Genomic DNA, 55,192 nt, shown 5'->3' on the forward strand with positions numbered 1-55,192 from the left:
CCCTTTGTGTTCTGATTGTGACTGAAGTGTACTATATTGATGACGACGGATCAGTGCCGACGGTTTTACGGAAGTTGGCAGAATCGTTTAATCTGATTGTTTGGTCGTTTTATTGAACGGAGTAAGCTAATGAATAAAAGGGGTGTATCTACATGTTTGAAAGAATAGACACAATCTGTTTGACCGTGAGCAACCTCGAGCAGTCAAGTAAGTGGTACCAAGAATTAGGGTTTAACGTGTCATTTAGTGGAGTGGGCTATCAAATATTTACTGTTGGAAATGGCGGGGTTCCGTTCACGATTGAAGAAGGAAACGTATCTTCGAAAGAGAGCTCGATTTACCCTATTTTCTTCAGTAGTAACATTAAAGATACCTATTTAAAGCTAAAAGAGAAAGGCATAAAGGTAACTGATATAAACGATGATGGAGACAATACATATTTTGATTTTTACGATTTAGATGATAATAGAATGCAAGTTTGTTATTGGGAGTGATACACGTCATGGTCATCCATTTTTATGATGTAGATGCGATAAACGAAACGGAACTATCTTTCACAGTAATATGTGCTAGTTATCAAGGAAAGTGGATGTATGTGAGACATAAGGGGAGAACATCGTGGGAAATTCCTGGTGGCCACAGAGAAGAGGGTGAAGCAATAGAGGAAGCAGCCAGGAGAGAGTTATATGAGGAGACTGGTTGTAGAGAAGCTGATATTATTCCAATTTGCGAATATTCCACTGACGGTTCTCACACATTTGGAAGATTATATTTTGGCAGGATACAAGAAATCGGACCATTGCCAGAGTCAGAGATTAGTGAAGTTGAATTATTTGAAGACCTTCCCACCAGCCTTACCTATTCAGATATCCAACCGAAACTGTTTGAAAAGACCCTTGATTTTATTCGGGAATATGAACTTACCTAATAAAGATATGCACTGGCTTCCTGTTTCCGTTTAAAGACAGGAGTTTGCCAGATCAAAGGAGGAGTCATATGGCAGCGAAAGTAATAACAATAATTCTCATGTTATTTAATGTACTATGCCTTTCATTTTTAGTGCAAAACCTTATCTTTACTCTGACATTTATGATTCTAACGGGTATGTCTATTTATTACTTGTTATATGAAAAGGAAGAGAAAGAGGCAGTGACATCTGAAAAAGTATCATGAAAGATTTTTAGCATCGAGGTGATTTAATCTTGCAAAAATGCGATAAATGTCAGACCCCATTTAGTTGGAAAAAGATTATGAAATCGTTTATTTGGACCTATAAACCTATCCACTGTTCGAACTGTGGAACGGAGCACGACATAACCATTCGTGGAAGACTAGCTTTTGTGCTTTGCACCATACTACCTGCAATATTGTTCTTTAATTTCCTATCTCCATTCGAGAATTTTGTTCTAACGTTTGGAATTGGAATGCTCATACTTTTGGTTGGTACTTTGGTAACACCTTTTCTTGTTACGTATAAAAGTGTAAGATAACTTCTTATTTAGAGGCAAAACCAGCACAATCTAATTGAACTGGTTTTGCCAAGCAATGTTACTCCTCTAAATCCCAATGTGGATTCCACACGACTTCCCATAAATGTCCATCTAAATCCAGGAAGTGACCAGAATATCCTCCCCAAAAGGTTTCTTTGGCTGGATCGGTGATGTTCGCCCCTGCGGTTTCCGCTTCTCGCATCACCTGATCCACTTCTGCCTTACTGCTTACATTATGTCCGATCGTGAATTCAGAGGGACTTCTGGGAGAGAGGGGGACATTGGCTTCCTTCGCTAAGCTTTTTCGTTCCCAGATGGCCAGTTTCACTCCGTTTTGCAAATCGAAGAAAGCTACAGCGCCATTTTCAAATTCCTGCCCAATGATCCCTTCAGTTGGGAGATGTAAACCGTTCTGATAAAATTCAAGTGATTTTTCCAGATCATCGACTCCGAGAGTGAGTACGGTGATTCTTGGTTTCATGGTTTGTTCCTCCTTGGTTATGGCTTCTTCTTTAGGATACCTTTTTTAATAGCCTTATGTCGGTTGGAATGTCAGGTTGAGTTCGAGAGCTGAACAATAGACGGAAAAATTCCGCTTAATTAGAGATTATTTCTAAAAAAGGATGAAATAGCCGGAAGAATTCCGCCTATTGACTCAATAGAAACAATAATAATCGATTTTTCTTTATTTAACCGGAAAACCTCCTCTTATTTCTACCCAAAATAGGTACCATTCTAAATATAACCGGAAAATCTCCGCTTATTTTTCGTTTGTGGGCTCCCAATCATCTAATCTATTAATAAAGAAACCCGCCAAAAATACCACGGCGGGTTCTTCCTTTTCCAAACGGATTAATATCTCATTTTCAAAATTAGGGCTGACTCGGAACTTTAATCGCTTTAACCATTTGTCGTATGGAACCGAGATGGTAAGCGGAGTGGGCGATTGCTCCAAGCATGCCTGAAAAGGTCTGTTCTTCAAAGGAGGTCAGGGAATCGATGGTTGTGAGCAGTGCGGTGTATTCTTGTTGAAGTTCTGAGGTGAATTGTGTCCATGTGTCGGTGTCTACGCTTGTGATTTTCCATGAAGCTTCCCAGTCCTTGTCGGGGACTTCTCCACTCATGTAAGATCTTGCCACCCATATATAATAACGGGTGTGATCGGTTTGTGCGGCGATGGTGGTACCATGGACCGGGATCGAGGCATCTTCTGCCGATAATCCGTCAAGTGTTCCGAACAATCCACTGCCAGGCTTCGATTCCGTGTACCAGCTTCCATTTCCTTCAGGTCCTTCGAATGTTTCCTTCAACAACGTCTTAACAGCTGCCAACATCGCATTTTCCATTTTAAAACCTCCTGAATTTGAATTTAACCACCTAAAACACTTTAGCTGGTTATAAGTTTACGCTGGTTGTTTCTAACTGTCAATATGTATTATGATGGTTAGAGTAAAGGAGTCATGATTATGTCGGAAACAAACCCTTATATGATGGTCGGAGAACGACTGTGTATGGATTTCATCAATACCGTCAGTTGGCGGGAAAGTACGGAGAAAAGGCGGGACTGGTTTAAGGATTACGCCAAATTGGTCGACTGGTCGATTCATGCCGAAGTATTGACTGCCAAACAGGCACAGAATCTTCTTGTGGAAGCCGGGGAAAATCCTTCTCTAGCAGAAGAAGTCCTGAAGCAAGCAATTGAACTGCGGGAAGTGATGTATAGAATATTCAAGAGCATCTCAAAGAAAACCTCGCCGAATGAGCAGGATCTGGCACGCTTCAATGAATATGTGAGCCATTACTATCAATCGTTGCAAATCATCCCAATTGAAGATCAATTCATGTTGAAGTTCAATCAACCAGACAAAAATCTGGATGCGATGCTGCCTCCCATTCTGCAATCCGCTGTAGACTTGCTTGTTTCAAAAAATGAGTTGGAGCGGGTCAAACAATGTGAAGGTGACCCTTGCGGCTGGTTATTCTTCGATACGAGCAGGAACCGGAGCCGGCGGTGGTGTTCCATGGCCGATTGCGGGAATCGAGCGAAGGTGCGGAGGTTTTATCAAAAAGAGAAATAATAGAGGGTTAAACAATGGGGCTAGAGCGACAATTAAGCGCGATTATGTACATCGCGCTTTTTTTGTGTCATAAAATCATTGTAAGGATGAATAGTTTTTGAAATAATTGGTAGTAACGATATGGAATTGAAGGAAAGAATTCTAGAAAGAGAGGGATATTCAGAGTGGAATTAAATCCCATTCCTTTGGCTCTTCAATTTTTATTAACTACCACTATAGCCATTATCATCTTTTTCTTCTTAGTCAGGTGGAGTAAACAATTAGAAACACGTCGTTATTCCATTTTTATTTACTTTTTGATCAGCACGCATATTGGTCCAATCTATTCTAGAGATACAAAAGAAGGTTTCTTCGAGCTGTGGTTCCCTCTAGGGTTTGTGGTGATTTTCCTTTACTTGTTATTTAGTAAAAGAAAACATCCAGCCAAAATGAAAGCCTGTGTCTTAGGACTGTGTGTGGCATTATACCGGTTGGTTATTCATTATGTTGGTTAGATTAATTTATTTTACTAAAGGGAGGATTGTTAGATGATTTTACATACTGAAGTATACGGGGAAGGGGAACCTGTTGTTTTTCTCCACACGGGGTTACAAGCCGGAACGACTGATTTTGTGAAGCAAAGAGAGGCACTTCAACAAAGCAGGAAAGTCATAGTTCCCGATTTAAGAGGACATGGAAAGTCGGTAAGTCATGACTTCAGCAATTACTTTGAAGACGCTGCGGATGATTTGAGAGATACATTGGATCATTTACAAGTTGAAAAAGTGCATGTAGTAGGGTGCTCACTAGGGGGATTAGTGGGTTTACGATTTGCAAAGAAATTTCCTGACCGATTACGAAGCTTAACCTTGTCTGGAATTACTTCTGATAAGCCGGACAATTGGAAGGAAATGCATGCTCAAGATGTTCAATTCCAAAGAGAATTATTGGAAAATACAGAATTCACCAGTCAATTGGATCTGCAACACGAATCGGACTGGAGACAGTTTATTTATATGGCTCGAGACGAAGACTGGTACCCTTTTGATGATACGTCCGACTTAGGTTCCATTACTGTGCCGATTCTATTTATGGTGGGCGAGGGGAATCAGGCAGAAGTATCGACTGCTGCTAAGTATCAAACCATGCATGAAAATGTGCATGTGTGCGTCATTCCGTTTGCGTCGCATTTGGTACATGAGGAAAAACCTGATATATATACGGGAGTATTAGGGGAGTTCCTAAGGGAAGTTCAAAATCGTTTAACTGTATAGTCCTACTGCCAGGTATGATCTTTTGTGGGTTGCACCTGAATTTATTTAGCCAGTGAATACTCATAATTCCCTTACCTGCGACTAAAAGATGAGGTGGATTTCATTCTGATTAAGGACGAAGCTGGAGTGGACGACTGATACATTAAAGGGAGCATTCGAAGCATTTTTATGGAGGGATGAGTCATGTTATTTCATTACCATTTCTGGACGCCCCATGTAGAAGAAACAGAAAAGTTCTATGTGAAGAATGGATTTCGAATTTCACTTCGCACTGGGAAGTTTCGAGGTGATTTTCAGACATTCAATCCCCCTTTGGAGTGGGATGACTTTCGGGATAAAGGAATCTCGTTCAGGATCATCGAAGCGAGGAAAGGGGCTATCAATATTACCTTTGGATACGGTAAGAGAGTGATGTTTGACCATATTGGTTTCTTGGTGAGTCCAGAGGAACTTGATGAGATATGTCAAAGAGCCGAAGCCATGAACTGGAAAGTGAATAGTAATGAAAGGAGAACCTTTATCGGAACACCATACGGTTTCAGAATTGAACTCCAAAGCCGTGAAGATGCGATTGACGGCACACCGGCTATTGCTAGAATGGAAGAATTAGAGTTAATCATGAAAGATGGAAAATTTGAGAATGATATATTCTGCTTATTTAACGAGCCATTGAACCATATACATGTAGGAAAAGGAGAAACTACTACGATCCACCAGGCAGTGATGAGTGGATTAGTGACTTCCCGTCAAAGGGATCCTAATGGAGTGTATGTCGTTGGGAAGTGAGAGTAGTCCCAGCCTCTTCATTATTACTTGTATACGATTCATTCTAATCAAATTATATAAAGTTGTCTTGCTCTTTATAGAAGAACTGGCAAAAGTAAATAAGCGGAATTTTTCCGGTTATATTCAGAAGATGACTTGTTTTGGGGGTAAATAAGCGGAATTTTTCCGCTTATGCACAGTAAAATCACCTACAGATGTATTTATAGAATGAATAGGCGGAATTTTTCCGTCTATTTCAGCTTTTTTCAATAGTAAGGACTAAATAAGCGGAATTTTTCCGTCTATCTATCAGCTCTGGGAATTATTCTGACCTTCCAACCAATCAATACGTATCCATCCTGTGTGATGTCGCTGAAACCATAAAGTAAAAGACGAATGATCCTTTTGATTTGGATGAACCCTCCTTATTGAAAAAAATTTCCTTGAGTAAAACTTTACTATTTGAAATAATTGGAATTATGAGGAGGGATGCATTTGTCAGTTGCCATGTACCACATTCACATTAAAACAGACAAGGTAAATGAAGTAAAAGCTGCTTTGATCGAATGGCTAGAGGATAAACATGACCGTAAGCCAATCATCCTTTCAAATCAAGATTCGTCTTTACCGATGTTCGATCATGCCATTCCGACGCAATTTGCTTTATGCCACCTGCATGAGGAGTGGGTAACAGTCTTACATGATTCATATGAACAGTTAATGGAGTTGACCTCCACCCTTTCTTCTCGATTCAATACGCAGGTTATTCATGCCTTAGGTCAGAGTACCGTTGATACTTACCATTTGAACATATTCCAAGAGGGCCATCTGTTGCGAAAATTTGATGTAGGTGAGGGGTATGACGGCATAGAACAATATGGTGAGCCGCTTTCTTTTGAAAAAGACCCAGTGAATCACACCGTGGTTTTAGCAGAGGAAGATTCCAACTTCTTTGACTATCAGGATATGAAAGAATACTGTCTTTATTTTGGTCTGGATATATTAGTCGACCCTTCAGAGAAAGATGGGTTTTGGGAAGTCATAAAGGTTCAAAAAGACCCTACACACGTCGCGCATAAAACCTCTCTTATTCAGAAGATTTTTCTTCGCGGAAGGAAAAAACGGTAAATAAAGCAGGGTGGGGATGCACCGCTCTGCTCTTCTTCTTTTATCTATTTTTATACCGTCAGGTCCACAAGTCTCATGTATAAAAACCGATGATATTTAAAATGGTGACTCCAATGCCCGTTACCGCTATTCCGGTAAAGGCAGCGACCATCACCGTTCTGACACGTTTCGTATTCAACCAAACCGTGATTCCTCCGATAAATGTAAAGAGAAGTCCAAACACGATAGATGCTAAAGGATTCGTTGGAGTGATCCAGTCATACCAAGACAAAAAATCCATAAAACCCACCTCCGGTAAATGAAATGCATCAATAATTAATAAATCATCTTGAAAAGCTCTTTATACATATAATACCATAAAAGTGGAAATTATTAGAATTTTGTGTAAGGCATATTATTAGAATGAAATAAGTTCTTGGGTGATTTAGGATTAATTGGTCCAGAGTTGAAGACTATTTGTGTAATAGGGGGGATATTATGTTTTGGGTGAAATTTATATCAATTGCTAACATGATATTTGTTCTGATCACAACCGTTAAATACGTATTAAGAAAATTTCTTAAGCTGAAAAAAATAAAAAGAAACCCCTTTTCCTATAATCATATCAATGAGACACATCGTAAAGTTGATAAGTGGGTGAGAGTATTTACTGCCCTGACTGTAATGACTTTAGCCGTTCTTATGATAAATAATAGAGATTTTACGAATGTCTACCTGTTGGGAGTCGTTGTGTTATTCGCAGTGGACTACTCTGTAAGAGCATTCTTCGAATTAAGATATAGTGAATACCCTAAACAAGCTATTTTAACAATAGCTGAAATGGTCTTGATGTTAACTGCGGTTATAACCGTGTTTCAATTTTGGATTCTGTAGGTGAAAAAATGCCAGTTTTAAAAAGGAGGAGATTTCTATCTGGTGGAATTACTATGGAGACGCGGTCATTTCGGTAGCAGTGCTGACAGCTATTCTGATATTGATTAGCATTCATTTCTTTAGAGTGAAAAGTAAAAGAGGGTTCGTGATTCCCTTATCTATTTCAATAGCAGGCTATCTATCCTATGTTATAGGTATTGTCTTTATCAGAGGATGGAACGGGATGGGATTTATCGTTTATGGCATGATTATAATGGGGATTGGTCTTATCTATTACCTTTGATTGGTGATCTATAGGAAAATGAGGTACCGTGGGCCAGGTCAGCTCCCTAATAGATAAAATTTGCATAAGGTAGTGGGTGTATCTATGAATCTAAAAGAAAAAAAGATGTTAATAACAAGCGGAGGGACGCTTGAAAAGTGGGATAATGTCAGAGGACACACTAATTTAGCAAAAGGTGCGATAGGGTGTTATTTAGCTGAAGAAGCTTTGAAACAGGGGGCAGAGGTGATTTATTTACACGGCTATTTCGCAAAGCTCCCCGAACATCATCCTAAAATGCGACTCATTCCGTTCGAGGGTATTGAGGATTTAGGAGAAAAAATCAAAACGATTGTACAATCTGAACCTGTAGACGTTGTGATCATGGCAGCTGCCGGATCAGATTGGGTGGTTGATAAAGTATTGGATCAACAAGGGAATCCGGTACTGGAGACAGGAAAGATGTCCAGTGACGAACCTCCAATTATTCACTTTAAAAAGGCACCGAAAGTATTGTCACAAATTAAGAAATGGAATCCTGACCTGTTACTTGTCGGATTTAAGTTAGAGCATACGGATGATCCGGATTATTTATTCCAGAGGGCGAACCTCCGAATGGAGACTTCCGGAGCGGAATATATGGTTGCGAATAAAACAGGTTCACTTTATGGGGAAGAAGCAGAGCATTATATCGTATCAAAATCTCAACGACCACAGAAGTACGCCAGCAAAAAAGATGCAGCTGAGGGATTGATACATATACTTGCGAAAAATATGAACTAAACATTGACATGATAATTGGAACTGAAATTAAGAGAGGTTTCAATTAAGGGAGAAGGTCTAAGGGAGTGGGTTTATGTTTTTACTAGCATCAGCACAATCAACAGCCACTATCAATACAGGTGATATTATTTTTCAGTTAATTTCTTTCATCATTTTTTTGGCCATTCCAGTGGCCATTATTCTAATTGTAGTTGTTCTATGGAAAAGAAATAACCGGCTGAAACGAGTAGAAGAAAAGGTAGATAAACTTCTGGGAGATCAGGAAAACGATAAGATGTAATAATCTGCTGGCGTATTTTTCAGTTATAAAACAGGGGGATCCATGAAGAGATTAGCTATTATCACAGTAGGTAAAACACATAGCGGAAAAACGACTTTTGCAAAAGCGCTAGAAAGCAGTTTAGAGAATTCATTATTAATGGACCAGGACAATACGGCTGATTTTCTAAATACATATTATAAAAATCTATTACCAAAACAGGGACCTAATACTCTAAAGCATTCGATCTCTAAGGTGATTGTGGAATACGCTAAAGAGCACACGGACTGCCATATTATCGCCTGCAGTGCCAATCGCACGCGAAAAGGGAGAACGTATTTGCTGGAAGACATATATGATAAAGATAAGTTTGTCCGTATCTTGGTTCACTTTGAAATCCCGGATGACATTCTTCAAGAAAGAGTAAGGAACAGCAAGCGGAATAAGAATATTCTCAGGGGATCATATTCCAGCTTTGAAGAAGTACTTATCAGTCAACAGGGCGGCTCTATGAATAAAGATGTTGTGAATCCTGAAGATGGGGAAGCAGATTATTTATTTGTAATTAGGGATCATAAAGAAGTTGATTCGGTCATTAATGAAATTGTGCATTTGGCTTCAGGAAAGCACTGTTGAAGTGATTGAACCCAAATCTAAAGTCATTACTGAATGCTCTTAAAGTCTTCAGCTTTTTCTTATATTGAAAAAAACGTACTTAATGGATATATTGTTAAATTCCTTAGATAACAAGAATAGTATGCTCAAAGGGGGAATTCAATATTGCAGCACTGTGAGAACTGTCACACCCAATTCAAGAGGAAGAAGATCTACCGATATCTATGGGGGCCGATATTTAACCCGCTCTGCTGTCCTTCCTGTGGTCAAGAGCACTGTATGACTTTAAAAGGGCGATTCACGAATAGTATTGTTTTGATTTTGCCCATGATCCTCTTTACTCAGTTACTTACACCATTTTATAACATTGCATTAAATCTTATGATTGGGCTTCTTTTGCTATTGGCAGGTTCTCTGCTGAATCCATTCCTGGTGAGGTTTAAACTTGTTTATAACGATTAGAATGGCATTTTACTTTTTGAAAAAGACCATCAGAATACTACCGCTGTATAAGCTGATGTATAAGAATGGTCTTTTACAAGGAGCGTCCGTTTAACGCTCCTCTTCTTCTTGTTCTTGACGCTCTTTGTTGAGTTGTAACTTCATCTTTTCCAGTTCTACTTTACTTTGTTCCAGCTCTACTTTCTTCTTATTTAAGTCATATCGGATCACAAAATATAAAAAGATAAACGTCATACCTACGATGACAGATATAAAGAAAAACAGGTCCAAACGTATCTCCTCCTTATTAAAGAATTACAGAATTTAGCTTACACCTTCGTTTATTCAGTTTACTAATGAAGATGACCATTCTATTCATTTTTTTTATCATGTTCATCATTTTAAAGAAATTCACTTGCATGGCTTTCTTTCCACTTCTATACATGTAAAATATTACTATAGTTAAAGCATAAATACAGTACGAAGGAAGGAGAATGACATGAAAGAAGTCCTTATCCAATATATGAAACGTTTTTCCGATCTTAGTGAACCGGAGCTGGAAAAACTAACAGTAGATGTTCCGGTTGCTACGTTTAATAAAGGAACGATCCTTTTACATCAGGGAGAAGTTCCCGACAAGTGTTATTTTGTTCTAAAAGGGTGTGTACGACAGTACGCTGTAAATGAAAATGGGGTTGAGAATACGGTCAATTTCTTTACGGAAGAACAAAGTATCACGATCTTTCATCAGCATGGTGCGGATGCAGGTTCAAAATACTTCCTCAGCTGTTTGGAAGACTGTACGCTTGTTGTAGGTGATTTAGCGACTGAGCAGGAATCTTACGACATGAATCCGGTGTTAGAGGTGATGACACGCAAAATGATGCAAGAAGATATGGGTGCTATGAGGGATGATTTCTCCTCCTTCATCTCTTCGACACCAGAAGAGCGATATCATGCTTTGAAAGAAAAAAGTGCGGATTTAATTGACCGGGTTCCCCAGTACCAGCTGGCAAGCTACCTGGGAATCAAGCCGGAATCTTTAAGTCGTATCAAGAAACGGTCGGAAGCCAAGTCACCTTGATTGTTTTGTCAATTTCCTTCCTTTTACCAATAACCATATACCAAAACCCAATTCACCGATAAACATCGGGGCCATGAGAATCAGCTCCAGTAGTCCTGTAAAACGATTAACCTCTGGGATAAAACCGTACAGGAAATGAATGAGCGAATAGCTGAAGCCAGCTAAAATCAATAGAATGCTAAGCACTTTTGGGATCACTTTTGTCTTTGTTGCGATGAAACCTACTGCGATCAGATGGAGCCCAAATATGATTAATCCAAATGACCAGATTGCTTCAAATGCTGTGATGGAACCCATCACCTGCTGTGCCATGCCTAAGACTGGTTCCTGAATCATCCGACTGGCAATTACCAGATGTGAAACCGCCATGGCCAGAATGGCTGTGTAAAGCAAACGAAGCCAACCGGCTAACAATGCGTACCCAGGATGGAAGGGTTTAAGGAACATATAGAAACCCCATGCTACGATGACATCCGTGATGACAATCACTAGCCACCCAAGTATCTCAAGATAAAACAAAGATTGTGATGCATGGATGTTTTCATATGTGGTTGCCGGATCACCATCCATGACCAATGAACTGTGAACATACCCTTGAGCAAAAAATGCAGCAAATGTCATCACAAGCAATGCGATACCTGAGAAGATGGCTGCTTTCTGCTGCATGTTTTGATTCGTTACTTTCATAATAATACCTCCTCCCAATCACTTTCATAAAGATTGTAATGTGAATGGGGAAGACTTTCATTGACTTAAATCAAGATGATGAAAAATCTTTGCAAGGAAACACGATTTAGAAAAGAGGATGATGATTATTAGAAAGATTGTTTCCCTTACTATACTCACACTCATCGCCCTATTATCTGCATGTTCTAATCCCCCCACCTTTGAAGACTTCTTCCACCAAAAGATGGAGGAAATGTCAGAGGGCGGTGATAAGGAAGAGGGTTACTCTTATTCTCTCGTTCACAAAGAGGAAGATGTGATCCAATCGAACGATGCCATTGCCGTATTTACAGAAAACAATTCCCGTGGTGAGCAAATCTTTATCGCCTATTTTAAACAAGAGGATGGAGAGTGGAAATGGAGACAGACAAAAGGAGCTGAGTGGAATACTCCAGTCAAATGGTCCGCCATGCATCAGGAACCATATATCTATTCCGGGGCAATCAGTGATTCTTCGATTAAGGAAGTATTTGCAGGAAGAGAGAAAGCTAACATCATTGAGGTGGAAGGTGATAAACGGTTTTGGTATGCAGTCAGTGATGAAAAGGATGTAGAAGTGAAGATGGTGATGGAAGACGGAACACAAGAGGTTGTTGAGGAATTAGATGATGAGATGTTAGAGGAATCGACGGATCGGTTTAATAAAAGGTAAAAGATTAGTAGAGGAGGGATTCGATGAATCTTAGACTATATCGGATCTTTCATCTTGTCATAACGGGAGTCATCACGATCCCCATTACTCTGTTTATGGCAAGTGGAGGGTTAGGAGAGAATTATACAGATTATACATTTGTTTACCCTGGCTTTCTCCTCATTATAGGAGTATGGATCATCGGTTCTGTTCTTTCTTTTATTAGAAAATCAGCAGTGTTGGGGTTAATCATCAGTGCTTTACCGGCATTGTATTTCATTGGGGATATTCTTTTTATATTTTTAACGTAAGGAATAAAGATTACTCTAAATTAATTAACTGGGGGAAGCATATTGAATGTATTAATGAGAGAAGCAACTGTAAATGATTATGACGCGGTTCATCACATTCAAAAACAAGTTCATGAAATGCATACAAAGGAAAGGCCGGACCATTATCGAATGGCTGAAACCACATTAGATGAGGCGTATTTTAGCCGATTGGTCGAGGAGGATAACACAAAGGTATTCTTACTGGAAGATCATCAAACGATCGCTTATACAATTATTACGATAAAGCACACAGAGGAGAGACCCATCCTTGTTTCAAAGAAAGTTGTATACATGGACGACTTTGGTGTCGATCACGCCTACAGAGGAAAAGGACTAGGAAAGATATTTTTTGAAAAGATTTTAGAGTTTGCAAAGGATATTGAAGCGGACTCATTGGAACTCGGTGTGTGGGAATTTAACGAAGCTGCTATAAAGTTCTATGAGTCAATGAATCTTAAGACCAAAGTCAGGCGGATGGGGATTGATTTGTAGGGAACCAAGGGGACATGTACTTTGGTACAATGATACCCCCCTTAATTTTCCCATATCTACTAAGAAGCCATCAAGATTTCACCCCATACACACCCACCGTATGATACCCACGCGAGACGGGTCCTTCCAGTACACAAAAATCCTTAAACTTCAGTTGTTCCATTAAGGGAAGCAATTCATCCCTGATCATCTTCTTGATTGAACCCCAGTCTTCCCCGTCTTTTCCATCGCAAAGTGTCATCAGGACGGTCCCTCCAGGAGTCAGCACTCTGTTTATTTCGTGAAAAGATTTGAACAGATCCTCCCAAAAATAAATGGAATGGATACTGAATACCGCTGTAAATTGTTCATTTGGGAAAGGCATTTCTTCAACCGTTCCGTGAACTAGCTCCATTTGGTTTTGGGTGATGGCTTTTCTGTTTCGTAATGCAGCTGACTGGAGAAGGGTTTCTGACAAGTCTAACCCGGTCATCGTGTGACCATCATTCAATGAAGCAATCTGTTTCAATGCAAATCCTGCCCCGCATCCAATCTCAAGGATCCGTTCATTCTCCTGAAGCTGTAGTGTTTCAATGGTCCACAGCGTTTCAGGCTTATGCTGGCGGATCATTTTTTCCCCGATCACCCAGCCGAGGATTCCAGCTGGCCGGCTGTACTGATGATCGAGGATCTGTTGGAATGTTTCTTTCACATTCATCGTAAATCCCTCCTTTTGTTCACTCTGTCTTTCCACTATAATTTTCTTATAACTATTAAACAATCCTATTTCATTTATAGTTACTATTAAATATTTTTATAGATAAGGAGGGAGCAGGATGGAAATCAATCAGCTGATTGCATTTGAGCTTGTAGCGAGGCTTGGTTCATACAGTAAGGCTTCTAGATACCTGGACGTATCACAGCCTACTGTCAGCTTGCGGATAAAAGAGTTAGAGAAAGGTGTCGGGGGATATCTATTTGTCAGAGAAGGGAAACAGATGGTGCTGACGGATTTGGGGAAAGGATTCCTTCCTTATGCCAGGCAGGCTCTTGAAGTGCTGCAGAAAGGGAAGGAAAGGGCACTGTCAATAAAGGAGGGAAAAAGAGGGGAAATCACCATTGGAACCCTTCCAACCTTCACATCGGGACATTTCACCTCAATCGTGAGGAAAATGTATGACGCCTTTCCAGACATCCACATAGCCATCCACACCGGCCATAACCAGCAAATCATCGACATGCTCTATGATGGAAGCATCAAAATGGGGATGATCACTTCTCCGTTTTTCAATAAAGATCTGAAAAAGCTTTATACGATAAAAGAACCTCTGATCTTAGTAGCCAGTCATAATCAGGCATTGAAGAGTGAAAGGTATGGGGTCGAAGATGTTTTTCTGAAAAGCAGACCCTACATCCTGACCGATTGGAGCGAGGAGAGTAAGCATTGGCAGAGAACCCATATGTCATTTGGTGGAGATTCCATCGAATTGCCTCCTGCTACTGCATTGGAATTTGTCCTGCATTCCGGTGGAACCGCGCTTCTAACAGAGTCTATGGTTTCATCCCATTTAGAAGAGGGGACCTTGGTTCGGCTCGAACCAGAAGATATGCCGAAATTATACAGGGAAATCGCCTTAGTGAGTCTGGATAGTGAGCAGTCCCTTCCTCCGGCTGCCCTCCGTTTTGTTGAGACAGTGAGGTCCTGCCGTTTAGGGGGACAGGTATAGAGCGGGTGATCCCGCTCTTAAGACTTTAATTCTTCAAAAAGGCCGATTACGTTACCAAACGGATCGCTGAACGAACACCAGGCAGCAGGAACTCCTTCCCGGGTCTGGACTTCTTCCATCCTCATATTCAGTGTTTTCATTAATCTCTCACGTTCGGAATAGATATCTTGAACCCCTAAACGCATAGGACCATTTCCTTTCGCCGGTTCTCCTTTAGCCACCTGGAGCCAGGTATCTTTCACGATTTCCCACTCGGCAAAATCCTCATGCGGGATAAAGTCTGGATCGCGGTTGAATAGTGTTTTGTACCATTTAAAACCTTCTTGATAATCTGTGACTCGAACCTGGAAGGTCACACCTGAATAGTTCAACATTCTATTTCCTCCTCTATCTTTGACTGAATTCAATGAAAGACCTTATTGTGAAAGTCGGACACGTTAAGGTGAGAATTTTTTCCTGTCACCTACTTGAAATCTTCCATACTATAACTACATTCAAGTTAAAAATCCATTCTCCTCCCCCTCTGACTACCTTCTCGGAATTTTCTCCTTTTTCGAAACTTTCTTCTTTCTTTAGACGTATATATGACTACAACACCCGCTTGGGTCGACTCAAATAGCGGTTCTAAATAAAGTAGATGACGATCTGCAATTGTACCAATTTTAAAATAAAACGAAGTTAACAGAATAATTGAAACTATTCCATTTTGGCTTCCGTCTAATAAGTAGTGTATAAGATAAATTACCCAAAAAAATCAAAAAATCGATACAGACAAAACAGAATGGGGGAAAAATATATGTGGGAACAAAAGCTGATCCAAACAAATCGAGGGGTTTTCGAAATCTTTGAAGCGGGGAGTGGGGAACCTTTATGTGTGACTCATCTATATAGTGAGTTTAATGAGCGCGGTTACCATTTCGCTGACAGGTTCGTGGAAGATTTTAAAGTGTATCTTGTGAACCTGAAAGAAACAGGGAATTCCACTGAAGTGAAGCACGAAGATGAGCTGAGCATGAGTGAGACAAGCAAAGATTTAGAAGCGATTCGCGATACTCTCGGGTACGATCACTGGAACTTTGCCGGTCATTCAACCGGTGGGATGCTCGGGTTGCACTATGCCGCTGATCATCCGGATTCCGTGAAGCGGTTGATTGTAGGCGGAGCTTCCGCTACAAACGAATACACGGAGCACCAGGACAGTATTTATTGCGACAAGAACCCTGATAACGACCGTTTGAAAGAGGTCGTTTCGGTCCTTTATTCTGAAGAGGCAACCAAAGAAGAACGCCGGCAGGCAGGGAAGACGTGGACGGAAATGTCCTTGCATGATCCGGAAAGATACGATGAATACTTCGCCAAGCCGAGCAGTGGCAAAGTGGTTCAAAAACGTCTGGATTATTATTCTAAGACCGAACTTCCTACGTATGATATTAGAGGAACCATCTCGGACATCACCACTCCGACGATCATTTTCTGTGGGAGGCATGATGCCCAATGCCCGTTTGTGTTTTCCGAAGAAATCTTTCATCTAGTGCCAAATTCAACATTTTATATTTTCGAGAATAGCAATCATTCCCCTCATATTGAGGAACAAGAGAAATTCAATGATATGGTGAAGGATTTCAGCTGTTTGGTGTAAGACTGCAATCGTTCATCTCAAGCGTCCCACCACATATGAGCATACAGGAGGTTTCAAATGGATAAGCGGGTCCAGTTTGACTTTGAAATCGATTTTACCAACGGCGGTGGTATTCAGGGGCAGGATTTTCGTCTTGATCTTGATGGAGATGACATCTCTGATCAAGAACTGGCCAACTACATCGTAGAAGATATGAGATTACTGATGGTGGGGGAAGTAAGAATATTAAATAAGAAAATCATCCAGGAGAAGCATAAACGAACGGTCGAAGAGAACTGAATAACACATGTATTAAGAGCGAAAAGGTGCATTTCTTCATACTGAAATGCACCTTTATCATTTACACAGGGCTGATATATCAATACCTGTCTAGTGAATAAAGGGATTGTAGGAATGTACTTTTTTTGAAATAATTGGTATAGAGATGAAATGAATAAGGGAGTAGAAGCTATGCTTAAAAGACCAGAGGTAAACGAATATCCACAGTATTATAAAGAATATGTGAATCATGTACCAGAAGGAGATCTGCTCCAGATTCTAGACGCTCAACAAAATGAAACGATGAATTTATTAAAAGATTTAAGCGAAGATGATGCAGAGTTCGGCTATGCTCCCGACAAGTGGACAATCAAGGAAGTCATCGGTCATATAACAGACACCGAACGTATTATGTGCTACCGCCTTCTCAGTATTGGTAGAGGGGAAAAGGAGATGCTGCCGGGCTATCATGATGACGAGTATGTGAAAATGGCTAAGTTCAATCGGTTTACCTTGCAGGAACTATTGCATCATCAATCTCTTGTCCGTCAAAACACCATTCTCCTTTTAGGAAGCATGGATGATGAAGCTTTATTACAGAGAGGACGGGCAAATGGAGGAGAAGTGACGGCCAGAGCGATTGGGTACATCATTGCCGGGCATGAGCTTCATCATCGGAGGTTGATTGTGGAGAGGTATTTGAATTCAGATAACTGAATAGAAAGAACATTGGTTGCTTCATAGTATGGAATGTTAAGTGGAGGTACATATATGAATGAACAAGTTCAAGCAATAAATAAACATATAGATTTAGAAGACGGATTCCAGTTAGTCTATCAACCACCCAAAGAATTCGTTCGATATCATTCCATCTATCACGGACAAAAGTACGCAGACTACTATTTTAGAAGGTCACCTGAGACATTGATCGAACTTGCATCCATCTTTGACTGCGGATATTTCATCATGAAGGATGAAATCACCATTGGCGGTGTATTCCTAAAACCTAATTTCATGTCCGATTTATTCGTTGTTCCTCCCTATAATGATTATGAAGGGTTAGTACAGAAGCTCTTAAACTATTTAAAAAAGGTCTCGAATACCGAAGAGAAGATCACCATTAGAGAGGTTGTAGAAGAACAGGTACCAACCTATGAACAGTATGGATGCCAGATCAATGAAGTGAATGACTGGATGATTCGTCCGACAGAACCATTAAAGGTAATCCTTCCTGAAGGCTATCTGTCAAAACCTGTTTCACATGAAGATATAGAAGATATAGCAAGCTTACTGGTGAAAGCCTATAAAGCCAATCCGGCTTATAAACAAATTGGAACCAAAGAGGATTATATTCCGCATGTAAAGGAATTCTTAGACGATCATAAAAACAATAAAATCATGGATGAGTGCTCAAGAGTGATTGTCGATCAGAGCACCAACCACATTGTTGGGGTCTGTTTGCATATGGAGTTCGAAGAGTATCCCCTTATCATGAGCTTAGTTGTTGACCCTGAACACCAGCATAGGGGCATTGGACGATACCTATTAACCCATTCCATCAACGTATCAGGTAAAGAATACCCGGCTACCCGTCTTTCTGTCTTAAAAGATAATTATGCGATTAAGCTTTATGAAAACCTTGGATTTATTCGGAATAAGTCTTTAACGGATATGTATCTTTGAAAACTCGGCTATGTCTATAGAGGAAGGCCGTAAAGTAAAAAAAATGAAGGTGGATGAACATACATATGTGGACGACATTCATATGTTTAGATTTGTTTGATTGTAGGAGAGGTCGATGATGCAGGTGGGTGTAGAAATTGTCCCATATAACCAACAGTGGTCAGAAGCATTTCAAGCCATCAAACTTGTGATTAGTAAAGCTTTACCTGATTTAATCATTGAGATCGAACATGTTGGAAGCACGTCTATTCACGGCCTAGGCGCTAAGCCGATTTTGGACATCGATATTGTCATAGCCAGTGATGATTCCTTACCTGAAGTAATAAAGGGACTTGAAAAAATCGGATACCTTCACCAAGAAGAATGGAGCTTTGAAGGTAGAGAAGCCTTTGGCAGAAAGGACATCTTTACTCCGTGGAATGAAACCGATACACATTGGATGCAGCATCATCTTTATGTATGTAACCAAGACAGTATAGAACTAGCAAAGCATTTAGCCTTCAGAGATTATTTGCGTAATAATCCGGAGGCGGTAATGGAGTATGAAAGTGTCAAAAGGAACTTGACCAGGACAGTAAGTGATCGGAAATCGTATACATTGGGTAAGACAGAATTTATTAATAGGATATTAGAAAAAGCGATGATTTGAATCCTTTTGCAGATTTAGCTTACATAAGAAGGAATGCAAAGCACTGATAGTAAATTCAACCAGAATTTGATGTGGGGGTGAGATGTAATCAATAAAAACTTAATCTCTGTACTATTCATATTATTACTGTGTGCTTGCAGCCAACCAGAAGTAAAAGAATTTTCTCCGAAAAATAAAGAGCTCACTTTGGAAGATATAACAAATGTCATCACAAACCATGGGCTGGAAATAGAAGAATCATCGGGTTTACCAAAAGAGAACGTCTTTATAAAAAAATTAAATGGTGTATCTCCTGAAGTATTTAATATGGAGGGTGAGACATTATCCGTTTATATTTTTTCGTCAACTCATGATCTTGAAAAGGGAATTCAAAAGTTTGAAGAGCAAACAGCAACCTATGATTTAGTAGAATATAAGGTATATGAGATGCATAATGTATTGGTGTTTTGTGTTGGTAAAGATGAAAGGGTTCAAAACGAATTGTCTGAAGCATTACAATCATTAAATTAAGTAAAAGTGCAGTAATTGAAGGGGGATTTTATTTGAGTAGAATTGCCAAAACTCCTCAACCACCATACTATGCTGTAATATTCGCTTCACAACAAACAAAGAATGATCGAGGCTATGGGGCGATGGCGGGAAAAATGGAGGAGTTAGCGTCTCAGCAGAAAGGGTTTTTAGGAGTAGAGAGTGCCAGGGATGAAGGACTGGGGATCACTGTTTCCTACTGGGAATCTTTAGAGGCTATAAAGAATTGGAAGGAACATTCTGCTCATCAAGTAGCGCAGGATAGAGGGAAAAAAGAATGGTACCAAAACTTTGCATTACGTGTATGTAAAGTCGAAAGAGATCGCTTTTTCGAGATGTAGTATGGCCTCTTGCTGGGGTCTTATAACTGAAAAAGAAAGGAACTTCTAACTATTGAAGTTCCTTTCTTTGTTAACTTATGGATAAAGTATAAACTTCCAATAAGCAAAACAGATAAACGTACAAATCCATGAAACAAATCCAAAGGCGGTGACTATGGTCGTTTCACTCCATCCATATTTTAAACCATAGTGATAATGAATCGGGGTCATCCTGAAAATCCGTTTACCTGTCGACTTAAATGATGCCACTTGTAAAATAACCGACAATTGTTCAGCAAAATAGATAAAGAACAAAACAGGAATGAGGATCTCGACTTTCTCAATAACAGCTAGAAAAGAAAGGGAGCCCCCAATCGCCAATGATCCAGTATCTCCCATAAAAGCTCTGGCCGGAAAGATATTATAAATAAGAAATCCGAGTAAGCATCCAATCATGATTAAACAGAAAAGCTTTACCTCACTACTGTCTGAAATCATAAAAAAGAAAAAGTATGTAGGGATAGCGACAACCCCTAACAGCCCGTCCAATCCGTCTGTAAAATTAATCGCATTGGCAGAAGCCACCACAAATAAGGTGATGACAATGAGATACATAGCCATGGGAAGATTAATAGAGAAATCTTGATAGATACCAATTGTCGTATCTATACCCATTTCATTCATCACATAGTAAAGCAGGGCACCTGTGAAAAGAAATTGGAAGATAAGCTTCGTTCTACTTGATACACCGCCGGGGTCTTGACGGGACGCTTTCCAAAAGTCGTCGAGAAAGCCGATGAAGCTGAATAGGATATAGGTAATGGCCAAGAAAAACATCAGTGGGGTAGGTGAAAAAAATAAGGATACGATAATTCCGATAAAGAGAATGATTCCAAACATTAACGGCGTACCTTTTTTTATTTGATGATTGGAAGGAAGTTCTTTTCGTATTGGTTGAAGGAGCTTTAATTTTCTTAGGAGTGCAATGAACAAAGGGGATAGAGCTGAGACTAATACAAAAGCAATCATAGCCGGAATTAATTGATCTCTCACTTCGTATCTTCTCCTATTCTATTTATTAGTCTATACATAAGTTCTATGAATAGTGTGGATATCCTCTAATCTATTGTGGTATGAACTGAAATTGCGAGGCGTGTTTTGGTTTCAGCTGCTGATATTATTGCTATAATCAGCAGCTGATTATAAGCGAACCTTCAGCAGCTGAATTACTTACTAATCAGGAGGTACACCTTGAAGATTTACAATCAGCCTTTAAATAAGCTACTATCTCTTACCATGTGCAGCTTTTTGGCAAACACCATTTTTATCATGTTTGAGGCAGATTTTGAACTATTAGGATATTTGATCTATTTGCCAATCACTTTTTTGGCTATGCTCCTTGTTGGGCTACCCATATCTCTATTCATGGATTGGCTGCTTCTAAAGAGAACTCATTTTATTTGGAAATCACTTTTGTTACACTCTATGATTTATTTACTATTCATTTTGGTGCCGACAGGGAATCTGAAAGTGATACTGGAGTGGGATAGGTACTCACTATTCTATTTTCTCCTATTCTCGTTTATACCTATCCTTTATTGGATAATAAATTATTTTATCTCACGTTCGGTCATGAGTAAGGTTAGATGAAAGTATCTTTAAGGGATCGATTTGGTTGGATTCAGCAGCTTAAATTATGTAAATTATCAGCAGGTGAAATTTGATAAAATATCTGCTGCTGATAATAAGCAAATATTCAGCAGCTGAATAAACAAACTTCCCCTGACCCCCATTTGGAAAACGATAAATACAAAAAGGTGCTTACCCCTGAGAGGATAAGCACCTTCTTCATTTTCTTCTACTGAGCGACCTTCTCCTCGCTCTCCAACTGCTGAGCACGTTGCCGCTTAGACTTCCTGAAATACAGCAATTCATAAAACACAGGAACAACAACAAGCGTCAGCACCGTAGCACCGGCAAGACCACCGATGACTACAACTGCCAGCGATTTCGATACGAGACTTCCATCTTCCGTGTGACCGAAAAGAAGCGGAAGCATGGCACAGATGGTCGCAATCGCCGTCATGACGACCGGACGAAGGCGGGTACCGCACGCTTCTAAGATAGAGTCACGTATGATCATCGTTTCCTCATTCTGCTTGACGCGGTCAATCAAGACAATGGCGTTCGTCACAACAATCCCAATCAGCATCAACGCTCCAATAAGCGCCGTTGCGTCTGCAGGGACGCGGGCAATGAGCAGTCCGAGAACGGCCCCGATTGAGGCGAGTGGCAAGGTGATCAAGATCGCCAGTGGTGCTTTCAACGTCTTAAATGTCAGGACCATGATCAGGTAGACGATCATGATGGACGCAAGCATCGTCATGCCTAGGTCCTTGAAATCGTCTGCTTGTTGGGCAGCGGCGCCGCCGGTATCAAGAGAGACGCCTTTTGGTAAATCGATCCCCTTGATTTCGGTATCGATATTTTTCGAAATGACCGATAGTTCTTCAGGATCGACTTCTGCTGTGATCCGGACATATAAGTCGCCGTCTTTATGCAGGACGGTACTTGGTTTCTCTTCTTCCGTGATGGAAGCGACTTCCGTAAGAGGCTGGATGCCTGCGTTTGTGGCGATCGTCAAGTCTTCCAAATCGGATGTGGATTTAGGATTGACCCCTGCGTCCAGAAATACAGGTGTCGTTACATCATCCAGGTTGATGGCCCCGATCGGCTGTGGGTTCAATAAAGAACGGATTTGCATAGCCGTTTGTTGAGCATTGGCTTTCTCCGTGTTTACGTTCACGGTGAAGACTGGAGACGTTTTTTCCTGGTTGCTCGAGACTTTCTTCACTCCATCTACATCTTTGATCTGATCCATGATCGTTTTGGACGTGGTCAGAAGTTCATTCGTGTCATTTCCGACGACGTCATAGGTGATGCTGGAGTTGGATGAGCCTCCGAAGATGGACGATGGTGATGCCGTGATGGTCACACCTTTTTCATCCTTTTTCGTGGCATTCACTTTTTCAATGAAGGTTTCCGCATCGGATCCCTCTTTCATGATGACGGTGTAGAAAACCGTGTCTGGGTCACTCACTGCTCCATATTGAGCATTTTCTTCACTGGATCCATATTGTGTAATCAAATAGTCGTACCCTTCAAACTCCGAAATCTTGTTTTCGAAATCTGTCATACGCTGCTTCATGGTATCTTGCGGCGTAGCACTCGGGAATTCCATCGTGACTGCTACAAACGATGCGTCATTCGCGCTCGTTGCTGCTTTAGGTAAAGTGATATAAAGAGCGATGGACCCTCCAAATACAAGAATGGCTAATAGGATCGGTACCCATTTATGATTGAGTGACCATCGGAGCACATTTACATAACGGTGCGGCGTGTGATGTTTTGGCAGAGTTGTATTTTTCAACATGCCACGGCTTAACAATGGCACGACTGTAACGGCGACAAGCAGGGAAGCGAGTAACGAATACGTAACGGTCAAGCCGAACGGAAGCAGGAACGCTTTCAACGATCCGTTGACGAGTCCCATCGGCAGGAATACGGCCACTGTGATGAGAGTGGATGACGTAATCGCACGGGACACTTCCTGTGTCGCGAGCAGAACATTCTGTTTGGTCAGTTTCTCATTTTGGCTACGCCTGAATATGTTCTCGACGACGACAATGCTGTCATCGACCAGTCGTCCGACCGCCACCGCGACTCCTCCCAGTGTAAGGATGTTCAGTGTGACTCCAGATAACCAGAGCAGGAATAGCGTGATACAGAGTGATAGTGGGATGGACACAACAGTAATTAGGGTCGGCTTGAATTTTCTTAAGAATAAAAGAATCACAAGCGTTGCGAACAATGCACCAAGTGCGACTTCACGTACCATACTGTTGACTGAGTTCTCCACCATTTCCCCTGTGGTGAACAGCGTTGTCGCTTCGACACCGTCATAGTCCTTGTTGATTTGATCGACCGTGTCTTTTACTTCTTCTCCGGCCGTAACGGCACTGGCATCACTCTCTTTGAACAGGACGATGGCAAGTGCCTCTTTTCCGTTTACCCGAGTGATGGTGTTTTCTGCTTGCACTTTTTCAATGGTTGCGATGTCTTTCAGTTTGACGACAGGAGCATTCGGGACTTGTAACGGAACGGACAAGTTCTTCAATGCGTCAACGGAAGTCAAATTGTCCGTGACGTTGATCGTACTCTTCTGACCATCGATCGTGGTGCTTCCGGCAGAGGCAGATACATCCTGCCCTTGAAGTACTCCCATCACCGCGTTAACCGGGATATGTAACTTCTCGAGTTTGTCATGATCAAGATTGATCTGTACCCGGGCACTATTTTCACCGGCTAGAGTTACTTGAGACAAGCCGGATTGATTCTCAAACAGCGGCTTGAATTCGTCATTGACGAGATCCAGGTTCTCTTTCGTCAATCCGTCATCAAACGTCACTGATACCTGGCCGATTGGAATCATCGAGGTATTCAGCTGGGAAATTTGTGGTTCTCCGATTCCCTCTGGAAGCCGTATCCCTTTGATAGCATCCTCCACTTTATTTTTAGCTTCTTTCATGTCGCTTTTTGAATCAAAGTTGATGGTAACCTGGGAATACCCCTCCCCGGTGGTGGACAGGATCGATGTTTTACCTGAAATGGATGCGACGGCCTGTTCCACGGGTTCCGTGATGTTGGTTGTCATGGAGCCTGCGTCATACCCCTGTCCCAGGGTGACAACTGTCACTTGTGGATTATCCGCTTCAGGCAAGAATTCCATTGGCAGACGGAAATAACTAATAATGCCGATAAGCAACGTGATGATAATAAATAGTGTCATGGCTGCCTTATTGCGGAATACCCAATTTGTTAAAGCTTGCATGTGTTTCCCCCCTAATACTGATTGGTTTTGAATCTTCTTTTCTAAGATACTGCATTGCAGGCTGCTTCACAGCCATCTCCAGGCTAATATTCGCCTAGGTCTTGAGGCGGAGTTCACCTTTCCACAAAATTCATTTTACGGTGGAGCAGGGCCAGGTATTCTTAAAAAGGTGTAAAGTTTATGTAAGATCCTGCTCTGTGTAAAAATATTCCTGTCACCATATAGTATTATAGTATGGATGGTAGGAAGTGGAAATGGTGAATTTCAAATTGAGAAAAGTTTTACAAACCGATTGTCTATTGAAAGAGTTTTTGGAATAATTGGAATAGATTGGGTCGAAGGAAAGAAAAGAGGGACAATGTGAAAAAGAGGAGAAAGGTTTTAACAATAAGTTTACTGGTTGTTGTGGCGTTGTTGGTCTTGCCGCCAATACTTGCTCCAAGGGTACATCATGCTGATTCACCGAGGTCTGCTTTGAGAGAAGCGATTTACAAGGATGGCCACCCTTATCAAAGCTTCTTTGCCTTCATTAAAAAAGGCGAGTATCAGGATCAGGAATATGGACAGCTATACGATGTGTACTGGTATGACTATAATAGTCCGACTGGTGAGACGGCCACTATTTGTTATGCAAAGCTGAAAGAGAGTGAGACGTATGAAGTGGCTTGTGGGACAGGGCCCTAGGAGGGTGTACATGAAGAAAATAGTTGGAATAACCATCTTAATGCTCTCGATTTTAACCGCATGTAACTCATCAAAAGATTCATCAACATTAAGCTTTAGTAAAATGAAAAATGTCCCCGATGAAGTGCAAAACAAAATCGAATCGGAGTGTACACTTCAGCTGATGGACGAAGGGGAGAAAGGTTCCTATATCGTATTTCAATCAAGTGGGGAAGTAGAAACAGATGTTGAGTCAAAAGACGATACGGTCACGATCATGTTCAGTACATCAAATTCACAAAAAAATGAAGTGAAGCAACATGTATATTATTTAACTAGAGATCAAGGGCAAGACGTCATTCACGTTCTGGTGGATGGAGAGCCTGCCGTTTTTGATAGTGTGACAGGGCTGTGAGCAGAACAATCATGCTCGATGACGAAAAGTCGTTAGGAAAGGACAAATGATAATGGCACAAGCATTAATTTTTGATATGGATGGAACACTCTTTCAAACAGATAAAATATTAGAAGCTTCTCTGGATGATGCCTTTGAACGGTTACGATCATTAGACCAATGGGATGCGGAAACACCGATCCAGAAATACCGGGAGATCATGGGTGTTCCATTGCCAAAGGTATGGGAAACATTGCTGCCCGACCATTCTCAAGAAGAAAGAGAGCAGACTGATGCCTTTTTCCTGGAGAGGTTAATTCTAAATATCAGGCAAGGAAAAGGTGCCCTATACCCTCATGTTCAGGAGTTCTTCACCTATTTAATAGAGAATGATTACCTCATTTACATAGCAAGTAACGGATTAATAGACTACTTAAACGCTATTATCGATTATTATGACCTGGACCAGTGGGTATCGGAGACATTCAGTATTCAGCACATTGAAACTCTGAATAAATCAGATTTGGTCCGGAGTATTGTTGATAAATACGAGATTACGAATGGAGCAGTAGTAGGGGACCGGTTATCGGATATCCATGCGGGGAAGGACAATGGTTTGTTATCTGTTGGGTGTCGTTTTGATTTTGCCCGGGAAGAGGAGCTTGCAGAGGCTGATGTGATCATTGAGGATTTATTGGAATTAATGACGCTGTTTCCTGCAAAAAAGCAAGATATTAAATGAAATTGTTTTTTAGAGGGGTGATGTACGTGCAAATAAGGAACGTAATAAGCTCAGATTACGATATCATCTCCCCACTGATTAACGAATGGTGGGGTGGAAGACAGATGTCGGATATGCTGCCTAAATTATTCTTCGTACATTTTAAAAATACTAGTTTTATAGCTGAACATGACGGTGAGATAGTGGGTTTTTTAATTGGTTTTTTGTCTCAATCGGAAAAGGATGCTGCGTACATCCACTTTGTAGGCGTCAATCCTGACTATCGGAAGATGCAGTTTGGGAAGCAACTTTATCACAAATTCTTCATTGAGGTTCAGAAGCATGATAGAAGTGTAGTCCGTGCCGTCACTTCACCTGTAAATAAAGGTTCGATTGCTTATCACAAGAAGATGGGATTTGAAGTGGAAAAAGGCGATAAAGACGTGGATGGAGTATCGGTGTTTACCAATTATGATGGACTGAATCAAGATAGAGTCTTGTTTGTTAAAAAGATGATTGATTTTGGAAGAGGGGTGTCGGTGTGATTCAAAATAAAACGCTCCATATCCTGAATGGAACAGAAATGTACAAACGATTTAAAGAGACAGGGTTTCTTAAAATAGAAGAGATGATCCCATTTAACGAAGCCATGTGTTATGGAGAGATGTGTGAAAACATATTTTCAGATGAGTTTATTGAGATGCGTACAAGGGTGCACAATGTAACGCGGGATCAATATGCTGATATTACGCTCAAGCCATTGCAGCCACTCTTTGAAGAAAATGTGGACCATATTGCCTTATGGTTCGATGAAGATATGTTCTGTCAGATGAATGTGCTGACGGTCCTCGCCTGGCTGGACCAGAGAGAGTATATAGGATCAATTGACCTTCATCTTGTGGATGATCAGTATAAGCCCCTGAACGAATATTCCCTCCAAGCCAAAGGGTATGCAGCTCTTTACGAACAAGTGATGATTCACCATGAAATGCCTGAATCGGTTGAGCTAAAACCTTTAAATAGAGGCATTGAACTTTATTTGAATTACCTTAAGAAGGACAATGAGCTTAAGTTGTATATTCAAAAGCATCGGGACGTTCCGGTTGAGAAGCTGGTATCGCTTATGATTGAGAATTTTAGAGAGTATGGGTTGGGGGATACGCAGTATTTTCGTCTGATCAAGGACAGTCGTCAAGGTAAGTGACATAATTCATGGCAGGTGTGTGATGAATATAATGAATGATTTAGCATTGGTGTTTGGATTGCTTTTAGTAGCTGGAGCAGTTGAATGGGTTGGATCGATGCTTATTAAACGGTTTAATAAACAAAAAACTCTATTATTCTCATTTTCTGTGTGGGGGAGTCTTATGATTTTCTTTAGTGTAATCTGGTTTTGGGAAAAATAAAGGATGATTCTGTGATTGTAAGTGTGATGATTAAAAAGCTGAAAGAGGTGATAGAGTGGGTGTTTATTACTTTGCCATTCTATTTATAGGAGTTTTTCTGATTTTTAGAGCAGGTTTGCAGGCGTTGAAGAAAGGCTCATTAATAAATATAAAGGTGATTTTCTTTGGGGTTCTGGGTGCTGCATTGATTGGCCTATCTATATTTATGTTTACCCCGGGGAGTGCTGATATTGTGGCTGAACTCTTAGGGATGACTAACTAGAGAGTTAATGTTGAGAAAATCTCATGGAGAGATTGGATATAACTATATAAGTTGAATTATACTTTAGGAAATAGATAAAAAGGAGTAGATCGAACATGGAAAAAGTCACACCATTTTTAATGTTTCAAAACCGGGATGCAGAGGAAGCAATGAACTTTTACACTTCTCTAATTGAAGATTCAGCCATTACCACTATTGTTCGGTATGGCGCAAATGAAAGTGGAGATGAAGGTACAGTGATGCAGGCGACGTTCACATTGAAGGGTCAGGAATTTATGTGTATTGACAGCAATGTGAAGCATCAGTTTGACTTCACTCCTTCCTTCTCCATCTTTCTTACATGCGATACGGAAGAAGAACTTGAGACGATCTATGGGAAGCTTAATGAAGGTGGTCAAGCGCTTATGCCACTTGGGGATTATGGATTCAGTAAGAAATTTGGCTGGCTGAATGACCGATTTGGGGTATCGTGGCAGTTGAATTTGCCTAAATGAAGTAATGGAGTGAATGTATGCTCAAAAGAAAATACGGAAACCGTGCTGATTGGAGGAGAGTAGAACAAAGGAAATACTCTCAATCCCATCTAAACACGAAGGAATTCCAAGGGTATATTACACTGTTGAAAACAGTGAAAGTGAAGGAACCATTAATCACCCGATATGGAGACAAAGAAATATGTATTGTTGATAACGGATATATGTGGCTTCAGCAGTTTCCTTATGGTAAACATCATAGCGTCACTACGATGTTTGATGCGAGTGGAGAAATCGTACAATGGTACATAGATATATGCCATGGTAATGGAATCGAATCTGGTGTTCCTTGGATGGACGATCTCTTCTTGGATATAGTAGTGCTGCCCTCTGGGGAAATTTTTCTGCTTGATGAGGATGAGCTTGAGCAGGCTTATAAAAACCGAATAATTTCTAAAAATATGTATGATTTAGCCTGGGATGAATGCAAAGAAATGATGAGCCAGCTTCAAAATGATGAATTTGTGATTATAAAACTGGCTCAGGAACATAAAAGATTGTTGGAGATTGCACTTAAGTAAAAAGAGGAAGGTGTCTGAGCCTCAGCATATTGAGCCAGACACCCCTTTTATGTTATAAATCCATTCCAAAATACCGCGATTTATTCTTCATTGCCTCCATTAACCGTCCTCTCAAGCCTACTAACCAGCCCGGTTCATGGTTCCACTGATCTTCTGTTGATCTCAAAATACGTACATACCCGTATAAATCCGCAAACCTTCTGAAAGCCGGAAGTAATTCCATCATATCATCCTCGATTTTAAATTCGGTTCGATACCCATCCAGAAAGCATTCTTTTTTCTCCTGAAACAATTTAGGCAGAATGCAATCTTGCAAACTATCAAGTGTCTGTTCAATGTCCATCACAAACCAATGATACATCGCATCGTCAAAATCAATGGCATAACAAGATTGAGATTTTGCATCATAGAATACATTGTCGTATTCAAAATCATAATGAATCAATCCAAAATTGTTCTTTGACTTAGGGATGCTCTGAAAATAATCTTGTAATAACGTTGTTTCCTTTAACGCTAATGTTTCATGTGGAAGATCGATCAGAAACGTCTCAATGGAAGTCAGGACATCGCTAAAAGACTGACGCTTGGACCGAACAGGTTGATACTCACTGGACAATCGATGAAGTTTGCCTAATGATTTTCCATAACTGAAGATAATATGATCATTTAGGTCAGTCTCGCTAATTGGTACACCTGGTACCTGTTTGAATACGGAAGCATAGTACTCCCCCCAGGGGGTTTGAACTTCCATAAGCTCATTTCCACTTTTTGAACCAACCGTTTCTAGTACGCCATACTCCTTTGAGCGAAGGTAAGAAATAAAATCAAGTTCCGCGAGAAGATTTTCCCGGTACTTCTCTGATGTTGGAGCAAATCTGAGAAACTGAGTCTTCCCATTGAATTGAAAAGAGTAAGTAGCATTTGATGAGATTCTGTAGGTGGTGAACACGTCAGGTGATCGTTCATCGAGTTCCCAATTCCTTACCAGCATTTCTGCCAGGTCCTCATTATTAAATAGATATTTCAGCTTCAACATTAAACAGTCAACTCCTCATTTTGTTTGGGTCATGCCATTGAGAAGAAAAAATGGAGACGACATTGGGGTAGAACACGAAAGATAAAAAGCCACAGGGTATATAAAATAACCCTGTGGCTAAAAATTTCGTTATTCATCATAAGCCCATGCTCATTTATTATTACAATGTATCCGTATGAGTGAGAGGGCAATACGTATCATTCTCCAAGGTTATCTTCATGAAATTAGTCATTGCGTCATCTCACTCCCTTCATTATTGGTATGAAAATTATACCATTTATAAGATTGGGAAATCAAGGGATTTCGAATGGGGGAGTCTGAGGTATAATAAGTGTTAAATAAAATGAAAGCGAGCGGATGATTCATGAATAATATCTCACAAATGAAAATTGAAAAGCCCGCACATGAAATTTTCGAGGCATTTGTTGACCCTGAAATGATAGGGAACTTCTGGTTCTCTTCAAGTTCTGAGAGGTGGGAGGAAGGAAAGACGGTTACTTTGAGATATGAAGAGTATGATGCTCAAGGTGAGATACATATAGTGGAAATTGAAGAACAAGAGAAGATTGTCTTCGAGTGGGCAGGAAACCATTTGGTGACAATAACCTTTACTCAAGAAGAAAATGGCAGCACAATCATAGGGGTGAAAGAAGAAGGGTTCGATGAGAACGATGAAAATGTTATCAACGAATTAGTAGACAATAAAGAAGGCTGGGTTTATATGCTCACATGCTTGAAGGGATACATGGAGTATGGTGTGAATCTTCGAGCATCGCTTGTTAAGTAAGGATGCATGTAGCTTTTAGCTAAATGTCCAATATGAAGTTGAATGTAAAGAAGCTCAGAGAAATATCTCTGAGCTTTTATCATCTTTATCTTATGTTTCTAAAAACTAAACAACTCTTCCTACTATCATTATACCACGCTAAAAAACCATATTACAGACTGTTTCTTCCACTCCCCTCCTGCTAAAATCAAATAACATTGATGGATAAGGGGAGTGGCAGGATGAATTCAGTGGTTCTCAGCTTTCAGGAAATGAAACAATCGGAGCTTTCGCTTGTAGGAGGAAAAGGGTTGAACCTCGGAGTTTTATCAAGGATTCAAGGTATACGGGTGCCGGATGGATTCAGTGTGACGACGGTTGGATTTCAACGGGCGGTTGAACAGAATGAGGCGTTTCACACATTGCTTACGAGGTTATCCAAGCTCAAACCGGAGGATCGGAAAGAAGTTGGGGAAATCAGCAAGGAGATTCGAGAAGTCATCCAGAATGTAACAATTCCCTCCGATTTAGTGGAAGCTATTACGCACTATCACTCCCGGTTTGGAGAGGAAGATGCCTATGCCGTGCGTTCCAGTGCCACGGCGGAAGATTTGCCACATGCCTCTTTTGCCGGGCAGCAGGATTCGTTCCTTCATGTGATCGGCAGGGATTCAATCCTCGAGCATATTCGCAAGTGTTGGGCATCCCTTTTTACGGATCGGGCCGTCATTTATCGTATGCAAAATGGGTGTGATCACAGTGAGGTTCACATTTCCGTTATTATTCAGAGGATGGTATCCCCGCAGGTTTCAGGGATTCTGTTTACGGCTGACCCCGTGAGTTCCAATCGGAAAGTGGTATCCATCGACGCAGGGTTTGGTCTTGGAGAAGCTTTGGTGTCCGGCCTGGTTTCACCAGATTCCTATAAAGTACAGGACGGCATGATCATAGATAAGAAAATTGCAACGAAGGAATTGGCTATCTATGGGGTGAACGGTGGAGGGACGGAGACTAAGCCTATACCTCCTGATCAGCAAAAGGCAGCGGCCCTTACGGATGAACAGGTTATACAACTATCGAAAATAGGCAGGAAGATCGAAGCGTATTTTGACTGTCCTCAAGATATTGAATGGTGTTTGGAAGATGGCACCTTTTATATTGTGCAAAGTCGGCCGATCACGACGCTCTACCCGATTCCTGAAGCGGTTGATGGGGAGAATCGAGTATATCTTTCCGTCGGCCATCAGCAAATGATGACGGATGCCATGAAGCCTTTAGGCTTGTCCTTTTTCCTATTAACGACTCCTGCACCGATGAAAGTCGCCGGAGGAAGATTGTTTGTGGATTGCACACCTCGTTTAGCATCACCTGCCAGCAGACAAGCGTTCATCGGATTAATGGGCAAATCCGAACCACTTATAAAAGATGCTCTTACAACGATTGTAGAAAGGAACGGTTTCATCAAAACGGTAGAGGATGAAGCTATGCCTGCTCCAAGTAAAGGTGGAGTGAATCCAATAAACTCCGATCCTGCCATCGTCACTGAACTAATAATGAAAAGTGAGTCCTCAATCGAACAGGTGAAACAAAACATTCATTCAAAAACGGGATCCGATTTAATTGATTTCATCTTAGAAGATATGAAGGAATTAAAGAGGATTCTATTTGATCCGCAAAGTTCCCGGGTGATCATGGCCGCGATGGATGCTTTATTCTGGATCAATGACCATATGTACGAATGGTTGGGAGAAAAAAATGTGGCAGATATCCTGTCCCAATCGGTCCCCAATAACATTACTTCTGAAATGGGCTTGGCATTGATGGACGTAGCCGATGTGATACGTCCGTATCAAGCAGTAATCGATTATTTGCGCCAAGTGGAAGAGGATTATTTCCTGGACGAATTGGTGAAAGTCGAGGGGGGACAGGAAGCCCGGGAAGCCATTGAAGATTTTCTCACCAGATATGGGATGAGATGCAGCGGAGAAATCGATGTTTCGAGGGTACGCTGGAGTGAAAAGCCAACAACCATTGTCCCGATGATTCTTAGGAACATCGAACAATTTGAGCCGGAGGAAAGCAAGCGGAAATTTGAGCAAGGGCGGCAGGAAGCGTTAGAAAAAGAACGAGAATTACTGGAGCGATTAAGCTCATTACCAGATGGTGAGCAAAAGGTGAATGAAACGAAAAGAAGGATCGACATCATCCGAAATTTCACCGGTTACAGGGAATATCCGAAATACGGCATGATTCACCGCTACTTCGTTTATAAGCAGGCAGTATTAAAAGAAGCTGATCGACTTGTCGAACAAAATATTCTTCTTGAAAAAGAGGACATTTTTTACCTTTCATTTGAAGAATTGCAGGACTTGGTGAAAATGCATGAGTCGAAAAACGAACTCATCTGTAAGCGAAAAGAAGAGTACCGCTTTTATGAAAAGCTCACCCCACCAAGGGTGATCACTTCTGACGGAGAAATCATTACAGGTGAATACAAGCGGGAGGATCTCCCGTCAGATGCCATTCCCGGTCTGGCTGTATCATCTGGAGTGATAGAGGGTCGGGCACGTGTTATTACAAATCTGGAAGACGCAGATCTGGAAGAGGGTGATATCCTGGTCACCGCGTATACCGATCCGAGCTGGACGCCGTTATTTGTTTCCATCAAAGGCTTAGTCACAGAAGTTGGTGGACTGATGACCCATGGAGCGGTGATTGCACGGGAGTATGGGCTGCCGGCTGTTGTCGGCGTTGAACGTGCGACCGAGAGGATACAAGATGGACAGCGGATCAGGGTGCATGGGACAGAAGGATACGTTGAACTACTTTAAGAGGATCATCGTCTCGCTTTGAGACAGAGAGAATCATCCAGGTCGGTTATCCATCTGGATGATTTTTTTTGGTATATTTACTTTTGTTGGAAGAAAGAGAGGTATAATGGGAGTTAACTAAACTGGTTAGATTAGAGGGTGAATTAGATATGCAGGATTGGCGTAGGAAGTGGGTGATGGCCATGCTATGTGTCATTCCATTGATAGCTGGATGCAGGGTGATTGTAGTTGATGAGAGCAAAGAGACGAGTAAAGTGGAACAGGTCGTACAAAAGCCTAGTGAAGCATTGAAGCTAGACGCGAAGGCACAGTTATTCAAGAAATCTCTTCTCATACGAGGTGAGACCACTTTACCCGAAGGTGCAATAATAGATGTTCAATTAAAACCATATCCCGATGATGCGACGTCCCTTCAAATCATCCGAACAGTCGTCGAGCCACTGGACACTATCGCATCTTCAGGAACGGTGAAAGTAAAGAAGGATGGTACGATGGAGTCGATCACAATTCCAAGACCAAGTGAAAACAAACGCTATAGACTGGAAATCGTACTCGACCCGAGAAAACAAAATGAAGACGTACAAGAAATCCTCGGTCCACTCGGTGAAAACCTGACTACCAGTAGCGGAAGTACTCCTCTCACCGAAGAATCTAAAGACATCACCACCATCAAAAAATACGCCAACATCATGAAACGAGAAGAACCCGACGGCTTCATGGCAAAACTCGACCTCGTAGCCTTCGAACAATAGGAGGGACGGACCTCAAATCTCAGAAAATTAGAGGGACGGACCTTGCAAAGCAAGGTCCGTCCCTCTCTCTTATAGTGGTGGAAGGTCAAATTTACCTTCTTCAAACAGTTGTTTGAGCATGTGTTTGGTGTAGCCGGCTGCCTGGGAGAATTGGATTTTGGCAGGCATTGGGGCTTCGTCGGCGTCTGCGACGACGTCGATGATGCATGGTTTCTTTTGTTGGATCGCCTTCTGCAAGGATGGCAGGATCTCTTCTGGTCGCTCCACACGGTATCCAACGCCACCGCAGGCTTCAGCGTATTTTGCGAAGTCAGGGTTCTGTAGGTTCGTGCCGAATTCGATATTCCCCATTACTTCCTGTTCGAACTTGATCATGGCAATCTTATGATTGTTTAGAATCACGACGATGATGGGTAAGTCATATTTGACTGCCGTTACGAAGTCCGCCATGGTCATGGCGAATCCTCCGTCGCCGCAAATGGCAAACACCTGTCGATCGGGATAGGCGATTTGACCGGCGATGGCACCAGGCAGACCGCAGCCAAGCGTCGCGAGCCAGCTTGAGATGACAAAGGATTGATTGGTAATCGGGAAGTGTCGCGCCATCCACACCGTTACGTTTCCAACATCCACAGACAGGATGGCATCATCGGAAGCGACTTCTTTCAAGGCATGAATCAGTCTCTGAGGCTTGAGTGGAACCGATCCGTTCTCTTCTTGTGCCTCTAGCTTCTCCCACCATTTGTTCGTTCGTTCCTGATTTTTCTCGAGGAATTCCCGATTTTCGTTTCTCGCAACATGCTCAGTCAGCCATTTAAGGGAGGTGCCGGCATCACCTGCAAGGCCGACATCCACCGGGTAGCGCTTCCCGATTTGGGTCGGGTCGATATCAATATGAATCGTCTTGGCACTATCAGGCAGGAACCCTGTGAACGGGAATGAAGTACCGATCATCATGAGCATATCGGCTTCCTGCATCGCTTCATATGAAGGCTTGGTCCCGATCAGACCGAGACCTCCTAAACAATACGGATGTTTATCAGGGATGACCCCTTTACCAGGGAGGGTCAACACGATCGGTGCCCCGACTCTTTCAGCAAAGGCTAATAATGTTTCCCGATGCCCATGAACCCCTTTTCCGGCAAGGATGATCGGCTTTTCAGCTCCCTCAATGATCTCTTTCGCTCTTTGTAAATCCTCAGGAAGCGGTGAGATGTCTTGCTTTACAGCAAAATGGGCCGTTACGCGAGCTTCATTCCCCACTTCAAAACGGGGGATATCATCCGGAATCGTCAGCACGGATACCCCTTTTTTCGCATAGGCCGTCCGGATTGCTTGATTCACAACGGCAGGGAGCTGCTCAGCGGACATGATGCGCTGATTATAGACGGCGACATCGTCAAACATCCTCTCAAGGTTCACCTCTTGAAAGGAGTCTGTCCCTAACAGGTCCGTTTCCACTTGGCCGGTGATGGCCAATACTGGAGCTTTATCGAGCTTGGCATCATATAAGCCGTTGAGGAGATGGATCGCTCCAGGACCGGCTATCGCCGTACACACACCCAGTTTTCCCGTCAACTTCGCATACGCTGCAGCGGCCAATGCCCCTGCTTCTTCATGCCTTACTTGAATGAACTTGATTTTGTCCTGTTTCTTTCGCAGTGGTTCGATAATCGAATTGATGGAGTCACCGGGCATCCCGTAAATATGGTCGACTCCCCATTCAATCAAAAGATCAATTAATTTTTCACCAGCGTTCTGCTTAAACATCACACCGTCTCCTCTCCAAAATTAGTTGTTCTTATTTTGGTACAATACTTCCTAAATTACTCAATATTTCTAATCCAACATGCACATACTGAAAAAAACGACCTGGGGTGGTAAAGATGAAGAAGCTTGTGTTGATCCGACACGGCGAGAGCCAATATAATCTTGAGAACCGGTTTACCGGCTGGACGGATGTGGATTTGACCGATGACGGCTATAACGAAGCAAGAAAAGCCGGGGCAGTTCTGAAGCAGCACGGGTTTGAATTTGATGTTGCTTACACATCCGTCTTAAAACGTGCCGTCCGAACATTGTGGATCACGCTACACGAAATGGACCTGGTGTGGATTCCTGTCCATAAATCCTGGAGATTAAATGAACGGCATTATGGCGGTCTTCAGGGACTGGATAAAGATGACGTGACGGAGAAATTCGGAGAAGAGCAGGTGCATGAGTGGAGACGTTCCGCCGATATCCGGCCACCAGTGATTTCAGAAGAGGGCCATCGCGGGAATCTTTCTGATCCCAGATATGCATCTGTACCTAAAGAGGATATGCCCTTATCGGAAAGCCTTCTTGATACGGAAAAAAGGACACTTGTCTATTGGCATGAAGAAATTGTTCCGAGCATCCGGAACAATCAGCGTGTCATCATCTCAGCGCATGGAAATACGCTCAGGGCACTCGTGAAATATCTTGATCACATACCCGACGACGGAATCGTCAGCCTCAACATTCCAAACAGCATCCCCCTTGTGTATGAATTGGATGACGACTTAAAGCCCATCAGGCATTATTATCTGGATGATGAGGGAGAAGTGCCGCATGAGAAAATTCCGCGGCATATGGATTTGGATGATAGGGAGAATTGGGATTGGATGGGGTGAAAGTTAGTTTTAATATGGAATCCTTTATATGTTATAATTGTATATAAATAACAATTATGATCATGCCGAATAAATAGGGGATTACAATGAAAAAAACAGTAGTTATCTTCGTTTTTTTGTTTATTGGGTTAGCAGCAGCTTTCCTGTTGAGTGAAGGGTCGATGGCTGCAACAAGTAAAATCAAACACTTTTATGCAAACACAGAAGAAGCAAATTCTGCGGAGGGAGGCCCGCCGCTCGTTGTGAACGCTGATCAATTTACGGCTTTAGAGGGATCTCCCGACCATTCTGGCACATGGCGCCACATTATCGTGAAAGGTAAGTTCCCTTTGGGGATTCCTTCGTCCAAAGGGTCAATTGTAAGAAAGACCATCATGTCGGCTTTAGTGGCGTTATGTTTACTAACAGTAGCAGTTTTATGGTATCGGTCTAAGAAAAAGAGATCAAATGAAGAATCAGACAATGTCGCCGATGCTCTTAAAGACCCAATCCGAAAGCAAGCCGAACAAGAGAATTCAGCAGTTCACACCGAAGAATTACCTCTATCCAGTATGAATGAAGTGCGAGAAACACTAAAACAATGGGAAAACCGGTTATCACCTTATAAAAAGAGAAAGAAAAGTGAAACCATTTCAGAGTGGTTCCATCGCATCAACGGTCCGGTAGAAGTGATCCCCCTATATGAAAAAGTCCGCTATGGGTATGCGGACTTCTCAAAACAGGAATTGGAAAGATTCATTTCAATGCTTAAATAGTTGTTTAAAAAAACGATCATAGGATTCAACCTTGATCGTTTTTTGAACGTGATATCTATTCAATTATTTCTATCCTATCAAGCCAGTTCTGCACCAGGGAGTTGAAAACCTCTTCCTGCTCGATCTGCACATTATGACCACCCATATCAAGCACAGCAAATGATGCCCTTGGATACTCCTCAATCAGTCGCCATGCATCCTGATACCCGACTACATGGTCTTGCCGTCCAGTAACGATCAACGTTGGATAGTCCAGTGTATGTGAAAACTCGAAGGTGAACCCATATCCATTCTCCCTGATCCGGTTTACGAACTCCTCATTCGTTTGAGTGGAAGGCATCAGGATGTCATCACGAAATCGTTCCCATTCCCTCTGACCCTGCACGACGCCCATCGCGGAAAAGGCCTCGGCTTCCAGTGAAGAGAGATTTGATAGCACATCAGGATCCTTTTTTAATACGATCTGCTTCGGTAATTCTCTTTTATCAGTATCAGGTATGACCATAGGTGCCAGGAGCATTAAGCCTCGAACTCTATCATGCCGTGCTTCTACAATCCCCCTCGCCATATATCCCCCATACGAATATCCGCAAATGATAAACGGTTGATCCGGAATCAGCTCGTCCAACTTTTCAAGAACGGCTGCTAACATATCATCAGAATTCTTGATGGCCGATTGCGCTTCCGACTGACCCATTCCAGGCAGGTCTATGTAAATTCTTTGCCAGCCGCTCCTGCCCTCGAAATTCGGTTCCATTGCATGCATCATCGCCTGATGATCGAGCGTCCACCCATGGACCAACACGATCGGAAAGCCTTGTCCGATGATTTTATGATGAATAGCCATGAAAATCCCCTCCTTCTAATCTATTAAAAGTATATGTTTTTTTCTGGATTAATCAAAGGATACACCGCTATGCTTGTTGAATGCAGTTAAGGATAGTTTTTTCTGGAAAAATTGAAACCAGAATCTGTTTGATTCGTCTTAGCATTAAAGGGAATGAGGTGAGGATCGTGTGAGGAAGGTCAAGAATGCAGAGAACTCACACCGGGATGCGTGGCTTGAAACCATCATGGATGAGTACGGCGAACGGCTGACGAAATTGGCTTACAACTATGTGAAAGACTGGAGTATGGCGGAAGACATCGTGCAGGAGGTTTTTGTTACATGCTTCAGGCATTATGAAAAAATAGATGAAATACTTTCATTCAAAGCATGGATCTATCGACTCGCCATCAATCGGGCGAAGGATGTCCTGAAGAGTTCGGCGTTTAAGAGAGTGGTGATGAATTCGAGCCTGTTTTCTCTTTTTACATCAAAGGAAGCATTACCGGAAATGAGTTTAGTGAAACGAAGCGAGGAAGAGGTTCTTTCAAAGAGCGTTCTGGACTTACCCGTTAAATATAGAGAAGTGATTATTCTTTATTATTATGAAGAATGTTCCATTGATGAGATTCAAGAACTGTTGGGTGTGAACGGAAACACGATCAAAACAAGGTTGAATAGAGGCAGAGGGAAGCTCAAAGAGATAATGGAAAGGTGGGAACAGGATGGAACGTAAGCTTGATGAGTTAAAGAGAGCAATGGATACTACGACGCATAAAGGCCGGCATTTCACGGATATCCAAAAAAGCAAGATTCGCCATGCTGTTCACGCTCCAGTGGCAAATAAAAGCCCAAATCCACTCATTATTTACATCATGACGGCTGTGGCCCTTTGTCTAATAGGCATTTTGGTTTCAACAGAACTGTTGGTGAAGGAGAGGGGCGGGAGTAACGGGAGCCCGGATCCGTGGAAAGTCCATCACGAGTATAAAGAGAATGACAAAATTTTATTTAGCATCTTACCTGACCCCGAGCTTCAGGTGGGTAAGGCATATGGATATATTTTTAGTTTCAAAGAACCTTTTGACACGTATAAAGGAAAAGAACTGTCTATTTCTGCGATTCAAAAAAATACAGGGAATCGAGTGGAAGTGGTGGCCCCTCAAACAATCACACAGCCTTCAATGGGGTACTCAAGCTTGCAGCGCTTCACCACCACTTTTCGGGTTCCTGATAGCGGGATATGGAAATATGAAGTCTATCTTGACGACAAGGTGTACGGTGAAGTGGTGGTTAATGTAAATGAAAACGAGGAGAGCCCTGTTATATTACCTGATGATATCCCTTCCTACGTTCAAGATAGTGATGTTGATGCGATCAACTGGGATCAAAAAGCGACTACCTTTGGACAGAATATGATCGGGAATGATGGAAAGTCCGGTATCATCGGGGCCGATATGTCAAGCCTGTCCAGCCAAAAATGGATGTGGCATCTATGGAATACGGACGCTTCAAATCTGACTGTTGTTGGTTATCACAAAGACTCAGGTACCGTATACCCCGTATTAAATAATGGTGAGAGTTGGACGATTCCTCTAGGAGGGCAGAATAACGGTGCGGATGTTCATGCTCCGTCGTCTGTAACGATTCCTGAACACGGGGAGTGGGCATTTTTACTATATGCAGATGGGGAATTGTTTGATGTGGTTGTGATGGAGATTACTCGTTGAGAGTTGAAATTAATGTTTAGTACTCTGTTTTTACGTTATGATCGTCTGTTTTAGCTGAAAATAGGGGCCGGCACATACCACAGGGATGGTTTCTTTAGCTCCTTAATCTTCTTGACAAGAGAATCATGGGTTTTGAAAGAAATCATGCCAAATGAAAGATAATCGAGCGAGATCTGGCTTTTTCATGCGGGATTAAAAATTATCATGCGAGATTTCAGATAAGCATGCCGGGATGTCGAATTTTCTTTAAACGAAAGCACATCCCGCGCAAGATGTTTGAATCAACCTGTGTAGAAAACAACCTCCTCAACATCCCGAATCCATTCCCCAGCTTCAGTCCCATCCGGATTCCCGATCCAAAGATCCCTTTTCAAATCAGTCAGGGATGTCCCCCTTAACCAAACGAGTTTTCCAATAGATGAGATGTACTGAGGGGCATAATCACCGAATCCTTCTGGTGGACTCGTTATCTTATTCTGTTTATTAGAATTTATATTCAGAGTGTATAGAGCTGGCAGTGGGTGTTTGCTGAAATCGTTTGTCCATGCCTGTTCCTTAAGTCTCGAAACCACAAGCGTCTTATCGGTCATCCAGTCAAAATCAAGATCAGCGTAATGTGCAGGTGTATACGTTCCTGAAACCGGCATTTCCTTTACCTTAAGGTCCTTATTTTTAAAACCGAATACGATTCTCCCGCCACCTGCTATGTAAGCTAACGTATCTGTTGTAGGTGACCATTTTGGCTGGCCGACATACAAAATCATCTCGTCCAACACCTCGAAATTTTTCCCGTCTTTATCAATGACACACACCATATTGCTGTCCATGGACCACGAAGCGGTTGGAGAAACAACGAAAGAAATCCACTTGCCGCTCGGTGAATAGGTAAGCTGCTCGGCATAGACCGCAATCAGTTTGTTTTGATCATTTGTACCGATTTTCCGTGGGAGTGTGAAGAATGGCTTCACCCCTCCAAATAGAACGATGTCCTCATAGTTATCACTGACTTTCTTAATGAACAAAGACGCGCTTGACCATCCGTCCGGATTGAGGGTTCCCGATGAAGACAGAAGAAACCCACTGCCATTTGGAATCCACGTGTAATCACTGACCCCGGTAGCGATGTTGTAGAATCGGTTGAGGTCTGAAATATCTAAAATACCGTTGTTTATATAGGCTAGATGGTTCTTATGGGGAGCCCATTCCGGTACATGGCCGTTATCCGAAATTCTTTTCTTACTTTGATTGTAAAGATTATAGGTCCAAAGCTCCGACTGTCCATCGGTAGATGTTTCCATTTGATAGGCAATCAACGTTCCGTCTTTTGACCATTTGGGTTTGAAGTGGACGTTTGCTGAATTCGTTATTTGTGTTTCCTTGCCATCTAATAATGTCCATAAGTTTCCATCCCTGATAAAGGCGGCTTTAACTTGATTATGTAAAGATGCGGAGGGAGCTGATGGAAAAATAAATACAAGGATGAAGGTTAGCAGGATGGCTATTCTCATTGTTAAGTCTCCTTTTATGTTCGTGTTCTTACTATTTTCTTGAATCGATCCATTTATGTAGAGGGGCTTAAATAGAATCATTGACTTCAATGCTAATATGAAAATAAAAGCATAAAAGGATTTTTTTACAATATTTGCAACCATTCAATTTGGGCGTCGTCTAAAGGTTGAAAGGGAGTACATGATGATAGGAGATAAGAAGTTGTATATGGAGCAAAATGAAATGAGCAGAGAAGAGACGGTTGAATGGTTAATGGATGAGTACGGAAAGAAGGTTGTGCGACTTGCTTATACCTATTTAAAACAGGAGCAACTCGCCGAGGATGTGGCACAGGAAGTGTTTATAAAGTGTTATCAAAAGTTTGATACGTTTCGTCAAGAATCATCCTATCAAACATGGATTTACTCCATAACGGTAAATCTGTGTAAGGATCGGTTGAAAAGCTGGAGCTTTAGGAATCTTGTGTTTAGTGATTTCTTTTCTTCAAGAAGCATCACAAATCATACCCCAGAGAGCAAGTTACTTAATCTAGAAGAAAAAACAGAATTATCCCAAAGTGTATTGGGACTGCCCATCAAATATCGTGAAATCATGATTCTGTTTTACTATGAAGAATTTACGTATAAGGAGATTGAAGATTTGTTAGGGGTCAGCAGCCAAACAATCAAATCCAGATTACATAGGGGAAGAAACATGTTACGGAAGAAGCTTAAAGGAGGGGAGGGAAATGAGTGATATGTTGGATCAATTGAAAGAAGAATTGGATGAACGGGTACTGAGAGATTTAGATTTCAGGGAGAGAAACAAAGCGGTTGTAAGAAACCACTTTAAGAGTAATCGTGAGCCGAGTAGAGAAAAGAAGCGATTTGGTTTAGGAGTGATATTAAGTTTTGGTTTCACTTTACTTTTTATTGGATTCTCAAGCTATTTTGTTCTAAATCATTTAGGGTTAACTCAAGAAGAGAACCATTCTAGTGAGAAAAAAGAGTTGAAAGATAATCAGAAACCAAAGTCCATTACGCATCCACATACGAAAGAGAATTATGAGGATATGACGAAAGAAGATGTTCTCCATAAATTATTTAATTCTGTTGATTACTTTGAGACGGCATCTGGTGAATTCGAAAGATATAATCTGTACCATGATGGATCTATTAGCAAGTCTACAGTTGAGTATAAGATGAGTAATAAGGGGGTCATAGGTGGGTATGAGAAGATCACTAGTCATCCCGACCCGAATAATCCACAATCGAAGGAGACGATAGATAAAACATATTATAACAAGGAAAATGTATGGCGTCTTAACTTGGAGTTAAATGATTATTTGAAAGATGAGAATATACGTGAAAAGAAAAGGAAGATCGTTAAAGCAGAGGATATCTTTAATATGGACCCCAAAGATATTTATGAATACGAGTATAGGGAAATGTACAGGGAAACTCCGCCTAACATGGCAGCATTCGCATCCCTTTACAATTACGAATTTATCGCAAAATACCTAAGAAATGAAAATGAATGGTCAATAGAAAAACAAAATGAGAAACTACTGGAACATAATACGCTGGTCATCGCAGGAACTCTTGATGAAAGCCTGGTCAATATCATGCAGCCGGATGAAAAGGATTTTAGGATATGGGTGGATAAAGATACTGGGATAATCGTGAAAAGCGAGGTATATAGTGAAACGGGTGAGCTGGTCAGTTATTTACATCCCACAAGCTTGGAGATTAATAAAACATTCCATGAAAATGAGTTCGAGCCTGATCTTGACGGATTTCAAAAAAGAAGAATGCCTGACCTTCCTCCAATGGATGAGAGAGAAAAAGAACTAGAAGTCATTGAGCATGCTGATACAAAATTGAGTGACGTAGAAGAAGTGCTGGCCATTCAAAGGGATACCATGCCATTGTTCTATGAGTTGGACGATCCAAAGATCACTCCTTTTTCTGCCAGTATAGAAAAGTATCATGAAGATCTTCAAGCCTTTGTTGTCTACAGTTATGACAAGCCTGAAAATGAATTCGGATCTGGTTCCCGTCTGCTTTTCACAAGGATCTATCCAAAGGACACCTATCTCAGAAAAACAGGAGACTTCGATAGACCATTAGGCGAAGAAATTGAATCGACAAAAATGAATGGGGTTCAATGGAGCATTTTCAATGTGGAAGGCACGGAGGACGTTCATGTTAAGGGAGAAACGGGTGACTATGTGATTGAAATCGTCACCCATGAAGTATCCGCAAGTGAAATGAAAAGATTGTTGGGTACATTTAAGAAAGCAGAATAAGTTGATCGGCGCATATCATGATTAAGGATATGCGCCTTTTTATTTGTTTTTTCTTTGTGAAAAAAATATACCTTTTTATTCTAGAGCCCATGGCTAATTGTAACAATCTTGCTTGCAGGGTTGTTGAGTGAGGTATATGGAGTGGAATATCAAGTCATTGGAACAACGCTCATCATTATCATTGCCCTAATCTCTGCTTTGCTCTGTGCGTTAACAACGATTTCGCATTTTAAGCAGAAAGGCAGTGTACTTTCAACCAATCCTGTTAAAGCAGGGCTTTGAAAAGAATTACCTGTTATTAGTTTGAACAAGGAGTTATCCAATTTATGATGAAATATTAAGTAGAAAGATAAATTAGTAGGAGGAACAAAAATGAACCGAAAAACCTTGCTCTTAAGAATGCTCGACACAACCTACGACCAGGAAAGCTGGTATGCCCCTTTCAAACCTGCAATCGAAGGGCTCACGGCAGTTCATGCCTGTTGGAGACCGGATGGAGAAGCGACCAAAACCATTTGGGAAAATGTGAATCATCTGATTTACTATAAAGAAAGATTGACGGCCAAATTGGAAGGCCGTGAATGGACGAATCCTCTTGACGGCAATGATACCTTCTACCTGACCGAGCAGGTAAATGATGATGCGGCATGGAGAGGAGTCGTTGCACGTGTGGAGACGGCTCATCGGGGTTTAAGAGAAGCTCTCAGTAAAACAACTGAGAGGAAAATTGAGAAAGATTCTCTTGAAGAAAAGCTTCTGGACATCATGTTTCATGATGCTTATCATACGGGGCAAATCATGCAGTTGAGGAAGATGCAGGGTTCGTGGCCGTCACAGCGATGAAACCGGATAGCTGGAGATTGCAGACCAATCTCCGGTTTTTTTGTCTTCTGAAAAAGCCCTTACTCCGATGACTCACTAAAATAATGGATCCCCTCTAAATAAGTCACCAACTCATTCAACGCCCCCAATGACTTCAATCCCTTATTTATTTGATCTCTCATATCCACGATCCGACGTTGAAGGATGGGAAGGATCTCCCGATAGTTTTTCGTTTCAATTCCTTTCAGTACCTCTCTGCATTGATCGAACCCCATACCGGATAATCGAAGGAGTTTTATGATAAATAGTTTGTTTAGTAATGCCCCATTGAAATATCGGTAATTATTTTCTCCTCTGTTGGCTTCAAATAGCTCTTGTTGTTCCCACACCCTTAATGTGGAAATCGGAAGGGCTAATCGCTTTGACACTTCTTTGTATGTAACGTGGCCGTCTACTTGCATGTTTGATATGGTTTTCTGGCTGCTTAACGCTGATTGCAACTGCTCTAAGACTAACGTGCTTTCTTTATAGTTTTTAACGAGTTCTGCCTGAAACTCCACCGCTAACATAATGGCTGCTTCCCGGTCTTTGTTTACAACGAGCCTCATCATTTTCGCTACTTCTGTCCATGAGTAACCAGCCATCATAAGACGTGAAGCTTCAAAAAATCGTTTATGTATCTCGGTGTATTGCCGATAATTATTTTTCCCCCTTGGGGCACTGGGAATGAATCCCCACGTTTCATATTTCCTGAGCATGTCTGCACTTAGATTAAATGGCCTGGTGATTTCGATTCCTCTATAAATTCGCAATTTTACTGACTCCTCCTGAAACATTGACGTAAAACATGAAAGTCTCATTCCGACTTTCTATTGAGGATTCAATGATCCTTCCACCTCTATTTTGACAAACCCTCGAACCTTGCAACAGAGTGCTACGATTAAAGTATAAGGTAAATATTTCAAATTTTCAATCATCATAAAAGGAGAGATACTTATGCTGCAGGTTCAAAATGTAGGGAAGATCTATGAGGTTCCTGTGAGGGAATCAGGACTCAAAGGGGCCATATCCAGTTTTATAAAACGTGAAAAGAAGGAGGTAAGTGCGGTGTCGGATCTTTCATTCGAGATTCAAAATGGGGAAATCGTGGGGTTTATCGGGCCGAATGGAGCGGGAAAGAGCACCACCTTGAAAATGCTCAGCGGCATCCTGCATCCAACGAAAGGAGAAGTGAATGTTCTTGGGTATAAACCTCATCAACGTCAACATGACTATTTGAAGAAGATTGCCTTAATCCGGGGAAGCAAGCCTCTCTTTGCCCCGGCTGACTTGACGGCATTGGACGCACTTCATATGCAGAGGATTATCTATGATATCAATTATAAGGAATTCACCGGATATTTACATAAAATCGTCGATTGGTTACAGATAGAGCCTTATTACAACAAGCCGCTTAGAACGCTTTCTTTGGGAGAAAGGATGCGCTGTGGTCTAGCCTGTTCACTTGTGTACAATCCAGAAGTCCTTTTTCTGGATGAACCGACGATCGGTCTTGATTCCGATGCCCAGCAACGGATTCGGCATTTCTTGAAAGAATATAATCGGGAAACCAATGCAACGATTCTGTTGACCTCCCATTACATGGAGGATGTGACCCAGTTGTGCAAGAGAGTGATGGTCATTGATAAAGGGAGATTACGTTTTGATGGAGATATGAATCACATGGTCGACCAGTTGACTCCCTTTAAATTGATTGTCTTTACCCTTGAAAAATCCAGCGTGCTGCCTGCCGACTTATCTGAGTTGGTAATAGAAGCACAGGATGGGAAGTACACCATTCGCGTTTTGAATCAACACGTTCCTTCCGTGACCGCCCGCTTACTATCCGACTATTCCATCCTTGACTTGACCGTCGAACACCCTCCTTTTGATCAAACGATTCAACAACTATATAAAACTGAGGTGGTGTAAAGAATGAGTAGAATCGCTGTTCTTAACGGCTATCGCCTGCTTAAGGGCTATACGGTATGGAAAACGATGGATGTGTTTAGCTGGAGGTCATTCATCTACCTGCTCGTATTTTCTCATTTGATCACACCATTGGTTTCGTTATTCGTTTGGCAAACGGTCACGGCAAAAGGGCAGGTCGTTGGAGGTTGGGGATCCAGCCAGTTCCTGATTTACTATTTAGCGATTGTCATCGTGCGACAGCTGACGGTCTCATATGAACACCATATGTTGGGCATTCAGATTTACAACGGTGAATTGACGAATCTGCTTTTGAAGCCCCATCACCTGCTTTATGTCGTCATTGGGGAAAACCTCGCTGTGAAAATGGTGTCCTATACGATTTCCATCCCCATGCTCATCGCTCTTTGGGTTTGGCTAAGCCCTGACAGTACACCGTCTTTCACAACGGTATGTCTTTTTATCCTGACTGTCTTCAACGCCTGCATCCTCCGCTTTCTGTGGCTTTACTTGTTGACACTCGCTGCCTTCTGGACAGAAAAAACTCAATCATTGGTCAACGCAGGTGAAGTGGCGAACTTCTTTGTCGGAGGGGAAGTAGCTCCACTTTTTCTTATACAGGGAGGTTTCGGTGAATGGTTATACTATCTTCCTTTTTACGGGATGTTGGGCTTCCCGGCTGAAGTCCTGACCGGCACCAGTGGCATCTCTATCATTCCCGGCCTTGCCCTGCAGTATGGCTGGATCGCCATTCTGGTCCTATGCAGTACCTTTGTATATAAAAGAGGCATTAAACGATATTCTGCTCTTGGAGGTTGAAAAAATGAGAAAAAAGTTGGCTTTAGTATTCCTGTTCTTTAGAACGTCGCTCATGACCCAGCTGCCTTACCGAATCAATTTTCTTACACAGGCAGTTTCTACACTCTTCTATTTTGCAAGCGGAGTATTCGGCCTCCGCATTGTGTTTCAATTTACAGATTCACTGGCAGGATGGACATATGTAGAAATCATCACGCTACTAGGAGTCTATCAATTGGTGGCAGGTACCCTTTCCCTTTTTGTCATGGGGAACATTGAAGCTTTACCAGATAAGGTCGTCGACGGTCACTTGGACGAAACGCTATTACTACCGGAGAATGCCCAGTTCCTATCGAGCTTCGGCAACTGCAATGTGTGGGCAATCACTGACATCCTACTTGGGTTCACCGTCATAACGGGAGCAGGCTTTTTTCATTTCGATGAGGTCGTGCTTCTCTATTTCATTCAGTTTGTCCTTTTGTTATCCTGCTCCCTCATCATCAGCTACTCCTTCAGAATGTGGATCGGCATCTTGTCATTTTGGCTCGGTAGAACAGGTGGCGGCTTCATTCTGTTTTCAAGTATATGGACGATGGGGAAGTATCCGGTTGATCTGTATCCACCGATGATTAAGTGGCTTCTTTACACCCTGGTTCCTGTTGGAATAGTGGCTGCAGTTCCCACATATGCGCTGTTCCATGGGGTTTCATTGGTTCAACTGGTGGGATTGCTTTTGTTGACCTTTGTGATCTCGCAGTTTACAGGATTTTTGTGGAGGAAGGGGTTGGGGAGGTATTCGAGTGCTACTTCTTGATGTGGTGATGAAGATAACGGTTGTTAGGAATTAGAAATTAATGGATAATAGTTTCAGAGTATAGCGAGCACAAGTTCAAGGAGTGAATCGGAATGGTTATTCATCCAATAGAATTTCATATTCGTAGTCTAACTTATATTATAAGGTCAGCAAGAGAAGAAGATGCGCACCAGCTTTCAGAAGTCCGGCTCCAAGTAGACGGAGAGACGGAAAACATGGACAGGGAAAGAGGAGAGGCGTACATAGACGAAGAGGGCTTCAGAAAGATCATCAAACAAGATTCAGAGAGTCCGAGAAATCTCTTCCTGGTTTGTGAAGTCGAGGACAGGATTGCCGGTTTCTCCAGATGTGAGGGGACATCCTTAAAACGTGCCGCTCATAAGGTAGAGTTTGGTGTTTGCGTATTACAGGAATTCTGGGGATACGGGATCGGGAAAAATCTATTAAAGATGAGCATACGCTGGGCAGATGACAACGACATTAAGAAGATCACCTTGAATGTACTTGAAACCAATAAAAAAGCCATCATGCTTTATAAAAATAACGGTTTTGAGGTTGAGGGAGTATTGAAAAGAGACAAATTATTATCGGACGGACGTTACTACGATACCGTGGTGATGGAACGGTTGCATTCGTTATGATCAGTAGAGGGGTGAAGTGATGTGGGGGGAGGTTGTGATGAAGAGAAATCTTTAGAATTCATGTAATCAACGCCCATAATCCTCGTTTCTCACACAGAGACCTAACTTGAATTCTAAAAAAACTAAAGGGTTGATAAGCCAATGAAAAAGTATAGCCTTCTTTTATTTGACCTGGATGACACACTGCTTGAAAATTCCTCATGGTTTGACGATGGACTGATTCAGACTCTTGCGGAACATCCATTGACAAAGGGAATGGATGAAAAACAATTCTTGATGAACATAAAACAACCTCCTAGATATTTAATAGACAAACTTGTCAGTGGGGAACTAAATACCTCTGAGTTTAAAAGAGAAAGATGGAAGAGTGCTCTTGATTTCTTTGACGTCAAAGCAGACATTGAAGAAATTGATCAGCTTGAATCACTCTTTCTTAATGCAGGTATGAACTATATATCGATTGATGAATCCGTATTACATTTGATGAATGAACTAAATCAGCATTATGAAGTTGCCATTGTTACAAACGGACTTTATGACCCTCACCAAAAGATACTCAATATGGGTTTAGGGGATATATTCAGCAAGGATAATATTTTCCACGCAGAATCATTAGGTTTTAGAAAGCCAGATTCTAGAATGTACACTATTGCTTTAGAAGCTTTCAAGAAAAAACCCGAAGAGACGATATTCATAGGTGACTCGTGGACTCACGATGTACTTGGACCCATGGAAGCAGGAATGGAAGCAATATGGGTCAATTTCAGAGGGGAAGAAAAGCCAACGGATCATACTCCGTTTGCCATTGTGTCTTCTATTATGGAGATAAGAGATATTTTGCTTAGGACCGGCATTGAGAAAAAATTATAATTATCTAAGCTTATCAAAAACAATAGGTAAGCTTCTTTTTTATGAACTAATCATTGAGTTACTTTCAATAAACTGGAATAATTGGAATTGTGAGTAATAAAGCTGTTGTATCAGGGGGGAACATCATATGAAAAAAATATTCATTTTCATGATAAGTATTTCAGTAGTTCTTTTCCTGCTCGGCTGCGGAAAGAATGATGGAATCAGCAGCGAGGAAGCGGAGAACATTGCAATGGAACAATTTGAAAATGATGTAAAGGATCACAATGAAACTGCCGTTAAAAAAATCAATCTAAACGATGTGGAACTCCTTTCAAAAGAAACCAATTTCAGCAGCTCGTCCAAGGCATGGGAAATTACGTTCAATTATAAGGATGGGGTTAAGGGTGAAGATGAGGTCTCCAATTCGATTGCTCAATATAGTGTGAATCCTGATGGGGAGATCATTCGTAAGTCGAGCTCGTTTTAAGAAATGTAGACACATTTTGAAAAGAGAGATCTAGAATCACATGTTAGGAGTGTATTCCTATGTTAAGAAAATTCATCATGCTAATGGGGACGGTTCTTTTGTTAACAGCCTGCAACACCAAAGATTTCTCCTTCTCCGGAGATTCCGATCACTGGCATGCTGAACTAAACGTCAACCAGTCCAGTGATTTTGAAAAACAGGATTTTGTCCTGAAGTATAAAGGGGAGAATATTGATTCTGTGGGGAATGTTGCCTATGACGTAGAAGAAGTTGGCGGATTTGGCAGAACAGGTGTGACCCTTGAAGAGAATGGAGTGATCCGTGATAGCAGAGAATCCGATCCCACGAGTGCCAAAATGAGTGAAGATACTGAGGTTGAGGTAACTGTGAGATGGGATAATCAGGAGGAAACATTCACTTTAGCAAAAGATTAAAAAAGGTTGGATTGTATGTCAGAGAAAACATTTCAATTGAGATTGTGGTTGATAGCCGTACTGGGTTCGATCGCATTGTTTGTTGTGACAGAATTAATCTGGGAAGAAGTGCCGGATGTATTCTTACTGGTCTATTTAGTAGCAGGTTTTATAATAAATCATTTCATTTCGAAAATCAGAAATTTGAAGTCGGGAAAAGCAGCTCTGAAGGATATTCGACAAAGAGGTTAAATGATTCGGAATCAGGTTGAATTCATGTGCAAAGCTGGTTTTTTTAAGTCAATGGAACTTTTATTTCGTCATGATTCATTCATAAGGAGGGAAATAATGAACTACGTCAAAGATCTGCGAAAACTTGTAGGCACCAGACCCTTAATTCTCCCCGGGGCTGTCGTCATCATCGTAAACGACCAGCATGAAGTCCTGCTTCAGCACCGGACGGACGGTGGTTGGGGACTCCCAGGAGGATTGATGGATCTTGGTGAAAGTTTAGAAGAAACGGCAAGGAGAGAAGTGAAGGAAGAAACCGGTCTTGAGGTCGGGGAACTGACCCTGGTCAACATCTTCTCCGGTCAGGACTATTATTTCAAGGTATCGAATGGGGATGAACTCTATTCCGTTACGGCTGTTTATGTCACGAAGGACGTGAGCGGAAAAATGGAAGTGGATGAATCCGAATCGGTTGCCGTCCAATTTTTCAAACTGAATGAACTTCCGGACGGGCTGACGGATGAATATAAGAGATATATCACGCCATACATACAATCTGAGGTGCGAACATGATAGCGCCAGATAGCATATTAAACACATGGAACAAGTTTAATGATTTCCCAATGGAGACGTTAACTAAAGTCTGGTTTTATAACGAGGGAAGTGCGAAGAAACAGCGTGATGTCTCTCTCATGCGGGAGCACCGGGAACAATTCGGCATGTCGGGGAATTGTTTCGATCTTGCACTCTGGTTACTGGATGAGTTTAAAAGGGACGGAGTCGAGGCGTATCCCGTCGGTCATGACCTTGGTACGGAAGAGGCTCATGCGGCTGTCATTGCGCTGAATGATCATGGGGATCGGTATCTTTGCGACCTTGGCGATCAGTGGTTGAATCCGATATTAATAGATACGAAGAGTCCCGATTATACCACTGAAAAATTAGATGGATTTTTTCCGGCTGCAATGGTGCAGGTTTTGGATCATCCAACCGGTATCGAAGTCCATTTTCATCGACCGAATGGGAAAGTATCGAAACAAGCTTTTCAGACGGAACGAATCGAGATGGAGACCTTCCTTAAGGCTGCGGAGCATTCTCAACATATGATAAAGAATCATCCACTATTGGAGTGCAGAATTCCGTATCAATCTGAAACCGCCCATTGGGAGTTCTATAATTGGGAGAGCTTTCTGAGTACAACAGAAGGTTTGATAAAGGACCAGAAGCTGGCAACAGTGGAAGAATGGGCTGAAAGGATTCATGGGAAAACGGGATACAATAAAGCCATTCTAATCAACATACTGGAGCATTACAGAAGCATTCAAGAGTGAAGGGGAAAATGATAATGAACACGACTCAAAGGCCAATCGTATCATTAAGAGAACTGACGCATGATGATGCAGAAGACCGTTACCAGTGGTGCCTGGATCAAGAAGTGACCAAACACTTGAACATGCCGGAGAAATATCCTCCATTCAGCCTGGAAGAAACCCGTGCCTGGATTGACATGTGCATCAACAAATCGAATGGATACGAACAGAAAGCGATCATGACGGGAGAAGGCAAGCACATCGGCTGGGTCGATTTGAAAAATATTGACCGGTTAAATAAGCATGCTGAACTCGGGATCGCGATCGGGGATAAAACGTACTGGGGGAAAGGCTACGGATTAGCTGCCATGGGCGAGATGCTTCATTGGGGATTCGGGGAACTCGGGTTGAATAAGATTTGGCTCAGAGTAGAGATCGATAATGAGCAGGCTATCAAGTCGTACAGAAAAATGGGATATGTGGAAGAAGGCATATTAAGGCAGGACAGATGGAGAAAAGGGGAGTTCGTGGATCGGTTACGGATGAGTATTCTACGGGAGGAGTTTTCCCATGAAAAAGTTTGATGAATTTATTAAAATTGCCCGGGAGCTAAATGGGATAGGCATTACTCCACTACTCATGGGTTCGGTCGGGTTGGAAGAGGTCACAGGCAGGAGCTGGGATGCACAGGATCTGGACATCCACGTGCCTGGTGATAAGCGGGGATGGGAAGTTCCTGCCGAAACATCCATACATAACTGGAATGAGATTGTAGAGATCATGGAGTCAATGGACTATGTGCTGATCGATTTGCATGAGCATGAATTCTCGAAAGATGGATTATCCGTAGAGTTCGGTATTATCGACACGCTGCCGGAATTCGCAGGAGTACAAGTAGAAAGTCTCGAGATACATAGAGTGGAAGAAGTAAATTATTATCTGCTGAATCCGGAGCAGTACTTACATGTTTACGAAGCTTCCTCTAAAGACAGCTACCGGGCAGACCAGAATAATCATAAGGATTTTGAGAAGATTGAGTTTTTGAAACATCTAATCTCTCATAATGAACTTCCAAAAGGATAAACCATTTATGTTACAGTAAATATAAGACAATTCTGAAATACTGGGGGTGTTATCATGTATTTCTTGATTTTTCTTGGGATCGTCATCGGCTATTTTGCTATCCGTATTTTCATCGGTTCAAGGAAGATGGAGTTTTATGGGGACAGCGTCAAAAAGAATGCGCCAGACTCAAGAGACGAAGCTTATCAAAAGTCGGCTCAGCATTCTCAACAATCCACGAATGCGAATAATCAAACAGGTGGTGGCGGGGGACCTTCTGCGTGAAAGACCATGAAATGAACGTTTCTGTCCAAGTAAAAGGGAACTTCCTTTGTTAGAAGTTCCCTTTTAGTACCAGTCAACTGTCTTTCCTTCATGGTTTGAGTTGTTCCAACAATCCACCATCATCCATATTTCGAATGGTTACAATCTTCCCTTTTTCATTGAGATTCATTCTTGCCTTGACGGTGGCGGTGTTCGTTTCACCATTCTTGCTGTATGCCACTTTGACCTCAAACTCATAAGCAAGTTCTTCATCCTTTTGAATAACAATATTGGTTGGTTTCATTTGATATCCGTTCTCGAAAGCCATTCTTTGAAATACCAGTATGTGGTTGGCATTCAACATATCCTCCCAATCCATCACGAGAGGCTTATAGTTCTCTTCTACATACTCTTTGAGCTCAGGTGGAAAGGCACCATCTTGTTTAAATGCAGCTTTCAGTTCATCATCAGGACCGGTGAATTCGCTTTTCAGAAAGGTTTGGATGGTTTCCACATTTTCATCCTTTTCCTTAGGTGCACTGCATCCAGCAACCAATGCCAACAATGTCGTTAAAACGAATAATTTCATAGCCAGTTTTTTCATTTGCTGATTCCCCCTTTATCTACTTTACGGACAGCGATGGAAAATGTTTCAATTTAATGAGAAGCTCCATGCGGAGAGGATGAAACGTATTGAACATTATCACAGGTAAAAGACACTTTAATCTAGATGAATTTTTAAAGAAACCTTTATTTGCACACCTTTCAACTTTATCAAAAGAAGGTCCAAGAGAATCACCGGTATGGTTCTATTGGGAAAACGAACACATTTATATCATTGGGACGCCTCCTTCAGACAGTTTTCCTGGAAGAATCAAAGAGAACCCCTCGTGTGCCATCGGTATCGTAGATCTCGACCATACAACCGGAAAAGTACTTCATGCAGGGTTCAGAGGGAAAGCCACGGTAGAACCATTTGATCAGAAGATTGGTAAGAA

72 protein-coding genes and 1 pseudogene (2 of these 73 running past the window's edge) are annotated in these 55,192 nt (G+C 41.7%); 58 read left to right on the plus strand and 15 right to left on the minus strand.

What is annotated here, in order from left to right; genetic code table 11:
* The 5 genes from KYJ26_RS07370 to KYJ26_RS24350 all read left to right on the plus strand — a co-directional run.
* On the plus strand, positions 1-116 hold the 3' portion of the coding sequence (locus tag KYJ26_RS07370) for a hypothetical protein (RefSeq protein WP_219166636.1). 139 nt of this gene lie to the left of the window's left edge; the window shows 116 of its 255 coding nt (coding positions 140-255); the start codon falls outside the window, past its left edge; its stop codon occupies positions 114-116.
* 36 nt (positions 117-152) lie between these two features.
* Entirely contained in the window at positions 153-494 is a 342-nt protein-coding gene (locus KYJ26_RS07375; protein ID WP_219166637.1) for a VOC family protein, read from the plus strand.
* 8 nt (positions 495-502) lie between these two features.
* A complete protein-coding gene (locus KYJ26_RS07380) occupies positions 503-928 on the plus strand; it encodes an NUDIX hydrolase (RefSeq protein WP_219166638.1) in 426 nt (141 codons plus the stop codon).
* 68 nt (positions 929-996) lie between these two features.
* Positions 997-1,173: a hypothetical protein gene (locus KYJ26_RS07385; RefSeq protein ID WP_219166639.1), complete on the plus strand. Its 177-nt coding sequence runs from the start codon at positions 997-999 to the stop codon at positions 1,171-1,173.
* 29 nt (positions 1,174-1,202) lie between these two features.
* On the plus strand, positions 1,203-1,490 hold the full coding sequence (locus KYJ26_RS24350) for a TIGR04104 family putative zinc finger protein (RefSeq protein ID WP_219166640.1): 288 nt from the start codon (positions 1,203-1,205) through the stop codon (positions 1,488-1,490).
* Between the two features lie 58 nt (positions 1,491-1,548).
* Here the strand turns inward: KYJ26_RS24350 and KYJ26_RS07395 are convergent, their stop codons facing one another.
* Together KYJ26_RS07395 and KYJ26_RS07400 are read right to left on the minus strand one after the other, a co-directional pair.
* Positions 1,549-1,971 (minus strand): VOC family protein, encoded by a 423-nt coding sequence (locus KYJ26_RS07395; protein WP_219166641.1) that lies wholly within the window; start codon positions 1,969-1,971, stop codon positions 1,549-1,551.
* A gap of 391 nt (positions 1,972-2,362) precedes the next feature.
* On the minus strand, positions 2,363-2,836 hold the full coding sequence (locus KYJ26_RS07400) for a hypothetical protein (RefSeq protein WP_219166642.1): 474 nt from the start codon (positions 2,834-2,836) through the stop codon (positions 2,363-2,365).
* 120 nt (positions 2,837-2,956) lie between these two features.
* Between KYJ26_RS07400 and KYJ26_RS07405 the strand changes: the two genes are divergently transcribed.
* From KYJ26_RS07405 to KYJ26_RS07420, 4 genes are all read left to right on the plus strand, one after another.
* A complete protein-coding gene (locus KYJ26_RS07405) occupies positions 2,957-3,568 on the plus strand; it encodes a CGNR zinc finger domain-containing protein (protein WP_219166643.1) in 612 nt (203 codons plus the stop codon).
* A gap of 527 nt (positions 3,569-4,095) precedes the next feature.
* On the plus strand, positions 4,096-4,821 hold the full coding sequence (locus KYJ26_RS07410; protein WP_219166644.1) for an alpha/beta fold hydrolase: 726 nt from the start codon (positions 4,096-4,098) through the stop codon (positions 4,819-4,821).
* Positions 4,822-5,004: 183 nt separating this feature from the next.
* Positions 5,005-5,607: a VOC family protein gene (locus KYJ26_RS07415; RefSeq protein WP_219166645.1), complete on the plus strand. Its 603-nt coding sequence runs from the start codon at positions 5,005-5,007 to the stop codon at positions 5,605-5,607.
* Between the two features lie 474 nt (positions 5,608-6,081).
* Entirely contained in the window at positions 6,082-6,714 is a 633-nt protein-coding gene (locus KYJ26_RS07420; RefSeq protein WP_219166646.1) for a hypothetical protein, read from the plus strand.
* Positions 6,715-6,787: 73 nt separating this feature from the next.
* Here the strand turns inward: KYJ26_RS07420 and KYJ26_RS07425 are convergent, their stop codons facing one another.
* Positions 6,788-6,994: a hypothetical protein gene (locus tag KYJ26_RS07425; RefSeq protein WP_219166647.1), complete on the minus strand. Its 207-nt coding sequence runs from the start codon at positions 6,992-6,994 to the stop codon at positions 6,788-6,790.
* 197 nt (positions 6,995-7,191) lie between these two features.
* Here KYJ26_RS07425 and KYJ26_RS07430 point away from each other — a divergent pair, with 197 nt between their 5' ends.
* The 5 genes from KYJ26_RS07430 (at position 7,192) to KYJ26_RS24355 (ending at position 9,968) form a co-directional block, all read left to right on the plus strand.
* A complete protein-coding gene (locus tag KYJ26_RS07430) occupies positions 7,192-7,587 on the plus strand; it encodes a DUF4181 domain-containing protein (RefSeq protein WP_219166648.1) in 396 nt (131 codons plus the stop codon).
* 367 nt (positions 7,588-7,954) lie between these two features.
* A complete protein-coding gene (locus KYJ26_RS07435) occupies positions 7,955-8,632 on the plus strand; it encodes a phosphopantothenoylcysteine decarboxylase domain-containing protein (RefSeq protein ID WP_219166649.1) in 678 nt (225 codons plus the stop codon).
* 73 nt (positions 8,633-8,705) lie between these two features.
* Entirely contained in the window at positions 8,706-8,912 is a 207-nt protein-coding gene (locus KYJ26_RS07440) for a hypothetical protein (protein WP_219166650.1), read from the plus strand.
* A gap of 42 nt (positions 8,913-8,954) precedes the next feature.
* Positions 8,955-9,527, plus strand: a complete 573-nt coding sequence (locus KYJ26_RS07445) for an ATP-binding protein (protein WP_219166651.1) — start codon at positions 8,955-8,957, stop codon at positions 9,525-9,527.
* 144 nt (positions 9,528-9,671) lie between these two features.
* Positions 9,672-9,968, plus strand: coding sequence for a TIGR04104 family putative zinc finger protein (locus tag KYJ26_RS24355; protein ID WP_219166652.1), 297 nt, complete (start codon positions 9,672-9,674; stop codon positions 9,966-9,968).
* A 90-nt stretch (positions 9,969-10,058) separates the two neighbouring features.
* Here the strand turns inward: KYJ26_RS24355 and KYJ26_RS07455 are convergent, their stop codons facing one another.
* Positions 10,059-10,238: a hypothetical protein gene (locus KYJ26_RS07455; RefSeq protein WP_219166653.1), complete on the minus strand. Its 180-nt coding sequence runs from the start codon at positions 10,236-10,238 to the stop codon at positions 10,059-10,061.
* 208 nt (positions 10,239-10,446) lie between these two features.
* Between KYJ26_RS07455 and KYJ26_RS07460 the strand changes: the two genes are divergently transcribed.
* Positions 10,447-11,031: a Crp/Fnr family transcriptional regulator gene (locus tag KYJ26_RS07460; RefSeq protein ID WP_219166654.1), complete on the plus strand. Its 585-nt coding sequence runs from the start codon at positions 10,447-10,449 to the stop codon at positions 11,029-11,031.
* On the opposite strand, the gene KYJ26_RS07465 is transcribed toward KYJ26_RS07460, so the two are convergent.
* Complete coding sequence (locus KYJ26_RS07465) at positions 11,023-11,718, minus strand: DUF4386 domain-containing protein (RefSeq protein ID WP_219166655.1); 696 nt, start codon at positions 11,716-11,718, stop codon at positions 11,023-11,025. The genes KYJ26_RS07460 and KYJ26_RS07465 overlap by 9 nt on opposite strands.
* A 118-nt stretch (positions 11,719-11,836) precedes the next feature.
* Between KYJ26_RS07465 and KYJ26_RS07470 the strand changes: the two genes are divergently transcribed.
* The 3 genes from KYJ26_RS07470 to KYJ26_RS07480 are packed head-to-tail and all read left to right on the plus strand — an operon-like array spanning position 11,837 to position 13,212.
* Entirely contained in the window at positions 11,837-12,409 is a 573-nt protein-coding gene (locus KYJ26_RS07470; RefSeq protein ID WP_257474921.1) for a hypothetical protein, read from the plus strand.
* Positions 12,410-12,432: 23 nt separating this feature from the next.
* Positions 12,433-12,699, plus strand: a complete 267-nt coding sequence (locus tag KYJ26_RS07475; RefSeq protein ID WP_219166656.1) for a hypothetical protein — start codon at positions 12,433-12,435, stop codon at positions 12,697-12,699.
* 42 nt (positions 12,700-12,741) lie between these two features.
* Positions 12,742-13,212 (plus strand): GNAT family N-acetyltransferase, encoded by a 471-nt coding sequence (locus KYJ26_RS07480; protein WP_257474922.1) that lies wholly within the window; start codon positions 12,742-12,744, stop codon positions 13,210-13,212.
* A gap of 70 nt (positions 13,213-13,282) precedes the next feature.
* Here KYJ26_RS07480 and KYJ26_RS07485 read toward each other — a convergent pair whose 3' ends face one another.
* Positions 13,283-13,909: a methyltransferase domain-containing protein gene (locus KYJ26_RS07485; protein WP_219166657.1), complete on the minus strand. Its 627-nt coding sequence runs from the start codon at positions 13,907-13,909 to the stop codon at positions 13,283-13,285.
* Between the two features lie 118 nt (positions 13,910-14,027).
* Here KYJ26_RS07485 and KYJ26_RS07490 point away from each other — a divergent pair, with 118 nt between their 5' ends.
* A complete protein-coding gene (locus tag KYJ26_RS07490; RefSeq protein ID WP_219166658.1) occupies positions 14,028-14,918 on the plus strand; it encodes a LysR family transcriptional regulator in 891 nt (296 codons plus the stop codon).
* Positions 14,919-14,935: 17 nt separating this feature from the next.
* Here KYJ26_RS07490 and KYJ26_RS07495 read toward each other — a convergent pair whose 3' ends face one another.
* The gene (locus KYJ26_RS07495) at positions 14,936-15,292 is read right to left on the minus strand and encodes a VOC family protein (protein WP_219166659.1); all 357 of its coding nucleotides are present in this window, start codon (positions 15,290-15,292) and stop codon (positions 14,936-14,938) included.
* Positions 15,293-15,714: 422 nt separating this feature from the next.
* Between KYJ26_RS07495 and KYJ26_RS07500 the strand changes: the two genes are divergently transcribed.
* From KYJ26_RS07500 to KYJ26_RS07530, 7 genes are all read left to right on the plus strand, one after another.
* Entirely contained in the window at positions 15,715-16,557 is an 843-nt protein-coding gene (locus KYJ26_RS07500) for an alpha/beta fold hydrolase (protein ID WP_219166660.1), read from the plus strand.
* A 57-nt stretch (positions 16,558-16,614) separates the two neighbouring features.
* Positions 16,615-16,836 carry a cyclase gene (locus KYJ26_RS07505; RefSeq protein WP_219166661.1) on the plus strand — a complete coding sequence of 74 codons (222 nt, stop codon included), beginning with the start codon at positions 16,615-16,617 and terminating at the stop codon, positions 16,834-16,836.
* 171 nt (positions 16,837-17,007) lie between these two features.
* Positions 17,008-17,532, plus strand: a complete 525-nt coding sequence (locus KYJ26_RS07510) for a DinB family protein (protein ID WP_219166662.1) — start codon at positions 17,008-17,010, stop codon at positions 17,530-17,532.
* Positions 17,533-17,586: 54 nt separating this feature from the next.
* On the plus strand, positions 17,587-18,498 hold the full coding sequence (locus tag KYJ26_RS07515; RefSeq protein WP_219166663.1) for a GNAT family N-acetyltransferase: 912 nt from the start codon (positions 17,587-17,589) through the stop codon (positions 18,496-18,498).
* Between the two features lie 118 nt (positions 18,499-18,616).
* Complete coding sequence (locus KYJ26_RS07520) at positions 18,617-19,147, plus strand: GrpB family protein (RefSeq protein ID WP_219166910.1); 531 nt, start codon at positions 18,617-18,619, stop codon at positions 19,145-19,147.
* A gap of 186 nt (positions 19,148-19,333) precedes the next feature.
* A complete protein-coding gene (locus KYJ26_RS07525; RefSeq protein WP_219166664.1) occupies positions 19,334-19,657 on the plus strand; it encodes a hypothetical protein in 324 nt (107 codons plus the stop codon).
* A 32-nt stretch (positions 19,658-19,689) separates the two neighbouring features.
* On the plus strand, positions 19,690-20,016 hold the full coding sequence (locus KYJ26_RS07530) for an antibiotic biosynthesis monooxygenase family protein (protein ID WP_219166665.1): 327 nt from the start codon (positions 19,690-19,692) through the stop codon (positions 20,014-20,016).
* Positions 20,017-20,091: 75 nt separating this feature from the next.
* On the opposite strand, the gene mraY is transcribed toward KYJ26_RS07530, so the two are convergent.
* Both mraY and KYJ26_RS07540 read right to left on the minus strand, forming a co-directional pair.
* Positions 20,092-21,024, minus strand: coding sequence for a phospho-N-acetylmuramoyl-pentapeptide-transferase (mraY, locus tag KYJ26_RS07535; protein WP_219166911.1), 933 nt, complete (start codon positions 21,022-21,024; stop codon positions 20,092-20,094).
* 829 nt (positions 21,025-21,853) lie between these two features.
* Entirely contained in the window at positions 21,854-24,886 is a 3,033-nt protein-coding gene (locus KYJ26_RS07540) for an efflux RND transporter permease subunit (RefSeq protein WP_219166666.1), read from the minus strand.
* Positions 24,887-25,246: 360 nt separating this feature from the next.
* On the opposite strand from KYJ26_RS07540, the gene KYJ26_RS07545 reads away from it, so the two are divergent.
* The 8 genes and pseudogenes from KYJ26_RS07545 (at position 25,247) to KYJ26_RS07580 (ending at position 29,386) form a co-directional block, all read left to right on the plus strand.
* Positions 25,247-25,570 (plus strand): hypothetical protein, encoded by a 324-nt coding sequence (locus tag KYJ26_RS07545; RefSeq protein WP_219166667.1) that lies wholly within the window; start codon positions 25,247-25,249, stop codon positions 25,568-25,570.
* 10 nt (positions 25,571-25,580) lie between these two features.
* Complete coding sequence (locus KYJ26_RS07550; RefSeq protein ID WP_219166668.1) at positions 25,581-25,964, plus strand: peptidylprolyl isomerase; 384 nt, start codon at positions 25,581-25,583, stop codon at positions 25,962-25,964.
* Between the two features lie 37 nt (positions 25,965-26,001).
* Positions 26,002-26,685: pseudogene (locus KYJ26_RS07555) on the plus strand (HAD family hydrolase); the annotation flags it as partial.
* Positions 26,686-26,711: 26 nt separating this feature from the next.
* Complete coding sequence (locus KYJ26_RS07560) at positions 26,712-27,209, plus strand: GNAT family N-acetyltransferase (RefSeq protein WP_219166670.1); 498 nt, start codon at positions 26,712-26,714, stop codon at positions 27,207-27,209.
* Entirely contained in the window at positions 27,206-27,868 is a 663-nt protein-coding gene (locus tag KYJ26_RS07565) for an AraC family transcriptional regulator (protein ID WP_219166671.1), read from the plus strand. Before KYJ26_RS07560 ends, KYJ26_RS07565 begins: the two co-directional genes overlap by 4 nt.
* A gap of 257 nt (positions 27,869-28,125) precedes the next feature.
* Positions 28,126-28,332, plus strand: coding sequence for a hypothetical protein (locus KYJ26_RS07570; RefSeq protein WP_219166672.1), 207 nt, complete (start codon positions 28,126-28,128; stop codon positions 28,330-28,332).
* A gap of 95 nt (positions 28,333-28,427) precedes the next feature.
* Positions 28,428-28,826, plus strand: coding sequence for a VOC family protein (locus KYJ26_RS07575; protein ID WP_219166673.1), 399 nt, complete (start codon positions 28,428-28,430; stop codon positions 28,824-28,826).
* Between the two features lie 17 nt (positions 28,827-28,843).
* Positions 28,844-29,386, plus strand: coding sequence for a ribonuclease FAU-1 family protein (locus KYJ26_RS07580; protein WP_219166674.1), 543 nt, complete (start codon positions 28,844-28,846; stop codon positions 29,384-29,386).
* 52 nt (positions 29,387-29,438) lie between these two features.
* Here the strand turns inward: KYJ26_RS07580 and KYJ26_RS07585 are convergent, their stop codons facing one another.
* Positions 29,439-30,422, minus strand: coding sequence for a phosphotransferase enzyme family protein (locus KYJ26_RS07585; RefSeq protein WP_219166675.1), 984 nt, complete (start codon positions 30,420-30,422; stop codon positions 29,439-29,441).
* A gap of 364 nt (positions 30,423-30,786) precedes the next feature.
* Here KYJ26_RS07585 and KYJ26_RS07590 point away from each other — a divergent pair, with 364 nt between their 5' ends.
* From KYJ26_RS07590 to KYJ26_RS07600, 3 genes are all read left to right on the plus strand, one after another.
* Positions 30,787-31,209 carry an SRPBCC family protein gene (locus KYJ26_RS07590; RefSeq protein ID WP_219166676.1) on the plus strand — a complete coding sequence of 141 codons (423 nt, stop codon included), beginning with the start codon at positions 30,787-30,789 and terminating at the stop codon, positions 31,207-31,209.
* A gap of 221 nt (positions 31,210-31,430) precedes the next feature.
* Positions 31,431-34,019, plus strand: a complete 2,589-nt coding sequence (gene ppsA / locus KYJ26_RS07595; protein ID WP_219166677.1) for a phosphoenolpyruvate synthase — start codon at positions 31,431-31,433, stop codon at positions 34,017-34,019.
* Positions 34,020-34,168: 149 nt separating this feature from the next.
* Positions 34,169-34,771, plus strand: a complete 603-nt coding sequence (locus tag KYJ26_RS07600; protein WP_219166678.1) for a hypothetical protein — start codon at positions 34,169-34,171, stop codon at positions 34,769-34,771.
* Positions 34,772-34,840: 69 nt separating this feature from the next.
* On the opposite strand, the gene KYJ26_RS07605 is transcribed toward KYJ26_RS07600, so the two are convergent.
* Positions 34,841-36,541, minus strand: coding sequence for a pyruvate oxidase (locus tag KYJ26_RS07605; RefSeq protein WP_219166679.1), 1,701 nt, complete (start codon positions 36,539-36,541; stop codon positions 34,841-34,843).
* A gap of 116 nt (positions 36,542-36,657) precedes the next feature.
* On the opposite strand from KYJ26_RS07605, the gene gpmA reads away from it, so the two are divergent.
* Both gpmA and KYJ26_RS07615 read left to right on the plus strand, forming a co-directional pair.
* On the plus strand, positions 36,658-37,425 hold the full coding sequence (gpmA, locus tag KYJ26_RS07610) for a 2,3-diphosphoglycerate-dependent phosphoglycerate mutase (protein WP_219166680.1): 768 nt from the start codon (positions 36,658-36,660) through the stop codon (positions 37,423-37,425).
* An 86-nt stretch (positions 37,426-37,511) separates the two neighbouring features.
* Entirely contained in the window at positions 37,512-38,180 is a 669-nt protein-coding gene (locus KYJ26_RS07615) for a hypothetical protein (RefSeq protein ID WP_219166681.1), read from the plus strand.
* Positions 38,181-38,235: 55 nt separating this feature from the next.
* Here the strand turns inward: KYJ26_RS07615 and KYJ26_RS07620 are convergent, their stop codons facing one another.
* Positions 38,236-39,027 (minus strand): alpha/beta fold hydrolase, encoded by a 792-nt coding sequence (locus KYJ26_RS07620; protein ID WP_219166682.1) that lies wholly within the window; start codon positions 39,025-39,027, stop codon positions 38,236-38,238.
* Between the two features lie 169 nt (positions 39,028-39,196).
* Here KYJ26_RS07620 and KYJ26_RS07625 point away from each other — a divergent pair, with 169 nt between their 5' ends.
* Both KYJ26_RS07625 and KYJ26_RS07630 read left to right on the plus strand, forming a co-directional pair.
* The gene (locus tag KYJ26_RS07625; RefSeq protein ID WP_219166683.1) at positions 39,197-39,742 is read left to right on the plus strand and encodes a sigma-70 family RNA polymerase sigma factor; all 546 of its coding nucleotides are present in this window, start codon (positions 39,197-39,199) and stop codon (positions 39,740-39,742) included.
* Positions 39,732-40,736 (plus strand): hypothetical protein, encoded by a 1,005-nt coding sequence (locus KYJ26_RS07630; protein ID WP_219166684.1) that lies wholly within the window; start codon positions 39,732-39,734, stop codon positions 40,734-40,736. Before KYJ26_RS07625 ends, KYJ26_RS07630 begins: the two co-directional genes overlap by 11 nt.
* Before the next feature lie 281 nt (positions 40,737-41,017).
* Here KYJ26_RS07630 and KYJ26_RS07635 read toward each other — a convergent pair whose 3' ends face one another.
* The gene (locus KYJ26_RS07635; RefSeq protein WP_219166685.1) at positions 41,018-42,244 is read right to left on the minus strand and encodes a TolB family protein; all 1,227 of its coding nucleotides are present in this window, start codon (positions 42,242-42,244) and stop codon (positions 41,018-41,020) included.
* A 208-nt stretch (positions 42,245-42,452) separates the two neighbouring features.
* Here KYJ26_RS07635 and KYJ26_RS07640 point away from each other — a divergent pair, with 208 nt between their 5' ends.
* The 3 genes from KYJ26_RS07640 to KYJ26_RS07650 all read left to right on the plus strand — a co-directional run bounded on the left by KYJ26_RS07640 (position 42,453) and on the right by KYJ26_RS07650 (position 45,375).
* Positions 42,453-42,980, plus strand: a complete 528-nt coding sequence (locus KYJ26_RS07640; RefSeq protein ID WP_257474943.1) for a sigma-70 family RNA polymerase sigma factor — start codon at positions 42,453-42,455, stop codon at positions 42,978-42,980.
* Complete coding sequence (locus tag KYJ26_RS07645) at positions 42,973-44,532, plus strand: LolA-like protein (protein WP_219166686.1); 1,560 nt, start codon at positions 42,973-42,975, stop codon at positions 44,530-44,532. The genes KYJ26_RS07640 and KYJ26_RS07645 overlap by 8 nt, the downstream gene beginning before the upstream one ends.
* 372 nt (positions 44,533-44,904) lie before the next feature.
* Positions 44,905-45,375 (plus strand): DinB family protein, encoded by a 471-nt coding sequence (locus KYJ26_RS07650; protein ID WP_219166687.1) that lies wholly within the window; start codon positions 44,905-44,907, stop codon positions 45,373-45,375.
* Between the two features lie 59 nt (positions 45,376-45,434).
* On the opposite strand, the gene KYJ26_RS07655 is transcribed toward KYJ26_RS07650, so the two are convergent.
* A complete protein-coding gene (locus KYJ26_RS07655) occupies positions 45,435-46,166 on the minus strand; it encodes a MerR family DNA-binding transcriptional regulator (protein ID WP_219166688.1) in 732 nt (243 codons plus the stop codon).
* 184 nt (positions 46,167-46,350) lie between these two features.
* Here KYJ26_RS07655 and KYJ26_RS07660 point away from each other — a divergent pair, with 184 nt between their 5' ends.
* The 13 genes from KYJ26_RS07660 to KYJ26_RS07720 all read left to right on the plus strand — a co-directional run bounded on the left by KYJ26_RS07660 (position 46,351) and on the right by KYJ26_RS07720 (position 54,215).
* Positions 46,351-47,325, plus strand: coding sequence for an ABC transporter ATP-binding protein (locus KYJ26_RS07660; protein WP_219166689.1), 975 nt, complete (start codon positions 46,351-46,353; stop codon positions 47,323-47,325).
* 3 nt (positions 47,326-47,328) lie between these two features.
* Positions 47,329-48,141 carry an ABC transporter permease gene (locus tag KYJ26_RS07665; RefSeq protein ID WP_219166690.1) on the plus strand — a complete coding sequence of 271 codons (813 nt, stop codon included), beginning with the start codon at positions 47,329-47,331 and terminating at the stop codon, positions 48,139-48,141.
* A gap of 4 nt (positions 48,142-48,145) precedes the next feature.
* Positions 48,146-48,934 carry an ABC transporter permease gene (locus KYJ26_RS07670; RefSeq protein ID WP_219166691.1) on the plus strand — a complete coding sequence of 263 codons (789 nt, stop codon included), beginning with the start codon at positions 48,146-48,148 and terminating at the stop codon, positions 48,932-48,934.
* 92 nt (positions 48,935-49,026) lie between these two features.
* Positions 49,027-49,575: a GNAT family N-acetyltransferase gene (locus KYJ26_RS07675; protein ID WP_219166692.1), complete on the plus strand. Its 549-nt coding sequence runs from the start codon at positions 49,027-49,029 to the stop codon at positions 49,573-49,575.
* A 141-nt stretch (positions 49,576-49,716) separates the two neighbouring features.
* Positions 49,717-50,445 carry an HAD family hydrolase gene (locus KYJ26_RS07680; RefSeq protein WP_219166693.1) on the plus strand — a complete coding sequence of 243 codons (729 nt, stop codon included), beginning with the start codon at positions 49,717-49,719 and terminating at the stop codon, positions 50,443-50,445.
* A 127-nt stretch (positions 50,446-50,572) separates the two neighbouring features.
* Complete coding sequence (locus KYJ26_RS07685) at positions 50,573-50,914, plus strand: hypothetical protein (RefSeq protein WP_219166694.1); 342 nt, start codon at positions 50,573-50,575, stop codon at positions 50,912-50,914.
* A 59-nt stretch (positions 50,915-50,973) separates the two neighbouring features.
* Positions 50,974-51,348 (plus strand): hypothetical protein, encoded by a 375-nt coding sequence (locus KYJ26_RS07690; protein WP_219166695.1) that lies wholly within the window; start codon positions 50,974-50,976, stop codon positions 51,346-51,348.
* 15 nt (positions 51,349-51,363) lie between these two features.
* Positions 51,364-51,579: a hypothetical protein gene (locus KYJ26_RS07695; protein WP_219166696.1), complete on the plus strand. Its 216-nt coding sequence runs from the start codon at positions 51,364-51,366 to the stop codon at positions 51,577-51,579.
* Positions 51,580-51,675: 96 nt separating this feature from the next.
* Positions 51,676-52,131 (plus strand): NUDIX hydrolase, encoded by a 456-nt coding sequence (locus tag KYJ26_RS07700; RefSeq protein ID WP_219166697.1) that lies wholly within the window; start codon positions 51,676-51,678, stop codon positions 52,129-52,131.
* The gene (locus KYJ26_RS07705) at positions 52,128-52,889 is read left to right on the plus strand and encodes a hypothetical protein (protein ID WP_219166698.1); all 762 of its coding nucleotides are present in this window, start codon (positions 52,128-52,130) and stop codon (positions 52,887-52,889) included. Before KYJ26_RS07700 ends, KYJ26_RS07705 begins: the two co-directional genes overlap by 4 nt.
* Positions 52,890-52,903: 14 nt before the next feature.
* Positions 52,904-53,452, plus strand: coding sequence for a GNAT family N-acetyltransferase (locus tag KYJ26_RS07710; protein WP_219166699.1), 549 nt, complete (start codon positions 52,904-52,906; stop codon positions 53,450-53,452).
* Positions 53,439-53,951 carry a phosphoribosylanthranilate isomerase gene (locus KYJ26_RS07715; protein WP_219166700.1) on the plus strand — a complete coding sequence of 171 codons (513 nt, stop codon included), beginning with the start codon at positions 53,439-53,441 and terminating at the stop codon, positions 53,949-53,951. Before KYJ26_RS07710 ends, KYJ26_RS07715 begins: the two co-directional genes overlap by 14 nt.
* A 54-nt stretch (positions 53,952-54,005) precedes the next feature.
* Positions 54,006-54,215, plus strand: a complete 210-nt coding sequence (locus KYJ26_RS07720) for a hypothetical protein (protein WP_219166701.1) — start codon at positions 54,006-54,008, stop codon at positions 54,213-54,215.
* 88 nt (positions 54,216-54,303) lie between these two features.
* On the opposite strand, the gene KYJ26_RS07725 is transcribed toward KYJ26_RS07720, so the two are convergent.
* A complete protein-coding gene (locus KYJ26_RS07725; RefSeq protein WP_219166702.1) occupies positions 54,304-54,798 on the minus strand; it encodes a hypothetical protein in 495 nt (164 codons plus the stop codon).
* An 89-nt stretch (positions 54,799-54,887) separates the two neighbouring features.
* On the opposite strand from KYJ26_RS07725, the gene KYJ26_RS07730 reads away from it, so the two are divergent.
* A protein-coding gene (locus KYJ26_RS07730; protein WP_219166703.1) for a pyridoxamine 5'-phosphate oxidase family protein crosses the window boundary here: on the plus strand, positions 54,888-55,192 show its 5' portion. The gene runs 139 nt beyond the window's last position; the window shows 305 of its 444 coding nt (coding positions 1-305); its start codon is at positions 54,888-54,890; its stop codon lies beyond the right edge, outside the window.

Origin of the sequence: Rossellomorea orangium (assembly GCF_019334305.1) — a bacterium.
In the GTDB taxonomy this organism is placed as follows: Bacteria; Bacillota; Bacilli; order Bacillales; family Bacillaceae_B; genus Rossellomorea.

Coding starts and splice junctions, on each gene's coding strand:
- KYJ26_RS07445 (WP_219166651.1), top strand. CDS start 8,955: ATGAAGAGATTAGCTATTATCACAGTAGGTAAAACACATAGCGGAAAA.
- KYJ26_RS07645 (WP_219166686.1), top strand. CDS start 42,973: ATGAGTGATATGTTGGATCAATTGAAAGAAGAATTGGATGAACGGGTA.
- KYJ26_RS07580 (WP_219166674.1), top strand. CDS start 28,844: ATGCTCAAAAGAAAATACGGAAACCGTGCTGATTGGAGGAGAGTAGAA.
- ppsA (WP_219166677.1), top strand. CDS start 31,431: ATGAATTCAGTGGTTCTCAGCTTTCAGGAAATGAAACAATCGGAGCTT.
- KYJ26_RS07540 (WP_219166666.1), bottom strand. CDS start 24,886: ATGCAAGCTTTAACAAATTGGGTATTCCGCAATAAGGCAGCCATGACA.
- KYJ26_RS07505 (WP_219166661.1), top strand. CDS start 16,615: ATGGATAAGCGGGTCCAGTTTGACTTTGAAATCGATTTTACCAACGGC.
- KYJ26_RS07510 (WP_219166662.1), top strand. CDS start 17,008: ATGCTTAAAAGACCAGAGGTAAACGAATATCCACAGTATTATAAAGAA.
- KYJ26_RS07665 (WP_219166690.1), top strand. CDS start 47,329: ATGAGTAGAATCGCTGTTCTTAACGGCTATCGCCTGCTTAAGGGCTAT.
- KYJ26_RS07380 (WP_219166638.1), top strand. CDS start 503: ATGGTCATCCATTTTTATGATGTAGATGCGATAAACGAAACGGAACTA.
- KYJ26_RS07440 (WP_219166650.1), top strand. CDS start 8,706: ATGTTTTTACTAGCATCAGCACAATCAACAGCCACTATCAATACAGGT.
- KYJ26_RS07430 (WP_219166648.1), top strand. CDS start 7,192: ATGTTTTGGGTGAAATTTATATCAATTGCTAACATGATATTTGTTCTG.
- KYJ26_RS07395 (WP_219166641.1), bottom strand. CDS start 1,971: ATGAAACCAAGAATCACCGTACTCACTCTCGGAGTCGATGATCTGGAA.
- KYJ26_RS07590 (WP_219166676.1), top strand. CDS start 30,787: ATGAATAATATCTCACAAATGAAAATTGAAAAGCCCGCACATGAAATT.
- KYJ26_RS07435 (WP_219166649.1), top strand. CDS start 7,955: ATGAATCTAAAAGAAAAAAAGATGTTAATAACAAGCGGAGGGACGCTT.
- KYJ26_RS07720 (WP_219166701.1), top strand. CDS start 54,006: ATGTATTTCTTGATTTTTCTTGGGATCGTCATCGGCTATTTTGCTATC.
- KYJ26_RS07700 (WP_219166697.1), top strand. CDS start 51,676: ATGAACTACGTCAAAGATCTGCGAAAACTTGTAGGCACCAGACCCTTA.
- KYJ26_RS07680 (WP_219166693.1), top strand. CDS start 49,717: ATGAAAAAGTATAGCCTTCTTTTATTTGACCTGGATGACACACTGCTT.
- KYJ26_RS07670 (WP_219166691.1), top strand. CDS start 48,146: ATGAGAAAAAAGTTGGCTTTAGTATTCCTGTTCTTTAGAACGTCGCTC.
- KYJ26_RS07650 (WP_219166687.1), top strand. CDS start 44,905: ATGAACCGAAAAACCTTGCTCTTAAGAATGCTCGACACAACCTACGAC.
- KYJ26_RS07475 (WP_219166656.1), top strand. CDS start 12,433: ATGAATCTTAGACTATATCGGATCTTTCATCTTGTCATAACGGGAGTC.
- KYJ26_RS07635 (WP_219166685.1), bottom strand. CDS start 42,244: ATGAGAATAGCCATCCTGCTAACCTTCATCCTTGTATTTATTTTTCCA.
- KYJ26_RS07725 (WP_219166702.1), bottom strand. CDS start 54,798: ATGAAAAAACTGGCTATGAAATTATTCGTTTTAACGACATTGTTGGCA.
- KYJ26_RS07620 (WP_219166682.1), bottom strand. CDS start 39,027: ATGGCTATTCATCATAAAATCATCGGACAAGGCTTTCCGATCGTGTTG.
- KYJ26_RS07405 (WP_219166643.1), top strand. CDS start 2,957: ATGTCGGAAACAAACCCTTATATGATGGTCGGAGAACGACTGTGTATG.
- KYJ26_RS07385 (WP_219166639.1), top strand. CDS start 997: ATGGCAGCGAAAGTAATAACAATAATTCTCATGTTATTTAATGTACTA.
- KYJ26_RS07375 (WP_219166637.1), top strand. CDS start 153: ATGTTTGAAAGAATAGACACAATCTGTTTGACCGTGAGCAACCTCGAG.
- KYJ26_RS07640 (WP_257474943.1), top strand. CDS start 42,453: ATGGAGCAAAATGAAATGAGCAGAGAAGAGACGGTTGAATGGTTAATG.
- KYJ26_RS07575 (WP_219166673.1), top strand. CDS start 28,428: ATGGAAAAAGTCACACCATTTTTAATGTTTCAAAACCGGGATGCAGAG.
- KYJ26_RS07520 (WP_219166910.1), top strand. CDS start 18,617: ATGCAGGTGGGTGTAGAAATTGTCCCATATAACCAACAGTGGTCAGAA.
- KYJ26_RS07585 (WP_219166675.1), bottom strand. CDS start 30,422: ATGTTGAAGCTGAAATATCTATTTAATAATGAGGACCTGGCAGAAATG.
- KYJ26_RS07605 (WP_219166679.1), bottom strand. CDS start 36,541: ATGTTTAAGCAGAACGCTGGTGAAAAATTAATTGATCTTTTGATTGAA.
- KYJ26_RS07515 (WP_219166663.1), top strand. CDS start 17,587: ATGAATGAACAAGTTCAAGCAATAAATAAACATATAGATTTAGAAGAC.
- KYJ26_RS07630 (WP_219166684.1), top strand. CDS start 39,732: ATGGAACGTAAGCTTGATGAGTTAAAGAGAGCAATGGATACTACGACG.
- KYJ26_RS07705 (WP_219166698.1), top strand. CDS start 52,128: ATGATAGCGCCAGATAGCATATTAAACACATGGAACAAGTTTAATGAT.
- KYJ26_RS07710 (WP_219166699.1), top strand. CDS start 52,904: ATGAACACGACTCAAAGGCCAATCGTATCATTAAGAGAACTGACGCAT.
- KYJ26_RS07495 (WP_219166659.1), bottom strand. CDS start 15,292: ATGTTGAACTATTCAGGTGTGACCTTCCAGGTTCGAGTCACAGATTAT.
- KYJ26_RS07500 (WP_219166660.1), top strand. CDS start 15,715: ATGTGGGAACAAAAGCTGATCCAAACAAATCGAGGGGTTTTCGAAATC.
- KYJ26_RS07715 (WP_219166700.1), top strand. CDS start 53,439: ATGAAAAAGTTTGATGAATTTATTAAAATTGCCCGGGAGCTAAATGGG.
- KYJ26_RS07600 (WP_219166678.1), top strand. CDS start 34,169: ATGCAGGATTGGCGTAGGAAGTGGGTGATGGCCATGCTATGTGTCATT.
- KYJ26_RS07410 (WP_219166644.1), top strand. CDS start 4,096: ATGATTTTACATACTGAAGTATACGGGGAAGGGGAACCTGTTGTTTTT.
- KYJ26_RS07415 (WP_219166645.1), top strand. CDS start 5,005: ATGTTATTTCATTACCATTTCTGGACGCCCCATGTAGAAGAAACAGAA.
- KYJ26_RS07675 (WP_219166692.1), top strand. CDS start 49,027: ATGGTTATTCATCCAATAGAATTTCATATTCGTAGTCTAACTTATATT.
- KYJ26_RS07460 (WP_219166654.1), top strand. CDS start 10,447: ATGAAAGAAGTCCTTATCCAATATATGAAACGTTTTTCCGATCTTAGT.
- KYJ26_RS07660 (WP_219166689.1), top strand. CDS start 46,351: ATGCTGCAGGTTCAAAATGTAGGGAAGATCTATGAGGTTCCTGTGAGG.
- KYJ26_RS07465 (WP_219166655.1), bottom strand. CDS start 11,718: ATGAAAGTAACGAATCAAAACATGCAGCAGAAAGCAGCCATCTTCTCA.
- KYJ26_RS07550 (WP_219166668.1), top strand. CDS start 25,581: ATGAAGAAAATAGTTGGAATAACCATCTTAATGCTCTCGATTTTAACC.
- KYJ26_RS07690 (WP_219166695.1), top strand. CDS start 50,974: ATGTTAAGAAAATTCATCATGCTAATGGGGACGGTTCTTTTGTTAACA.
- KYJ26_RS07685 (WP_219166694.1), top strand. CDS start 50,573: ATGAAAAAAATATTCATTTTCATGATAAGTATTTCAGTAGTTCTTTTC.
- KYJ26_RS07400 (WP_219166642.1), bottom strand. CDS start 2,836: ATGGAAAATGCGATGTTGGCAGCTGTTAAGACGTTGTTGAAGGAAACA.
- mraY (WP_219166911.1), bottom strand. CDS start 21,024: ATGATTGCTTTTGTATTAGTCTCAGCTCTATCCCCTTTGTTCATTGCA.
- gpmA (WP_219166680.1), top strand. CDS start 36,658: ATGAAGAAGCTTGTGTTGATCCGACACGGCGAGAGCCAATATAATCTT.
- KYJ26_RS07695 (WP_219166696.1), top strand. CDS start 51,364: ATGTCAGAGAAAACATTTCAATTGAGATTGTGGTTGATAGCCGTACTG.
- KYJ26_RS07425 (WP_219166647.1), bottom strand. CDS start 6,994: ATGGATTTTTTGTCTTGGTATGACTGGATCACTCCAACGAATCCTTTA.
- KYJ26_RS07490 (WP_219166658.1), top strand. CDS start 14,028: ATGGAAATCAATCAGCTGATTGCATTTGAGCTTGTAGCGAGGCTTGGT.
- KYJ26_RS07615 (WP_219166681.1), top strand. CDS start 37,512: ATGAAAAAAACAGTAGTTATCTTCGTTTTTTTGTTTATTGGGTTAGCA.
- KYJ26_RS07485 (WP_219166657.1), bottom strand. CDS start 13,909: ATGAATGTGAAAGAAACATTCCAACAGATCCTCGATCATCAGTACAGC.
- KYJ26_RS07470 (WP_257474921.1), top strand. CDS start 11,837: ATGATGATTATTAGAAAGATTGTTTCCCTTACTATACTCACACTCATC.